Source organism: Cryptosporangium minutisporangium (assembly GCF_039536245.1).
Classification (GTDB): Bacteria; Actinomycetota; Actinomycetes; order Mycobacteriales; family Cryptosporangiaceae; genus Cryptosporangium; species Cryptosporangium minutisporangium.
The window spans coordinates 74,498-128,223 of record NZ_BAAAYN010000003.1 but is presented as its reverse complement, the minus strand read 5'-3'; the positions used below and the strand labels follow the sequence as shown (position 1 = coordinate 128,223).

Sequence of the window (53,726 nt, the reverse complement as noted above, 5' to 3'; positions counted from 1 at the left end):
TCGGCGTCCTACCTCTCCCGGTCGTTCTACCTGGCGTGGCAGCAGTGGCCGCAGGTCAAGCTCGCGGTGGCCTACTGCGGGTACAAGACGCCGTCCGACAGCTACGGCCACCAGTACGGCTACCGGATGATGGAGGCGGACGGCACCGCGAAGGCGCAGCTGCGCGCGCTGGCCGACATCCGCCGGACGTTCGGGGCGCTGCAGAAGCTCTGAGGATCGCACGCGGCCGGCCGGTGGTTCCCGACCGGCCGGCCGCTGCGTATGCACCGTCGGTCGGGCTTGCCGTGCCCGTCGGTCGCGTTGGGGACACAGCCGTTGTGTCCGCCGGAGAACGGTGTTGACACTCCGGCATGGAGACTACGCCCCGTGATACCTACATCTACGACCAGCAATGGCAACAGGAGCGCGCGCGGCAGGCCGGTCTTGCCGCGAACTTCGACGCCACCACTACCCGGCACCTGGCGTCGCTCGGCGTCACCAACGGCTGGCGCTGCCTGGAGGCGGGCGCCGGAGCGGGCAGCGTCGCGCGCTGGCTCGCCGAGACCGTCGGCCCCTCCGGCCGGGTGACCGCCACCGACCGCGACACCCGTTTCCTCGACGACCTCGTCGGGCAGCCGCCGGTCGAGGTCGTGCGCCACGACGTGACCACCGACCCGATCGAGCCCGGCGCGTACGACCTCGTGCACGCGCGGGCCCTGGTCGAGCACGTGGCCGACCGCGCGGCGGTCGTCGCCACGCTCGCGAGCGCGCTCCGGCCGGGCGGCATCCTGCTCCTCGAAGACGTCGTGTTCGGCGGCCCGGCCACGCAGGCCTTCGCCAGGGTCACTCGTCCGGCGGCGATCGCGGACGCGATGTACACGGCCTTCCACGCCGTGTCCGGCGGTTTCCGCGCGATCGGCGCCGACCCGGAGTACGGCCTCGAACTCCCCGCTGCGCTGCGGGCGGCCGGCCTGGTCGACGTGGACGCGGAGCTGACCTACCGGTTGGTGCGCGGCGACAGCCCCGAGGCCGCGTTCTACCAGCTGACGCTGAGCCAGCTCGCACCTCGGCTGATCGACGCCGGGCTGCTCACCCCGCAACAGTCCGAGCAGGTCATCGGCGCGACGAGCGATCCGGACGCCCAATGGCTCTCGATCGGCCTGACCAGCGCGTGGGGCCGGGTTCCCGCCTGAGCCGGGCACGAACTGTCCGAGCCACCGTACCGACGCACCAGCGGCCGACTACCCTGACCGGGTGGCTGAGACTGCGTCCGAAATGTTCGGCCTGCGTTGGGGCATCAAGCACTCGTTCGTCGACTACATTCGCCGGATGCCCGACGGGCAGGGCGCCGTCAGCAACGGCGCCCGCCCGGTGGGCGACTACGAGATCGTCTACGCGCCCGAGGCGACCGGGCACCGCCCGGGCCCGGACGGCTCGTCCGAGCGATTCTGGCTGTTCAACGGCGACGTCCGTTTCGCCGGTCACTTCGGGATGCTGTCGGTGCGGATCGCGTACCCGCGGATCGTGCTGAGCGGTGACCAGGCTCAGCTCGACATCGCCGATCCGTACTCGAACGACCGCGAGCAGCGGCTCTTCCTGGCGACGCTCACGCTGACCGAGGTGCCCGCCGAGGACGGCGTGGAGCGCTGGGTGGGCTCGGACGTCCGCCTCGCCGCGGGCGGCGTCGAGCTGTTCAACGAGGTGTACCCCGCCGGCGAGAAGCTCGAGGACCTGCGGATCGACGTGCCCCTCGTCACGCCGGAGGGACAAGCGGGCCCGATCGCCGCGGAATAGTGCTCAGTCGGTGAGCACTTTGACCGCGACGATGAGGTCATGACACACGCGCTGGACACCACGCTGACCGTCCACACCGCCGCCGAGTGGCGTGCGTGGCTCGACCACCACGGCCGCTCCGCGTCGGAGATCTGGCTGGTCCTTCCGCACCGGAACAGCGGCGCGCCAGGGCTCGGCTACGCCGAGGCGGTCGAGCACGCGCTGTGTTTCGGGTGGATCGACGGCTTGCACCGGAAGCACGACGCGACCAGCTCCCGGCTCCGGTTCTCGCCCCGCAATCCGCGGAGCACCTGGAGCCGGCTCAACCGGCGGCGCGCCGAAGCCATGATCGCGCGCGGGTTGATGACCGAGCGGGGTCAGGTCTTGATCGACCACGCCCGGCGCACGGGTACCTGGCAGATCCTCCCGGACTCCACCGGCACCCCGGACGAGGAGCTCCCGCCGGACCTCCGGACGCTCCTCGACGCCGACGACGACGCCCGCCGGCACTTCGCCTCGTTCCCGCCCTCCTCCCGGCTGCGGATCCTCGCCTGGATCGTGACGGCGAAACGCCCGGAGACGCGGCAACGCCGGATCGAGCGCACGGTCACGCTCGCCGCCCAGGGCGTCCGAGCCAACCATTGACCGGCCGGGCTCTACGGGCCGGGCGCCGGGGCCGGAATCAGGGCTGCGCGGTCGTGGTCACGTGGTGCCGGCCGAGCGGAAGCATCAGCGGCTTGTTCGACGTCGGATCGACGATGACCCGGCTCTCCAGCCCGAACACCGCGCGCACGCACTCCTCGGTCAGGACGTCGGCCGGCTCCCCCGCCGCGTGGAGCCGGCCCGCCGCCAGCGCGATGAGGTGATCGGCGTAGCGCGCGGCCATGTTCAGGTCGTGCAGCACCATCACGATCGTCGTCCCGCGTGACCGGTTGAGGTCGGTGAGCAGGTCCAGCACCTCGACCTGGTGGCTGACGTCGAGGAACGTCGTCGGCTCGTCGAGCAGCAGCAGGTCGGTCTGCTGCGCCAGCGCCATCGCGATCCAGACGCGTTGCCGCTGACCACCGGAGAGCTCGTCGACGGACCGGTCGGCGAGGTCCGCGGTGGAGGTGGCGTCCAGCGCCGCGGCGACCGCGCGGTCGTCCTCGCGGCTCCACCGGGCGAGCACGCGCTGGTGCGGGTGGCGCCCGCGGCTCACCAGGTCGGCGACCGTGATGCCCTCCGGAGCGATCGGTGACTGCGGCAGCAGGCCGAGCGTCCGCGCCAGCTCTTTGGGCGGGATCCGGTGCACTTCCTTGCCGTCGAGCAGAACGTGTCCGGTGCGCGGCGCGAGCAGGCGGGTCATCGACCGGAGGAGTGTCGACTTGCCGCACGCGTTCGCACCGACGATCGCGGTGATCTTCCCTGGCGGCACGATCAGGTCGAGCGACTCGATGACGTTCCGGTCCTTGTACCCGAGCGCCAGGTTCTCGACGGTGAGCGAATGGTCACGCGTCACCGGCCGATCCTGAGTCACCGGCTGATCCGTGGTCATAGGGAGCCTCCCACCCGGTTCGACCGGACGATCAGATAAATGAGGTAGGGAGCGCCCAGCACCCCGGTGATGACCCCGACCGGGTACCGCGTTCCGAACGCGAACTGGCCGACGAAGTCCGCGACGAGGACGAGCAGCGCACCGACCAGCCCGGCGGGCAGCAGGAGCGACCCGCCCGCCCCGAACAGCCGGGCCGCGATCGGACCGGCGAGGAACGCGACGAACGCGATCGGACCGGTCGCGGCGGTCGCGAACGCGATCAGGCCGACGGCCGCGACGAGAACGACGAACCGGGTGCGCTCCAGGCGGATGCCGAGGGCGGCCGCGGCGTCGTCACCCAGCTCCATCATCTGGAGGCTGCGAGCCCGGAACAGCAGCACCGGCGCGAGCACGACCAGCGCGACGGCCACCGGGGTGACCTGCTCCCAGGTGGAGTTGTTCAGGCTGCCTGCCAGCCAGCGGGTCGCCTCCTGGAGGTCCCACTGACCAGCCTGCGACAGGAGGTAGGACGTGGCGCTGTTGAGCATCGCGGCGATGCCGATCCCGATCAGGATCAGCCGGGTGCCCGCGACGCCGTCCCGGAACGAGAGCACATAGATGACCACGGCGACGACCAGCGCCGCCGCGATCGCGACCGCCGACACCCCGGTCTCGCTCAAGCCCAGCGTCACGATCGCGAACACCGCCGCGGCGCTGGCGCCGGAGGTGATGCCGATGATGTCCGGGCTGGCCAGCGCGTTGCGCAGCATGGTCTGGAAGGTGGCACCGCCGAGTCCGAAGCAGAACCCGGTCAGCACCGCCAGCACCGCGCGCGGTAACCGGAGCTCGCCGACCGTGAACGACGCGCCCGGCACGGTCTCGCCCTGGATCACGGCGAGGACGTCCGAGAGCGGGTAGTAGGTCCGCCCGGACGTCAGCGTCACCAGGAACCCGGCGACGATCAGCGCGACCAGCACGGCCAGCGCGGCGCGGCGCCGGAGCGCACGGCGGCCCCGGCTCCGCGCGACAGCCACAACGGTGCTCACAGCTCGCGCACCTTCTGCTTCCGGACGATGTAGATGAAGAACGGAGCGCCGACCAGCGCCGTCAGGATGCCCACGTCGATCTCGTCCGGACGCGCCACGACCCGGCCGAGGACGTCGGCGACGGTGAGCAGCACGGCGCCGACGACGCCGGAGAACGGCAGCAGCCACCGGTGATCGAGGCCGACGACCAGACGGCAGACGTGCGGCGCGACCAGCCCGACGAAGATGATCGGTCCGGCCGCCGCCACCGACGCGGCGCAGAGCAGCACGGCACCGATCGCGGAGAGCGCCCGCGTCACCGCGACGCGTTCGCCGAGGCCGGTCGCGAGTTCGTCGCCGAGCGCGAGCGAGTTCAGCGGACGGGCCACGGCCAGCGCGATGACAAAACCGACGATCAGGAACGGCGCCACTTGGCGGATGCTCGCGAACGAGGCGCCGCCGACGCCGCCGATCTCCCAGGACAGGAACACGCCGGACACGTCGCCGCGGGGCAGGATGAAGGCGCGGATGAGCGAGATGAACGCGACGGTCGTCGCGGTCCCGGCGAGCGCGAGCTTGAGCGGCGTGGCGCCGCCGCGGCCCAGCGAACCGACGGTGTAGACGAACACCGCGGAGAGACCGGCTCCGGCGATCGCGACCCAGACGTAGCTGTTCACCGACGACAGACCGAACATCGTGATGCCGACGACGATCGCGAGCGCCGCGCCCATGTTGACGCCGAGGATGCCGGGGTCGGCGAGGGGGTTGCGGGTGACGCCCTGCATGACCGTGCCGGCCATGGCGAGCGCCGCGCCGACGACGACCGCGAGCACCGTGCGGGGAATCCGCTTGGTGACCGCGGCCTCCCCCAGGGTCTCGTCCTGCCCCTGGAACGCGTTCAGGATGTCGGAGAGGCTGACCTGCCGGGAACCGATCGCGACCGACGCGAGCACGGCCGCCGCCAGCGCGACGACCGCGATGACGACCCACAGGGTCCGGACCGGCGCCGGACNNGACGCCGCGGAACCGCGGCGTCCGGCGTCGCTGTACTTGTGGTCACTTCACCTTGGCCGCGGCGGCCGCCAACATCTCCACGTAGTCGTTCAGGACGTACGAGATCGACAGCGGCGTCGGGTTCGCGGCGGTGGCCAGCGGGGTGCTACCGGCGAAGAACACCACCGAACCGCGCTTGATCGCCGGGATCTTCCCGAGCAGCGGGTCGGCCTGCAGCTGGCCGAGCAGCTTGTTGTCCGCGTCCCCGTAGGAAACCATGATGTCGACGTCGTTCAGCTGCTGGATCTGCTCGGCGCTCAGGCTGCCGGAGAACTCCTTCGAGCCTTCCGACGCCTTCGTGACCGCCGCCGAGTGCTCGAGGCCCAGGTCGGTGAAGAACTGCACCCGGGTGTCGTTCGCGGTGTAGAACGTGATCTTGCTCAGGTCGGCCGGGTCGATGTGGGTGATGAACATCGCCGACTTGCCGGCCAGCGCCGGGTGCTTCCCGACCGTGGTCTTGATCTGCTTCTCGATGTCGGCGATCATCTTGTCGCCCTCGTCGGAGAGGCCGAGCGCCTGGCTCTCCAGCTTGATCGTGTCGCGCCACGCGGTGGCCCACGGCGCCTCGGGGTAGGCGACGGTCGGCGCGATCTTGCTCAGCGTCTCGTAGTCCTGCTTGGTCAGACCGGAGTACGCGGCGAGGATGACGTCCGGCTTGGTGTCCGCGACGGCCTCGAAGTCGATCCCGTCGGTCTCGTCGAAGAGCACCGGCTCGGTGTCGCCGCCGAGCTCGTCGAGCTTCGACTTGACCCAGGGCAGGTGGCCGTCCTTGTCGTCGTCGCCGAAGTTGGCCTTCGCCATGCCGACCGGGACGACGCCGAGAGCGAGCGGCACCTCCTGGTTCTCCCAGTTGACGGTCGCCACGCGGGTGGGCTTGGACTTGATCGTCGTGGTACCGAGCGCGTGCTTGATCGTGACCGGAAAAGCGCCGGAGCCACCGGTGGACGAGGAGTCCTCCGACTCCTCCGACCCGCCGCAGGCGGTCAGGACGACGGCAGTGGCCACCGCAAGGGCCCCGGCCATCAACCGGTGTAAGCGCATGGGAGGTACTCCAGTGTTTCGAAGAGCAGGGAAGGCTGACCTAACACTGGGTTTCGCTGCCGCCCGGATCGCCGCACCCTTTCCGAGCCGACCGCGATGGCGCAGGTCACAGGCGTAACGCAGGGTCCGTGCGCCGGTCGCCGTGGGTGGCCGGCCGGTTCCTTCCGGTCCGGCCGCCGCCGGGTCGTCAGCGCGCGGGATCGGCGGGGCGGGCCGTCCACTCCGGAACCAGACCGGGCACCGCGTCCCGCGCCGATCCGGGGAACCGCGGCGGACGCTTCTCCAGGAACGCCGTGACGCCCTCGACCGCCTCGGGCCCCGCGCCCAGCTCGGCGATCAACCGCGAGTCGCGCCGATGCGCCTCCCAGGGGCTCGACGCGCCCAGCATCGACCAGAGCAGGTGCCGGGAGGCGGCCACCGACACCGCCGACGTGTTCTCGGCGATCTCGGTGGCGATCGCCCGCGCGGCCGGTAGCAGCTCGGCGTCGGGCACCACTCGGGACACCAACCGCCCGGCGAGCGCCTCCGCGGCCGGGAAGACCCGGCCGGTGGCGACCCACTCCATCGCCTGCGAGATCCCGACCACCCGGGGCAGGAACCAGCTCGACGCCGCTTCCGGCACCAGCCCTCGGCGCGCGAACACGAACCCGAACCGCGCCGACTCGGCGGCGAGCCGGATGTCCATCGGCAGCGTCATCGTGGCACCCACCCCGACGGCCGGTCCGTTGACCGCGGCGATCACCGGCTTCCGCGACGCACCGATCCGCAGCGCCACCACGCCACCGAGGTCACGCGGCGCTCCGTCGATCGTCTCCGCCCGCTCCGGTGCGCGGCCGTAGTCGAACGTCTCGGCGCCCGCGGCCAGGTCCGCGCCGGCGCAGAACGCCCGGCCCCGCCCGGTCACGATCACCGCGCGTACGTCGTCATCGGCATCGGTCGCGTCGAACGCCGCCACGAGTTCGCCGGCCATCCGCGGGGTGAACGCGTTGAGGCGCTCCGGCCGGTCGAGGGTGATCGTGGCGATCCGGTCCTCGACGGCCAGCGCGACCGTCTCGAAACCGGACGAGGTTCCTGGCGTTGCTGCGTCGTCTGTCGGCATGGGGTCGTCAGCCATGGCGGCAGCCTAACGATCGTCGCTATGTACGGATGTACTTATGCTGTGTACGATCGTACATATGACGATCAACGCGGACTCCCGCTCGATGCGTGAGCGGATGCTCGCCGGCGACCTCTACCTCGCCGACGATCCGGAGCTGGCCGAGGCGAGCCTGCGGGCGTTGGACCTGATGGACGCGTACAACGCGACGTCCGCGCGGCAGCCCGACGAGCGCCGGCGGCTGCTCACCGAGCTGCTGGGCGCGGTCGGCGAGGACACCGAGATCCGGCCACCGCTGCGCGTGGACTACGGCTGCCACCTCCGCATCGGCGCCCGCACGTTCGCGAACTTCGGGCTGGTCGCACTGGACGTCGCGCCGATCGTCATCGGGGACGACGTCCAGATCGGTCCGAACGTGCAGTTGCTGACGCCCACCCACCCGGTCGAGGCGCAGCCGCGGCGCGCGAAGTGGGAGGCGGCGCAGCCGATCACGATCGGCGACAACGTCTGGCTCGGTGGCGGGGTCGTCGTGCTGCCCGGGGTCACGATCGGCGAGAACACCGTGGTCGGCGCCGGGGCGGTCGTCACCCGCGACCTGCCGGCGAACGTGGTCGCGGTAGGTAACCCGGCGCGTCCGATCCGCTATCTCGACGGCGCCGCGGGTGAGTGACGAGACGACCGCGGACCGGCTGCCCGGTCCACGGCAGCCGGAGCCGGGCTCACCGGTCCGGAGTCCACGGCGGGCCCGGCGGCACGACCCAGGGCGGCGCGACCGGCTGATCGACGCCGCGCTGACCGTCATCGCCGAGCGCGGCGTGGCCGGAACCACCCACCGCGAGATCGCCCGGGCCGCCGACGTCCCGCTGGGCTCGATGACCTACCACTTCGCCTCGCTCGACGAGATCCTCGCGGAGGCGTTCACCCGGCACGCCGAGGCCATCGCCGCCGTCTTCGACCAGCGGCTGACCGCCGCCTTCGACCGCGCCGCGGCGATCGACGCCGTGATCACGCTGGTCACCGACGATCTGCTCGGCCCGTCCGCGAACCTCGTGCTGACCGTCGAGCTCTACGTGGCGGCGGCCCGCAACCCCGCGCTGCGCGCGGTCACCCAGGCCTGGATGCAACGCAGCCGCGACGCGCTGGAACAGCACTTCGACCCCACCACCGCCCGCGAGCTCGACGCGCTGATCGAGGGTCTGGTCCTGCACAGCGCGCTCTCCACCGATCCGATGACCCCCGCGCAGATCCGCCACGCCATCGAGCGTTACCTGCGCTGAACAACCCGCTCGGAGATTCCCGTGTCTGCCCAGACCGTTCCGGTCACCGCACCGGCCGCGCCCTCCCGACAGGCCCGCCGGGCCCGCCTCGCGGTCGCCGCGCTCTTCCTCACCAACGGCGCCCTGTTCGCCAACGTCGTCCCGCGCTACCCCCAGATCAAGGCCGAGCTGGGCGTCACCAACGCGGTGCTCGGCACCGCGCTGGCCGCGATGCCGCTCGGCGCGCTGCTGGCCGGGCTGCTGGCCGCCGCCGCGATCCGCCGATTCGGCTCCGCCCGGGTCGCCGGCTTCGGCATCGTGGCGCTCGCCGCCGCGACGCTGCTGATCCCGGTCGCTCCGAACTGGATCGCCTTCGCCGCGGTCCTCGGCGCCGTCGGTGCCCTCGACGCGATCGTCGACGTCGCCCAGAACGCCCACGGGCTGCGGGTCCAGCGTCTCTACCGCCGGTCCATCGTCAACTCGTTCCACGGACTGTGGAGCATCGGCGCCGTCCTCGGCGGCTTGATGGGCTCCGTGGCCGCCGGGCTCGACACGCCACTCGCGGTGCACCTTGCGGTCTCCGCCGTGCTGTTCGGCCTGATCGCGGTGCTCGCGTACCGGTTCCTGCTCCCCGGCCCGGAGGAAGCCGAGCGGAGTGTCGGGCGCGACGCCGGGCGGGGTGCCGAGCGCGACGGCGACGGCGACGGCCCCGTCGACCGGCCGGCGGGCGCCGAGATCCCGGCGGCGCGACCGACCGCCGCCCGGCTGGCCGTCCGGCTGCTCGCCGTGCTCGGGCTCCTCGCCGCCTGCGGGGCGCTCGTCGAGGACGCCGGAGCCTCGTGGGGTGCGCTCTACCTCAGCGGGAACCTGCACACAGGCGCCGCGGTGGCCGGGCTCGCGTTCGTCGCCCTGCAGGTCGCGATGACCGCCGGACGGCTCACCGGCGACCGGATCGTCGACCGGTTCGGCCAGCGCACGGTCGTCCGCGCCGGTGGCCTCCTCGCCGCCGTCGGCATGGGCCTCGCGCTCGCCGTGCCGTCGGTGCCCACGACGCTCGCCGGGTTCGCCCTGGCCGGGCTCGGTGTCGCCACGCTGGTGCCCGCCGCCATGCACACGGCCGACGAACTCCCCGGGCTCTCCCCCGGCACCGGCCTCACGGTCGTCAGCTGGCTGCTGCGGGGCGGGTTCCTGCTCTCCCCGCCGCTGGTGGGGTTCGTCGCCGACCTCACCAGCCTCCGCGTCGGGCTACTCAGCGTCGTCGTCGCCGGAGTGCTCACCGTCGTCTGCGGACGGGTGCTGGTCAACCCGGCCACCCGCGGGTGAAGCCCGGCCGACCGGGGCCTCCACCGCCCCGGTCGGCCCCGCGGCCCCGCGGCCCCGCGGCTCAGCGGCCCCGCGGCCCCGCGGCTCAGCGGCCCCGCGGCTCAGCGGCCCCGCGGCTCAGCGGCCCCGCGGCTCAGCGCGTGGCCAGCAGCTCCAGCGTGTCGATGACGCGGTTCGAGAAGCCCCACTCGTTGTCGTACCAGGCCACCACCTTGACGTGGCGGCCGTCGACACGGGTGAGCGCCGAGTCGAAGATCGACGAAGCCGGGTTGCCGGTGATGTCGGACGAGACGAGCGGGTCCTCGGAGTACTCCAGGACGCCGGCGAGCTCCCCGTCGGCCGCGGCACGGTAGGCCGCCAGCACCTCGTCGCGGGTCACGTTCCGGACCACGGTCGTGTTGAGTTCCACGATCGAGCCCACCGGAACCGGGACGCGGATCGAGTCCCCGGACAGCTTGCCGTCGAGCTCCGGCAGCACCAGGCCGATCGCCTTGGCGGCGCCGGTGGTGGTCGGCACGATGTTGACCGCGGCGGCGCGGGCCCGGCGGGCGTCCCGGTGCGGACCGTCCTGGAGGTTCTGCTCCTGGGTGTACGCGTGCACCGTCGTCATGAAGCCGTGCTCGATCCCGGCGAGCCGGTGGAGCACCGCGGCCAGCGGCGCGAGCGCGTTGGTCGTGCAGGAGGCGTTCGAGACGATCGTGTGCGCGGCCGGGTCGTAGGCGTCGGTGTTGACCCCGAACGCGAGCGTGACGTCGGCGCCGTCCGACGGCGCGCCGACGAGCACCTTCGCCGCGCCCGCGTCCAGGTGGGCCCGCGCCGCCTTCGCCGACGTGAAGCGGCCGGTCGCCTCGAGCACCACGTCGATGCCGAGCTCGGCCCACGGCAGCAGGGCCGGGTCACGCTCGGCGAGCACTGTGATCCGGCGGCCGTCGACCACGATCGCGTCGCCGTCGGCGGTGACCGGGCGCCCGAGCCGACCGGCCGTCGTGTCGTAGGCGAGCAGCCGGGCGAGCGCAGCCGGCTCGGTGAGGTCGTTGATCGCGACGACCTCCAGCTTGCTGTCCCGTTCGACCAGCGCCCGGAGCACGTTGCGTCCGATGCGGCCGAATCCGTTGATGGCGATGCGCGTCATGTGTGGCTCCCTTCCGTGCCCCCACCAGCCTCGGTCGCGCGGACCGCACGCGGCAGTGGCGCGAGCGCCACCGTTCAAAAGGATCTCGCCACCGCTGTGCTCCGCGCCCGGCGACGCCTTTTCGGGGAACTCACCCCTCGGCGCCCCCCACAGAGGTGGTCTTTCGGGAAACCCACCGCTCGGCACCCCCGCAGAAGTGGCTTTTCGGGGAAACCCACCCCGCGACGCCCTCCATCGTCGATCGGCCGTGGCAACGGGGCGGCCGGCTGCTCGGCACAGGTAGTCGTCGGGCGGCGCCGCTGATGGTTCGCGCACCGTTCGCGCGGCGCCGGGTGGTTGTCGCGCTCTCCGGGCAGCGGCTCGGTTCGTTGTCGCGCTCTCCGGGTGAAACGCCGGGTGGTTGTCGCGCTTTCGGGGCCGCGCGGGAAGTCGTTGTCGCGCATTCCGGACCATGGCACGGGAACGGCGACAGCCACCTCGGCGGCACCCGGAAACGGCGACAACCAGCCCCGCGACCGCTAGTCATCCACGGCGCGTGCCGAGCACCGGCGTCGCGCCGGGCGGGTGCCCACCGCCGAGGCGGCGGCATCCCCGCGGTCGCCGGGCGTCCGCTCCGGAGGCGTTGCCACCACCGGCGGAGTTCACCGGCCCCCACACAGACGATCTTCCGGGAAACCCGCCGTTCCGAGGCCGCCCTACTCGCCCCGGGAGAAGGTCCGGCGGTACTCGCTCGGTGTGGTGCCGAGGATGCGCTGGAAGTGCAGCCGAAGGTTCGCGCCGGTGCCCAGCCCCACGTCGGCGGCGATCTGCTCGACGCTGCGCTCCGACCGCTCGAGCAGCTCACGGGCGAGGTCGACACGCGCCCGCATCACCCACTGCATCGGCGTGTAGCCGGTGTCCTCGACGAAGCGCCGGGAGAACGTCCGCGGGGACACCGCCGCGTGCCGGGCGAGCGCGTCCAGGGTCAGTGGCTCGCCGAGGTGGCGCAGCGCCCACTCGCGGGTGGCGGCGAACTGCTCGCCGAGCGGCTCGGGCACGCTGCGCGGGACGTACTGCGCCTGGCCGCCGCTGCGGTAGGGCGCCGCGACGAGCCGCCGGGCGGCGTGGTTGGACACCGCCACCCCGAGGTCGGCGCGCAGGATGTGTAGGCACAGGTCGATGCCGGAGGCGGCACCGGCCGACGTCAGCACACTGCCCTCGTCGACGAAGAGCACGTTTTCGTCGACCCGGACGAGGGGGTACTGCGCGGCGAGGGCCCGCGTGTAATGCCAATGCGTGGTCGCGCGCCGGCCGTCGAGCAGACCGGTGGCGGCCAGCGCGAACGCACCGGTCGAGATCGCGGCGAGCCGGGCGCCCCGGTCACCGGCCGCGATCAGCGCGTCGACGACGGCCGGCGGCGGGGCCGTGCGATCCGGGACGCGGTAGCCGGGAACGAAGACGATGTCGGCCCACGCCAGCGCGTCGAGGCCGTCCGCGACGTGGTAGGACAGTCCGTCGCCCCCGGTTACCAGGCCCGGAGCGACGCCGCAGACCCGCACCTCGTACGGCATGCTCGCCCGGGTCGTGAACACCTGCGCGGGGATGCCGACGTCGAGCGGCTTGGCCCCCTCCAGCACGAGCACGGCCACCCGACGGAGGCGAGTTCGTGGCACCTGACCAGCGTATGCGCTGGCTGAATGCGCCGTTCGGAGTGGTAGCCGACCGGTTGATGGTCGCTGGACCCCGACAGCGCTCTCGCCTCGGCGTTGCTCGCGGATGAGCTCCAGCAGCGTCCGTTCGTGCGGAGCGTCCCGCCCCCGCAGCCGCACCGGCTTCCGGCCGGTCGTGAACAGCGACAGCGTGTCGTCGGTACCGACCGGCTCGCGCACCGCGGCCCAGGGCGCCGGCTCGCCGTCGATGAGCAGCGCGTCGCGCTCCACGGTGACCGGGCCGTAGGCCACCGGCGCGCCGGATCCGAGCAGCACGGGGGCGTGCGGTGCCGCCCAGTCGTTGACGAGTGCCGCCACCCGCTCGACGTCCGCTTCCGGCACGGACGCGAAGCGGCGGCCGGCCGTGCGTAACTCCGGGCTCCCGGTCCACTCGTACGGTGGTGCCACGGCCCACGCCCTCGCGTCGACCGACCGCCCCGCGGCGCCGTAACAGGACCGCCGCGACGGAGGCATTCGACCAGTTCGTCGATGGCGTCCACACTGGAGTGTCTACACCGCGGTCAGTACCGCGCGGGTCGTGACCCGGAGTTCGGCGAGCGCCGCCGCAGCGTCGGCGGCGTCGAACTTCTCGTCGTCGAGGCGCTGCTCGAGGTCGGCCAGCACGATCACGACGTGCAGGTTCGCCACCCGTAGCCGCTCGTCGGTGAGCTCGGGGAGGCGCACCGCGACCAGATCGAACACCTGCCGCATCCCCGCGTAGTGCTCTCCCGCGAACGGCCAGTCGCGGTAGCGGCCGGAGAGGACGAACCGGCTGATGAACCGGGCGTACCAGCTGGCGCCGCGATGTGCGAGCAGGTGCTCGGCGAGCGGCGTCACATAGGCGTCGACCAGCGCCGACAGGTCATCGTTCCGGCCGGTGGCGGCGATCGCTCCCAGGAGCTCGCGGCGGCGCCGGTCGAGCGGGGTCATCCGGTACTCGTACAGCGCTCGGACCAAGCCGGCCTTGTCGCCGAAGTGGTACTGCACGGCCGAGTTGTTGCGCTGGCCGGCCGCCGCCCCGATCTCGCGCAGAGACACCTCGAACCCGTGCTCGGCGAACATCCGCTCGGCCGCGACGAGGATCTCTTCCTTCGTACCCATTGCCTTTTCCTAAGCTCTAAGACAACCTGTCTTAACTCGGCTGCCGCAAGTGGGGAGGTCGGTCGGTGACCGGAGCCGCCCTGCTCATCGTCGCGATTTTGATGGTCGGCCTCGGGCTGAGCCTCACGATCGGTGACTTCCGGCGGGTCGGACAGTACCGGCGCACGATCGCCGTTGCGCTCGCGTGCCAGTTGCTGGCGCTGCCCGTCGTCTGCTTCGCGATCGTCACGGTGCTGGACCTGCCGCCGGTGTCGGCGATGGGCTTGATGCTGCTGTCGGCCGCACCCGGCGGACCGATGGCGGGTGTCTACTCGCACCTGTTCGGCGGCGACGTGGCATTCAACCTCACGCTGGCGGCGATCAACTCGGTGCTCTCGGTCGTCACGCTGCCGATCGTCACCGCCCTGGCGGTTCAGCACTTCCTCGGCAGGCGCGACGGGGTCGGCCTCCACTTCTCCGAGGTGTTGACGGTGATGGGCGTGGTCCTGGTTCCGATCGCGCTGGGCATGCTGGTCCGGGCGAAGGCACCCCGCCTCGCGGCCCGCGCGGAGCCGGTGTTCCGCGTCGTCGCCGTGGTCGCGCTCGTGGCGCTCATCGCGTCGGGTTTCGGCCTCTACTTCGACCTGCTGGTGGAGTCGGTCGGCACCGTGTTACCCGCGGCCGTCCTGTTCGCCACGGCCAGCCTCGCCACCGGGTACCTCGCGGGCCGGCTGACCCGCGCGCCGCATCGTGTCGCGGTCGCGGCCTGCATGGAGATCGGCTTCCACAACGCGGCGATCGCGATCAGCATCGCGGCCGGCCTGCTCAACAGCTTCGCGATGACCATTCCCCCGTCGATCTACGGCTTGACGATCCTGGTCCTCGCCGCAGTCGCCGGTCTCCTCGTCCGCCGCCTGTCCCGGCCGGCATCAGCCGGGCCGGCATCAGCCCGGCCCGCGCCGAGTCCCCCTGCGCCGAACCCGGAAGGACCCCCATGACCGCAGAGCCCGTCTTCCGGATGGCCGACCGGCCGCGCGCCGGTGCGCCCAACGTGATCGCGATCGTGCTCGACGACACCGGGTTCGCCCAGCTCGGCTGCTACGGCTCGGACATCGCGACGCCGCACATCGACCGGCTCGCCGCCGACGGCCTGCGGTACAACCGCTTCCACGTCACCGCGCTGTGCTCGCCGTCGCGCGCGTCGTTCCTGACCGGACGCAACCACCACGCGGTCGGGATGGGGTTCCTCACCGACATCCCGCTGGACCACCCCGGCTACACCGGCCGGATCCCCCGCTCGGCGGCGACCCTGCCGCGCATCCTCCGCGACGCCGGCTACGGCACGATCGCGGTCGGCAAGTGGCACCTGGTGCCGCGGTTCGAGCGCACGGCGGCCGGCCCGTTCAGCCACTGGCCGCTCGGGCTGGGCTTCGAGCGCTACTACGGGTTCCTGCACGGCGACGCGAACCACTACGCGCCGAACCTGGTCCGGGACAACCAGTTCGTCGATCCCCCGGCCACGCCGGAGCAGGGTTACCACCTGACCGAGGACCTCACCGACCAGGCGATCCGGTTCCTGACCGACCACCGGCACGCCGCACCGGGCAAGCCGTTCTTCCTCTACTACGCGCTCGGCGCGATGCACTCACCGCACCACGTCACGCCGGAGTGGGTAGAGCCGTACCGGGGACGCTTCGACCAGGGCTGGGACGAGTGGCGCCGGCAGATCTTCGCCAAGCAGGTCGCCTCCGGTGTAGTACCGGACGGGACGGTCCTCACCCCGCGGCCGACCTGGGTCGCGGAGTGGGCGAGCCTCGACGCCGACCAGCGCCGGATGTACGCGCGGCAGCAGGAGGTCTTCGCCGGCTTCCTGACGCACACCGACGCGCAGATCGGGCGGCTGCTCGACCACCTGGACGAGACCGGCGATGCCGAGAACACGATCGTCCTGCTCTTCTCCGACAACGGGGCCAGCGCCGAGGGCGGCGTCGACGGCAGCGTCAACGAGCACCGCTTCACCGCGGGCATCCCGGAGTCCCTCGCCGACAACCTGGAGCATTACGACGACTGGGGCGGTCCGGAGACCTACACCCACTACTCGTGGGGCTGGGCGTGGGCGGGCAACACCCCGTTCCGGCTCTGGAAGCGGTACACCTGGCTGGGCGGGACCCGGACCCCGCTCGTCGTCCGCTGGCCCGCCGGGATCCGCGGCGCAGGCCGGGTCAGTGACCCGATCGTGCACGTCAACGACGTCTTCCCGACGCTGCTCGACGCGATCGGCCGTCCCGCGCCCGAGGTCGTCGACGGGGTCGCCCAGCAGCGGATCGACGGCGCCAGCTTCCGCGACAGCTTTCATGATCCGGCCGCACCGTCACCGCGCGACACCCAGTACTTCGAGATGATCGGCTCGCGCTCGATCATCCACGACACCTGGAAGGCGACGACGAACCACGTCTCCACCGGGGTCCACGACGAGGAGCAGCTGCTCACCGGCAGCCGGGACCTGGCGCAGGACCACTGGGCGCTCTACGACCTCACCACCGACTTCTCCGAATCCACCGACGTCGCCTCCGACCATCCGGAGGTGGTGGCCGGGCTGGAGCAGCGCTGGGCGGAGGAGGCGGAACGCAACCACGTGCTGCCGCTCTACGACAAACTCGTCGACCGGTTCGGCAGCCTGATCTGGCCGGTCTGGCCCCCGGGGAAGGACCGCACGTACCTGCCCGGCGGGAGTCCGATCAGCGACGAGGCACTGCCGCTCCTGCTCGGCGGCTTCCGGCTGACTGCCGACGTCGAGGCGGGCCCGGACCCGGCGGGCGTCCTGGCAGCGATCGGCGACTGGAACGGCGGGTTCGCGCTGTTCGTGGTCGACGGCCTGCTCACGTTCAGCTACTCCCGGGCCGGTGAGCTGTTCGAGGTCACCGCCGCGGAGCCCGTTCCCCCGGGGCGGTCGTCGCTCGGCGTCAGCATCGTGCCGGACCGCGCGATCCAGCTGCGGCACGGTGACGACACCGTGGTCGGCGAGCTGCCCTTCCGCGGTGGGCTGCTGCCGACCGTCCAGCACGGCGGCGCGGGTCTCCGTCTCGGCGACGACGCCGGGCTGCCGGTGTCCCGGCGCTACCGGACGCCGTTCCCGTGGAACGGCCGGCTGCACTCGGTGCGGCTCCAGGCACCGGCGCCCGTGCCGGTCGAGTCCACGATCGACGTCCGCGGCGCGCTGCACGCCGACTGATCAGACGACGGGCTCGGTGGCGTCGACCCCGTTGACCTTCCACGCCGAGCCGGTCCACCGCAGCCGGAGATCGCAGTCGGCGTAGCCGGCGCCGTCCAGCTCCTTCGTCGACCCACCCAGCGGGGTCGTGCGGCTCCGGGGTGTGCGGTCGTAGGTCACCACGACGGTGAGCGCCACGCTGCCGGACGTCTCGAGGGCACGCGCCTCCCGGACGGTGTACCTACCGCCCTCCAGGGAGGCGCCACCGGTGTAACCGTCACGGATGATCGTGAGCGCCTGATTGCAGACCGCGCAGTCGCGGTCGCTGGCCTGGCGGAGGGGCGCCGCGTCACCGGTCCGGAAGCTGTAGCCGAGGAGCGCGAACCAGTAGCGAGCGAACTCCGCGGCGCCCTCGCGGTCGTGCCGCTTGGCGGCGGGCCGCAGCGCCGGGGGTGTCGGTGGTGCGCTCGACGTCGTCGGCACCTCGTCGGCGATCGAGCCGGACTCCGGCTCGGCGCCGCCGCATCCTGCCAACGTCACCACGGTCAGCGCCGCGAGGGCGACCATCTGGGCAGCGCGAGTCATGCGGTACCACTCCCCGGTCATCTCTTCAGGCTAACCAGACCGACGAGGAGTAGGCGGTCGTCTGCGGAGAGTGCTGCACAACGACCGCCGACGGCGGCCCTCGCGTACGGCGGTGCCGATGCCCCGAGCGGGGCGCCGGCACCGGTGGACAGGATCAGGTCAGAGCTTGACGTTGACGCTGGTGAAGTTCGGCACGGACCGCCACAAGCCAGGACTGTCCTGCCACACCAGCTTGTAGCGCGGGACGGTGGCGCCGGGTCATTTCACTGTGGATGAACAGCTCGGTGCGCTTGGTCTTGCTCCCGGGCTTGCAGGCCTTGTCGGACAGGCGGAACACCGTGCCCCAGATCTTCGAGCCGTTGTACTGCTCCAGCAGCGCCACGTTGTACTGGCCGTTCGGCAGCCAGCCGCGCTGCCGGGTGCACGCGTTCGTGACACCGACGCCCGAGCCGGCCCGCCAGGAGACCTTGGTCGGTCGTGTCCGATCGTGGAGACGGTCGATAAGTCAGATATCCCCGGAAACGTGGCACTCCCTCGCTTGGTCCGGGATTGCCCGAGGAACGACGGATTTGATACGAGCAGAGACAGAACAGCGCAGCCGAAAGCTCCTCAGGCGGTGAACGCGCTGCCGGTGGTGCCGTCGGTGTCGGGGTTGATCACCGCGGCGACGCAGCGGTACACCCGTGCGCCGTCCGCGAAAGCCTGCTCGCTCGGCGGGAGCACGTCGACTTGCCACTCCCCGGCCGCCGGGCGACGGACGGAGGCCCGCAGCAACTCGTCGGTGCAGAGTGCGCGGACCGTCGGATGCGCGGCGAGGGTCTTCTGACTGGACGTCAACGCGTCCTGGGGAAGTGGCGCGATCGCGAACGTCTCCCACTGGTGCAGGTCGTCACAGGACAGGCGCTCGATCGTCACCTGGCCGACGATCACCACCATGCCCGACCAGCACTCCGGCTCGACGACGCAGCGGGCGCCGCGCGCAGCGGCCGGACAGTTCGCCGTCGTCGTCTCGACCCCGTAGTCGACGCCCTCGACGCGAACGCCGGAATCGTCGGCAGCGGCCTCCGACGCGGACGGACGCGCGTTGGTGTCCGGATCGTCGCCCTGCCACGGCCCGAACGTCCACGCGACACCGGCGATCAACGCGACGAGTACGACCGCCGCTGCCGCCGCCACCGCGGCGACCAGGGCACCACGCCGACGCGGCGGAACCGGACCCGGCGCGGCCGGACCACCCCCGCCGGTGATCGGCGCGCCGGTCGGCGGTCCGGCCGGACCGCCCCGGCCACCCGTCCCGCCCAGATCACCCGAACTGCCCGGGCCGGTGAAGCCCACCGAGACGGAGTTCGCGGACGAGAACGGCTGCCCGGTCGGCGTCGAAGAGAACGGCCGCGCAGGCGGCGCGGCCACCGGGCCGCCGGTGGCGTACTCCCGGGACGCCGCAGAGGTGCGGACACCCGGCCCGGTCGGGACGCTCACCGACGCCCGGGTCAGCGCGCTGCGCAGCGCGTCGCCGTCGGGGTACCGATCCGCGGGGTTCGGTGCCATCGCCCGCTCGACGATACCCATCAACGGCGGCGGAACCCACGGCAAGAGCGGGAGCGGCTCGTCGTGCATCCGCACGATCGACACCAGACTGGGCGATCCCGTCTCCGGAAACCGTGCCGGCCGGCCGTTGAGCAGCGCGTACAGCGTCGCGCCGAACGAGTAGACGTCCGCGGTCGGCGCCGGCTCGGCCAGCGCGAACGCCTCGGGCGGCGCGTACGCCGGTGTCAGCGACTCCAGCGTCGCGGACTGCTCAGTGTCGGCGGTGATGATCGACGCGAGCCCGAAGTCCGCGAGACCCACCATGCCGTACCGGTTGACCAGGATGTTCCCCGGCTTGAGGTCACGGTGCAGGACGCCGAGGCCGTGGGCGGCGCCGAGCGCGTCCGCGAGCCCGACGCCCATGTCGTGGACCTCGTCGGGCGGCAGACCGCCGCGCCGCCGGAGCACGGTGGCGAGCGATCCGCCGGTGCACAGCTCCATCACGAGGTAGGGACGCCCGTCCGGCAGCGTGCCGGCGTCGTACAAGCCGATGACGTGCGGGTGCTCCGAGAGCCGACCGGCGGCGTTCACTTCCCGGTAGAACCGGCGACGGTCCCGATCGGTGCTCAGCGTCCGGTTGTCGATCTTCACCGCGACGTCGCGCCCGACGACGACCTGGGTCGCCAGATAGACGGTCGCGCAGCCACCCGAGCCGAGGACATCGCGGATGAGGTAGCCAGGAACGTCGGGCGGCCGATGCACGGCGGAAGCGTAGTGCACGCCCGAACTCGCCCCATGCGGGTGCGCCCCCGCCCGGCGAGCTAGGAGGACTGAGGACCGACCACCTCTGCCCGGCGCTCCACCGCGTCGTCGGCGGGCCACGGGTCGGTGACCGCACGCAGCAGCCGCTCGATGGCCGACAGATCGCCGACGACCGTGACGCTGCCGTCGGCGCACGCAAGCTGGCGCTCGGCGGCATCCTGGGGCACGGCGTGAGCGCGGCGGGCAAGGAGGCGTTCGCGCGCCTGCTCGCCGCGGAGCTCGCACCCAGCAACATCCGGGTCGTCGACATCCGTCCGCACGCCGTCGTCGATGCACCCGCGGCGGGCTCCTACACCGCGGACCTCTTCAAACCCTCCGCGGCAGCGGCCGGACTGTCGGTCCAGGAATTCCTCGAAGGCGGGCTGGCACCGGGACGCTCCTCAAGCGGCTGCCGACCCTGTCCGAGATCGCCGAGACCGCCGCGTTCCTGGCTTCGGATCGCGCGGGAGCCATGACCGGAACCGTCGCCAATCTCTCCGCCGACGCGCTCGTGGACTGAGCCTCGGCGCTCCCGGGGGCACCGCGACCGCGGTGACCCCGGGAGCGGCCGGAGCCCGTCGGCGACTCAGCGGACCGTGAGCAGCACCTTGCCGGTCGCCCGCCGCTCGTCGAGTTCGAGCAGCGCGTCGCTCGCGCCCACCAGCGGGAACGACCGGCCGAGGACGGGGTCGAGCTTCCCCGCCTCCAGCAGCGGCAGCAGCTCGGCCCACTGCTCCTGCAGGTAGGACGGCTGCGGCATCCAGAACGCGCCCCACCCCACGCCGACCACGCTGATGTTGTTCAGCAGCAGGCGGTTGACCTTGACCTGCGGGATCTCCCCACCGGTGAAGCCGATGACGAGCAGGCGCCCCTCCCGCGCGAGGCTGCGCAACGAGTCGGTGAAGCGGTCACCGCCGACGGGGTCCACGACGATGTCGACGCCCCGTCCGCCGGTGAGCCCCTTCACCGCGTCCTTGAAGCCGTCCGCGAGCACCACCTCGTCGGCGCCCGCCGCCTTCGCCGCCTCGGTCTTCTCGGCCGAGGACACCACCGCGATCACGCGTGCGCCGAGAGCGCTCGCCAGCTGCACCGCGGCGGTGCCGATACCGCCCGCTGCCCCGTGCACCAGCACGGTGTCGCCGGACCGGAGCTGTCCGCGGCGGACCAGACCGAAGTGCACGGTCAAGTAGTTCATCGGCAGCGACGCCCCGACCTCGAACGACACGGCGTCGGGCAGCGGAAAGACCATGCCCGGCTGCGTGGCCACCACCTCGGCGAACCCGCCCAGAGCGGGGAAGGCCGCGACGCGCTGCCCCGGCTCCAGGCCGGATCCCTCGGGCGCCGACCGGATCACGCCGGCCACCTCGGAGCCCGGAATGAACGGCAGTGGCGGCTTCACCTGGTACTCGCCACGACTCTGCAGGACCTCCGGGAACGTCACTCCGGCGACGTGGACGTCGATGACGACCGAGTCCGGGCCGGCCGCCGGCTCCGCGACCTCGACCACCTCGAGCGCGGTCGGTCCGGCGAGGCTGGTGATGTGAACTGCACGCACGGAAGCTCCTACGAGTCAGAGGGTGGCGGGACGAGTGGCTCGCCGCCGGTGACCGCACCACCGGCGTCGCCGGATGGTACCGCCCAGTACCCGGATGGCCGGTGCCCGGACGATCCCAGTGGCCGACCACACAGCGGCCGGACAACGTAGCCACCCCCGCATTCCTACGCCGCCCGGCCGCGGCAGGGAACCCCGGGGAGCGCCGGACCGCGACCCGTCAGCCGTCCTCCGCCACCGCCCCTGCTTTCCCCGGACGGCCGCCCGCAATCGGGTTCCCGCCGTTCGGAGCCGCGCTCTCAGCCGCTGGCCGCGGGAACTCCCGCGGTCGCGGCTGCCGGTTCGGCCAACGGCTCGGCGGCCGGCTCGGCCAGGAGCGCCGACGCGGACAGGCCGGGCAGCCACACTCGGAACGTCGTCCCGGTCTCCGGCCCCGGTTCGGCCGTGACCGTGCCCGCGTGGGCTTCGACGATCGCCTTGGTCACCGCCAACCCGAGCCCGGTGCCCCGAATGCCGTGCTCCACTGCGGTGCGGGCCCGGAAGAACCGGGTGAACAGCTGGGCGAGCTGCTCGGCGGGGATGCCGATACCGGTGTCGGAGACGCGGACCTCCACGCCGCCCCGCTCGCCTACCGCCGTGACGGTGACCTGACCGCCGTCCGGCGTGTACTTGATCGCGTTGCTCAGCAGGTTGTCCAGCACTTGCCGCAGCCGGGCCGGGTCGCCGTAGAGCAGGAGGTCCCCCGGGGTGTCGGTGACGACGGTGAGGTTCTTGGCGACGGCCGCCGGCCAGTGGTCGGCCAGCGCGTCGGACAACAGCCGGCTCGTCGACAGCGACGTGCGCCGCAGATCGATGTGTCCGGCGTCGAGACGAGCCAGGTCGAGCAGGTCGTTGATGATCTGCAGGAGCTGGGCGCTCTTCCGCTCGATCACCTCGGCGTGGCCCCGGTGCTCCGCGGCGAGCGCGGGGTCGTCGAGCAGGATCTCGGTGTAACCGCGGATCGCGCTGATCGGATTGCGCAGCTCGTGACTGACGACGGCGACGAGCTCGTCCTTCAGCCCGTCCAGCTCGCGCAGCCGCGCCACCTGCTGTCGCTCGGCGGCGAACAGCTCTTCGCGGCGTTCGGTGAGCTCACGGCGCTCGGTGACGTTGGTGCAGATGCCGTCGACGAACAGCCGGCCGTCCTCCCACCGGGTCACCCCGCGCGTCCAGATCCAGCGGGTCAGGCCGTCGAAGCCGACGACGCGGCACTCGACCTCGGCCGACCGACCGGCGCGGATGCTGGTGTGGAAGTCGAGGAAGAGAGACCGGTCGTCGGGGTGGATCCGGGCCGCCATCAGCCCACCGAGGTCCAGGTCGGTCGGGAGCGCGTCGCCGAAGACGCCGGTGCCGTTCGGGCTGGTGTAGATCGAGCGGATCGTGCCGTCGGCGCACACCTCGACCGTCCACACGTAGTCGTTGATCTGCTCGATGATGCGGTCCAGCTCGCGGCGCGCCGCGGCCAGGGCGAGGGCGAGGTCTTCGGCGCGGCGACGCTCCAGGTAGCGGCCGACGTGGTCACAGACCCCCTCGAGCATCGCCAACGTGTCCGGGTGCGGTGGCTCCGCGGTGTCCGACGCGAACGTGATCACCCCGAGCACCGTCGATCCGCTGGACACCGGAAGCGCGATCCGCGCGACGGCGCACGGCAGCGACGCGGCGGGGCCGGCGACGATCGTCGTGGAGCGCCGCCAGGCTTGACCGGCGAGATCCTGGCCGGCCCGGAGCACCGAGGCGGAGTACGGAAAGGCGCTCGGGACCGCGCCGGCCGCCCACCGGCTGACCCGGCTCAGCACCTGCGTACCGTCGTCGGCCTCGGTGACCTCGCGGTACTCACCGTACGGCCAGCCCAGGCCCTCGGCGACGGCGGCGATCGCGGCGGCGGCTGCCTCGTGCGCCGAGGTCGCCTCCGAGAGCGCCTGCGCGACGGCGTGCTGAATGCCCCGGAGCTTCTCCGCGCGGTACGCGTCGGTGACGTCGTGCAGCGCGACGACCGCCCCGATCCGCCGACCGCCGACCGGGTCGATCGGACGCCCGTTCGCCACGAATCGCCGCGGCGCCAGTCCAGGCGCGGCGATCATCAACTCCTGGCCCTCGACGAGTTCTCCGGCGAACGCGCGGGCGAGCGGCGTCTCGGCATCGGTCAGCGGAGTGCGCCCGTCCGGTCCGAACAGGTCGTAGGTCTCGCTCCAGGTCTGGGCGTCCAGGGGCTGGACGCTGCTGCCGAGCATGCGCAGCAGCGCCTGGCTGAACAGGGCGAGCCGACCGGTCTGGTCGCAGGCCACGACGCCGGTGTCCAGGCTGTCCAGCAACGCCTGCAGGAAGCTCTGCTCCTCGGTCAGCCGCTGCCGCTCGCGCTCCAACGCTTCGTGCGCCGCGGTGCGGTCGGTGATGTCCCGGATGAACGCGTGGAACCGCAGCCCGTCGACCTCCTCGCTGACCTGCAACGTCATCTCGACCGGGAACTCGTGGCCGGTGCGGTCGACCGCGAGGAGCTCCAGCCGCCGTCCGGCGAGCTGCGACGTGCCGCTCGCCCGGACCCGCGCCAGCCCGGCCTCGTGCGAGCTCCGGAGGCGCTCCGGGACGATCAGGCCGGTCAGGTCCGCGCCCAGGGCTTCCGCGGCGGTGCGGCCGAACAGGTGCTCCGCCGCGGCGTTCCACGCGGTGACGCGCCCTCCGGCGTCGATCGAGACGAAGGCGTCCAGCGCCGTGTCCAGTACGGTCCGGATCCGCTGCGCGGACAGCCGCAGTTCGGCGTTGGCCTGCCGGAGCGCGATCTCCGACTCGACGGCCGTGGTCAGGTCGCCGAGCGTCGCCACCTCGTTCTCGGTCCAACTCCGGACGCGCCGGTCGGCCACGCAGAACGCGCCCAGCACGTGACCGTCCGGCGACCGCAGCGGGAACCCGGCGTACGCCGCGATGCCACCGCGAGTGACCGACGGGTTGTTCCGCACCCGGTTGTCGGCGCGCGCGTCGGTCACCAGGAACGGCGCCTGGTCGAGGACGACGTGCTTGCAGAACGAGTGGGACAGCGGAGCCCGCCGCTCGGCGGCGGTGGCGCCGGTGAGACCGGAGGCGCTGGGGAAGAACTGATTGTCGACGGCGACCAGCGACACCAGCGCGATCGGCGTGCCGAGCGTCCGGTTGGCCAGCGCGGTCAGCCGGTCGAGGGCCGGAACCGCGGTGGTCGTGGAGAGGCCGGTCGCGGCCAGCGCTCGCAGCCTGGCCGGATCGGCCAGGCGCGCCCTGTCGCCCACCGGCCCGCCAGACTTCGAGACCACTCCACCCAGATCGGCCGCGAACCGCTCCGCCTGAGCCTTTCGACGACCGAGTCCGAGCAGCCACGAGATTCGGACGAAAGGTTTGGAAAGGAAGGAATCGTCAACTAGTCATCGCGGAGGTGGCGGGAAGGCTGCAGAACAGGGGTCGCCATGGTCGTCGAGAAACACACGGTGCTGGTGGATCCGGCGCGGCTGGCGGCGGTCGAGCGGGTTCGGCGCGTGTTGCCGGCGTTGCCGATGCCGCTGGAGGGCATCGCCCGGCTGGCCGCGCGACTGCTCGATGCTCCGATGGGCTTGATCACGACCTTGGATGCGGATACAGAGTACTTCGCGGGCTCGTTCGGCGCGCCGGCATCGCTGGTCGAGGGCGGTCGCGCCTCGATCGCGTACTCGGTGTGCAAGTACATGGTCAGCGCCGATGCGCCGGTGCACAGCGTCGATATGCTCGCCGACGACGACGTTCGGGTGCGCACGCACCCCCTGGCCACCGAGTACGGGGTGCGGGCCTTTCTCGGCGTACCGCTCCGAGACTCCGAGGACCGGCCGGTCGGCTCCCTCGGCGTGATGGATCTCCGCCCGCGGGCGTGGAGCGAGGGCGACTTCGGCGCGCTGGTGGAGGTGGCCGGCCTCCTCGACCAGGCCCCGGCCACCGCGCCGATCAGCGCTCCCGGCGGGCTGGCGGACCTGGACACCGCCGCGGCGCTGGACGCCATCGCCGAGGCCTTCCTGACGCTCGACGCCGACGCGACCGTCACCGGCTGGAACGCCGCGGCCACCGAGCTGCTCGGGTACAGCGCGGACGAGGCGTGCGGCCAGCCCGTCGCCGAGCTGCTCGACGCGGAGTACGCGGGACTCCCCGCCCGAGAGCTGGTCACCCAACTGTTGAGCGGAGAGCTTCCCGCACCTCTCGCCGGGCCGGTGCTGCTCCGGGCCCGCGACGGCCGGCGCGTCCACGCGCATGCCCGGCTCACCGTGATCCACAGCCGCGCCGGTGCGTCGGTCTGCGTCTTCCTCACCGACGTCACCGCACAGGTCAGCGCCGCCGAAGCGGCGACCGTGGCCGCAGTCGCCGCCGAAGGGGAGGCCGACAACCACCGCAGCTTCGCCGAAGCGCTGCTGGAGAGCCTGACCGAAGGCGTCGTCGCAGTGGACGCCGAGGGTCGTCCGGCGGTATACAACCGAGCCCTGCGCATATTGCACGGCCTGCCGATGGACATCTCGGCCGAGGAGGCACATCGCGCCACGCTCCCCCGCCTGCATCGCCCCGACGGCACCCCGCTGGGCACGGCCGGCCTCGCGCTCACCCGTGCGCTGGAAGGCGACACCCTTCGGGACGTCGAGACGCTCTTTCGGGAACCCGGCCGACCCGACCGGTACGCGCTCGCCAGCTGCCAGCCGATCCGCGACCGGCACGGCCAGCTCATCGGCGCGGTCACCACGGTGCAGGAGGTCACCGAACGGCGCCGCGCCGAGCAGTTCCGGGAGTGCGCGCTGGCGGTGGCGAAGCTGCTGCTGCAGCCCGGTTCGCTCGCCGAGCGCGGCCCGGAGCTCGTCCGGACGGTGGGCCACACCCTGCACTGGCCCTACGTCAGCCTCCAGTTGCTCGAACCCGGCCCCGATACGCTGCGCGAAGTCGCCCACTGGCATGCCGACGGCTACGCCCTCCACGACCTCATCCCCGAACGCTTTCCGGTCGCGGCTTCGGGCGTGCTCGCCACCGCCTGCGCGACCCGAGCTCCGACCTGGGTCGCCGATCTCGGCGACCCGTGGTGGATCACCGATTCCGCCTCCCGACAGCGGGCCCAGCGCTACGCCGAGCTCGGCCTCCGTGGGGTGCTCTGCGCGCCGATCGTCGACGGCCCGGAGCTGCTGGGGCTCCTGGTCTGCTTCACCGACTTCGAGGTGGACGACCCGTTCCTCCCCATCGGGCTCCTCACCGACATCGCCGGGCAGGTCGGCCAGTTCCTGATCCGCCGCCGGGCCGACGACCTCGCGGCGCAGCTGTCCCGGTCCCGCGCCGACTTCACCGCGCTGGTCGGCCACGACATGCGCACCCCGTTGACGACGATCGCCGCGTACACCCAGCTGCTGCTCGACGACCCCACGCCGCGACCGGGTACCGACCGGCAACTGCTCGAAGGCATCGATCGCAACGCCGCCACGCTCCGCGCGCTCGTCGACGGGTTGCTGGACCTGTGCGCTCTCGAGTCCGGTCAGCACGCGCTCGACACCCGGACCGTGGATCTCACCGCGCTCGTCGGCGACGCCTGCGCGGCGGCGGCGACCGCGGCCGACGACGCCGGCGTCGGACTGCACCGGCAGGTCGACGACGACGTGTGCGTGCTCGGCGACCCGGACCGGCTGCACGAGCTGGTCGACAAGCTGCTCACCGACGCGGTCGGCGCCGCTCCGCCGGGTGAGGACGTCCACCTCCGCCTCGCGCAGGACGCGCACGCCGCGCAGCTCACGATCACCCGGCCGGGACAGCCGCCGACCGACGCGGAGTTCCAGCCGTTCTCGCAGGCGAACCGCAGCGGAACCGGCGACACGTCTCCCGGCATGAACCTGGTGCTCGCCCGGGTGATCGCGGAGCGGCACGGCGGCACGCTCGGCGTCGACGGTACCGACGGCTCGACCACCCTCACCGTCCGGTTGCCAAGCTCCCGTTCCGGTTGATCAACGCGTGCAATTGCTCGGATACTGTGCGGACCGCGTCGTCGAGACTCGCTGGGCGTTCCAGACTCGTGCGGCCACTCAGAAAGGGGCAATGATGCCGAAATCCCTCTCCTCCTTGCTCGAGGACGCCGCCGCCGCGTACCCCGACCGCGAGGCCGTCGTCCTCGGCGATGTCCGGCTCACCTACGCCCAGGTCAACGGGGCGGCCAACCAGGTCGCCAACCTGCTCGCCTCCCGCGGGATCCAGCGGGGGGACAAGGTCGCACTCTCCTGCCCCAACCTGCCGTACTTCCCGATCGTGTACTACGGCATCCTCAAGGCCGGCGCGACCGTCGTACCGCTGAACATCCTGCTCAAGGGCCGCGAGGTCGCCTACCACCTGGCCGACTCCGACGCGAAGGCCTACTTCTGCTTCCAGGGCACCCCCGAGCTGCCGATCGGCGCCGAGGGCTGGGAGGGCTTCGGGCAGACCGACAGCTGCGAACAGTTCTTCCTGATCACCGTCGACCCGACCGCGGCCTCCCCGATCGACGGCGCGGAGACGCTCGGGCAGGCGCTGGCCGGGCAGGCGCCGACGTTCGACACCGTGGCGGTCGACGACGACGACACCGCGGTGATCCTCTACACCTCAGGCACCACCGGTCAGCCCAAGGGCGCGGAGCTCCGGCACCGCAACATGTACGACAACGCGCGGAGCGGCACGGACCTGTTCGGCGCGGACCCCGCACGGCCCGACACCTACCTGTGCGTCCTGCCGCTGTTCCACTCGTTCGGGCAGACCGTCATCCAGAACGGCGCGTTCGCGTTCGGCGGCACCGTCGTCCTGCTGCCCCGCTTCGAGGCCAAGCCCGCGCTGGCGCTGATGCAGAAGGAGAACGTGACCTTCTTCGCCGGCGTCCCCACGATGTACTGGGGCTTGCTCGGCGCGCTCGACGACACCGTCGACGTGTCGAAGCTCGCGTCCAACCTGCGGGTCGCCGCCGCGGGCGGCTCCGCGCTGCCGGTCGAGGTCCACCGCGACTTCGAGAAGCGCTTCGGCGTGACGATCCTGGAGGGCTACGGCCTCTCCGAGACCTCCCCGGTCGCCAGCTTCTCGGAGTACGGCGCACCGGCCCGGCCCGGCTCGATCGGCATCCCGATCCCCGGCGTCGAGATGAAGCTGTTGCAGCCCGGCACCTGGGACGAGATCGAGTGGACGCCGGACGCGGTCGGTGAGATCGCGATCAAGGGCCACAACATCATGAAGGGCTACTACAACCGCCCGGACGCCACCGCCGAGTCGATCCAGGACGGCTGGTTCCGCTCCGGCGACCTCGCCCGCCGCGACGCCGACGGCTGGTACTACATCGTCGACCGCTCGAAGGACATGATCATCCGCGGGGGCTTCAACGTGTACCCGCGGGAGATCGAAGAGGTCCTGATGACCCACCCGGACGTCTCGCTCGCCGCCGTCGTCGGTGTGCCACACGAGAGCCACGGCGAGGAAATCAAGGCGTACATCATCCCGGTCGAGGGCGCCAACGCGAGCGAGTCGGACATCGTCGCCTGGGCCAAGGAGCAGATGGCCGCCTACAAGTACCCGCGCATCGTCCAGTTCGTCCCGTCGCTGCCGATGACCGCCACCGGGAAGATCCTCAAGCGCGAGCTGAGCTGAGCCTCCGTCCCGACCAGCAAGACCGTACCGACCGGCCGGGCCGTCCGCGGCCCGGCCGGGTCGCGTCGTCGTGTGCGAGGGTGCCGCCGTGGAACGTCAGAAACGTGTCGTTCGGCCACCGCAGCAGGAGCGGAGCCGGAAGATGGTGGCTCGGCTGCTGGCCTCCGCCGGGGAACTGTTCCTCGAGCGCGGCTACGACCGGACCACCACGAATCACGTCGCCGAACACGCAGGCGTGTCGGTCGGCTCGCTGTACCAGTTCTTTCCGGACAAGGCCGCGCTGCTGACCGCCCTGCAGGCCGAGTGGGGACGGAAACTGCACACCGCGCTCGACGCCGCACTCACCGGGGAGGCCGAGCAGCTACCGCTGGAGCAGCTGATCGACCGCGTGCTCGCCGTGCACGTGATGCTGAATCAGAACCCACCGGGCCTACTCGGCTTCCTGTACACCACCCCGGGCGCCGCCGACCAGCAGCACTCCCCGACCGCCATCACGCTGCACGAACGGATCGCGCGCCTGGTCGAGGCCCGTGGTGTACCGATGTCCGCAGCGCGCCGGGCGGTGGTGACGCAGTTGCTCGGACACATCGTCAGCGCGCTCTACTACGTCGGCGGAGCGAACGGGCCGACGAACGGCACGCTCGTCCGCGAGACGAAACAGGCGCTGCTCGCCTACCTGCGCACGATCGAGGCTCCGCCGCGCTCCCGCACCGGGTTCGAACCGGTGGCCTGACCTGCTCAGCCGACGGAGCACGGGGCGCACGGGGGCGACGACGGAGCGGCCGGGACCGGCACGACATGCTGGCACCCGCGAACCCCGACGTCTCCGGAGGCCCGATGTGGCGCACCCGCTACCAGCGTGTCGACCTGCTCCCCGACCAGCGGCCGGTCCGCCTCTGGGAGGACGGGCGGGGGCCGGCGCCCCACTTCGCACGGCAGGCGGTCGGCGTCACCGAGCTCTACAGCTCGCTGCTGGGTAAGGCGACACCGGTGCCCTCGAACGCCACCCGGATCGCGGTGCGTGCCTACGTCGGCGACGACGTGGGCGCCCCCGCCTCGTACGGCGACGGGCCCCGGAAGAACTACGAGAGCGTGGCCGCGGTCCTCGACCCCACCCTCCTCGACCTCCCCGCCGACCGGCGGCCGGAGGCCTACCTCCGGTGGCTGCAGCCGATCGTGCTGGGACTCGCCGACGTCCGCGGCGTGCCCCGCACCGGCTTCCAGGAGACGTTCGACGCCTGCCTCGCGGCCGGCTGCCTGCTGCGGTGGAGCGGCCCGGCGCGCCCCAGCCCCGACCGGCAGCTGCGCGCCGTGCCGCACTTCGAGTTCGACGCCGACGGGGACGCCTGGCTCCGGGTGACGCTCACCGACGGGCGACGCCACGTCATCACCGAGGGCGGGCCCTGGGAAGCGCCGATCCAGTACCGGGACTGGCAGCGCTCAGCCAGGACCCTCACCTGGCTGAGCCCGGAAGAGGTCGGTGTCGACGTGAATCGCGCACCGTACGCGAGCGCGTGGCGGGTGCCGGGTTGGCGCACGCTCTCCGTGTAGGCCGGAGTCCTACAGCCGGAACCGGGCGACGACCGCGCGGAGATCCTGGGAGGACGCGTCGAGCGCCGCCGCGGTGGCGGTCACCTCGGCCAGCTCCGCCGCGGTTCGCTCGGTCGCCCGGGCGACGCCGGAGACGTTCGCGGCGATGTCACCCGAGCCGGTTGCCGCCTCCGCGACGCTGCGGGACATCTCGTTCGTCGTCGCGGTCTGCTCCTCGACGGCCGCCGCGATCGTGTTCTGGAACGAGCTGATCTGCGCGATGATCTGGGAGATCTCGCCGATCGCGTCGACGGCGGCCGCGGTGTCCTTCTGGATCGCCTGCACCTTGCCGACGATGTCCTCGGTGGCGTTCGCCGTCTCCTGGGCGAGCTCCTTCACCTCGTTCGCCACCACCGCGAAGCCCTTGCCGGACTCACCGGCCCTCGCCGCCTCGATCGTCGCGTTCAGCGCCAGCAGGTTGGTCTGCTCGGCGATCGAGGTGATGGCCTTGACCACCGACGCGATCTCGTCCGACGACGTGCCCAGCCGGGTGACGACGGACGTGGTCGTCTCCGCGGTGGTCACCGCCTGCGCGGCCACCCGAGCGGCCTCGGCGGCGTTCCGCGCGATCTCCTGGATCGACTGGCCCATCTCCTCGCTGCCCGCCGCCACCGTCTGGACGTTGGAGGAGATGTCGTCGGCGGCGGAGGAGACCCGGCCGGCCTGCGCCGCAGTCTCCTCGTTGCCGCTGGTCAGCGCGCGGGCGCTGGTCGCCAAGCCGCCCGAGAGCGCGGTCAGTCTGGTGGCGCCCTCGGTCAGCGCGGACACCGCCGACCGGGTGTTGGCCACGGCCTCCACAAGAGCCTGGTCGGCCACCGTCACCTCGTCGGCACCGGTCGGTTCGGGCACGTCGGTCAGGTCACCCGCGGCGACCCGGCGCAGCGACGCCACGGTCCGGCTCAGCGGACCGGTGATGCTCCTGGTGACCAGGTAGGCGAGCAGGACCGCCAGCACCACGGCGGCGAGCAACGCGACACCGACTCCGGTCTTGGTCGCGGTCGCGCTCGCGTCTGCGTCCTCCCTCTCGGCCTGCATGCGCTCGTCGAGCGACCCGGTGAGGGTGGCCGTGTCCTCGAGTACCTGGGCGTAGACCTCGTATCCCGGGCCGAGGATGATCGCGTCACCGGCGGCGAGGTTGCCCGCCCGGTACGCGGCCACCGCCTTGTCGTCCTCGGAAAAGAAGCGCGTCCACGCGGACGTGATGCGCTCGAACGCCGCTCTCTCGTCCGCGGCGAGCTGGCCGGTCGGCATCGACGCCAGCACGGCCTCGAGCTTCTCCCGGGCGGCGAGGAAGCCGGCACGGTTCCCGCTGGCCGGGTCGATGGCCTTCGCGACGCCGATCCGGCGGGTGTCCCAGGCGTAGGCGACCTGCCACCCGGTCACGTCGGCGTTGTAGAAGTTGGCCTGGTCCGCGATGTTGACGATCTTCTCCAGCGCTCGGGTGCGGGCCGCGGCGTCACGCTAATTGTCGATCCCGACCCATCCCACCACGGCCGCACTCACCAAGAGCACCGTGACCAGCGCGAATGCAGTCGCCAGCCGCGCTCCGATGCGAAACCTGCGCAACAGACCGGACACCGGATCTACCTCCCAGGGCGACGTCCGGCCCCTCGGCAGCAAACCTCGCGAGTTGAGGAAATCCCGAACGCGCTCGCCGGGCGCGAACCCATGCGCGCGCCGCCGCGCTGCCCTACCCTGCGGAATGAACGTTCATTCCGCCGATGGAAGGATGCTCGTGGCGCCCCGACTCCAGATCTTCGACCTGATGGCCTGCGACGTGTACTGGGACTTCGACAGCCCGGACCCGCGCGAGCAGCACAAGTTCCTGGTGGCCTTCTACCCCACCGGTGGCCCGCCGGTGCACGAGCTGATCGACACGATCACCGCGTACGGCCCGAACGGCTACCGCGCCGAGATCGCCAACCAGCCGTTCACCCCGAAGAACCGCAACGGCCACATCTACGACCGCACCACCGATTCGCACTGGTACATGCTCAACCTGGCCACCGGATTCATGGAGCCGGGTGAGTACCGGATCGAGGTGGCGCCGAAGGACGGTGGCGCGCCGGTCGTCGCGTCCCGAGTACAGCAGGCCGGTCCGACGGCCGCGCTCGTCGGCGCCTACGAGAGCCACCGCAAAGTGATCTACGAGTCGTTCAGCCCGGGCCAGGGTGACGTCCTCGGCGACGCCGCACCCCGGCAGGGCGTCGAGGTGCGGTGGTCGTCGCTGCACCAGTTGGCCGGGCAGGACGCCTACTACATCTTCCGGCTCTCCCAGGGCGCGTCGATCGCGGAGTTCGACACCCAGAACCTGCACTGGTGGGACAACATCTTCGTGCAGCGGGCCACCGACCGGACGGCCGGCCTCAACCGGGACCGCGTGACCGTCTCCGCGGCGCTGGAGCCCGGCACGCCCTACGTCTACTTCACCGAGATCACCGACAGCAACGCGATGGGCGACACGAACATCTGCGTCTTCCAGCCGCACCAGTCCTTCCGGGCGTGACGTCGCCCGGACGGCACCGCGCGCCCTGTTAGCCTCGCGGCGTGGAGCGACAGCCGACGACGGGACCGACCCCGTGACCAGCTCGATCACGTCGACCGGCAAGAGGGCGGCCATCCTGTCGGCCGCCCTCGCCGCGTTCGCCGAACGGGGCGTGAACGGCGTCGCCGTGCCGGAGATCGCCACCCGGGCAGGCGTCGGCACCGGCACGATCTACCGGTACTTCCCGAACAAGGAAGCGCTCGTCAACGAGCTCTACCAGGAGCAGAAGCGCTACCTGAAAGAGGAGATCTTCACCGGGCTGGAGGAGTTCGACGGCGGGCGGGAACGGTTCGCCGAGTTCTGGCGACGCCTCGCCGCATTCGCGCGCGCACACCCGGAGGCGTACCGGTTCCTCGAACTCCAGGACCACCGCCCGTACCTGAACCGGTCGAGCCGGGAGCTGGAGGCCCACGTGCTGGCGCCCGCGCTGGACCAGATGCGACGGCTGCGGACGGCGGGTGTCCTCCGCGCCGACGCCCGGCCGGAGGTGCTGATGGCGCTGGTCTGGGGCGCGTTCGTCAACCTCTTCAAGGCCGAACGGAGCGGGCACCTCGTACTGTCCGAATCCGACATCACCGCGGCCGGTGAAGCGTGCTGGCAGATGTGCGTCGCCGCCGGTCCGCCGAGCGGATGAGCCGGCCGTCCCAGTGCACTGATCGGGCCGTGTCCGGCGTCGGAGACCGCTACCCTCGGCGTTCGTGGCCGCCCCCGGAGAAGCCGACCCCGCGCGCGATCCGATGCGCCTGGCCCAGGACGAGCGCGCCGACCTCCTCGGCCTGCTGACCCGCCTTGCTCCGGAGCAGTGGGACGCGCCGACGCTCTGTACGGCCTGGCGCGTCCGGGACGTCGTCGCGCACGTCGTCAGCTACGACGAGCTCGGCCCGGTCGGTCTGGCTCGAAGCTTCCTCACCGGCGGACTCCGCGTCGATCGCATCAACCAGCAGCGGGTCGCTGCCTACGCCGAGCGCAGCCCCGAGGAGCTGGTCGCGCTGGTCGAGGCGCATCTGCGACCGCGGGGGTTGCCGGCCGGCTTCGGCGGCCGCATCGCGCTCACCGACGGGATGATCCACCAGCAGGACATCCGCCGACCGCTCGGCCTGCCCCGGGAGATCCCGGCCGAGCGGATGACCGTCACTCTGGACTTCGCGCGTCGATCGCCGTTCATCCAGGCCCCGAAACGCATCCGCGGCCTGACGCTCGTCGCCACCGACCTCGACTGGTCGACGGGGACCGGGCCGCGGGTGGAGGGGCCCGCCGAGTCGCTGCTCATGGCGATCGCCGGGCGTTCCGGCGTGGTCGGGGAGCTCTCCGGCCCGGGCCGGACGGAACTCGCCCACCGCATCGGCGGCTGACGGTCAGTCCCCGGCCGTCCGAGCGGTGAGTCCTCCGAGCGCGAGCACTCTGGCCAGCATCGGACCGGCGTTCTCGAAGTCGAGCGCGCAGCCCTCCTCGGCCGCCATCCGCACGGCGACCAGGCATACCGCCAGGCCGCGGGCATCGACGAAGGACACCTCGCCCAGATCGACCCGCACGTCGCGGTACCCGTACCGGAGCGCGGTCCGCACCGCTTCGACGAAGACCTGCCCGGTGTCCCGGGTCAACTCGCCGGACGGCACGACCCGACCGGCCGTGCCCACGGCGGGGCCACGCACCGTCACCGTCAACCGCGGATCCGGGCCGTTGTCGAGGACGGTCTCGACGGTATCGGTCAGCATCGCTGCGCCTCCGGAACCGAATGCACCACCGGCGGCTGGCTGCTCAACCGGGCGTCGATTTCCCCGCGCGAGTCCGTTCACACCTGCGCCGACGAAAATCGGGCCGACGAAAATCTCCGGCCGGACGAGCGAGGGGTCACCGCCGCGACGGCAGCTCCCCCGTGTCGACGACGTGCTGCGCCACGACGCGTAGCTTGACGTTCAGGTGCTGGGAGGCGTCACGCATCAGCACGAACGCATCATCCGGTGTCACCTTGCGCTGCGACATCAGGACACCCTTCGCCTGCTCGATCACCGCGCGGGACCGCATCGCCTCGCGCAGCTGATCGGCGAGGTCTCGATGGCGGAAGAACGCTGCGGCCACCTGGCTCGCCTGCCCGGCGTGAGCGGCGAGGATCTCGGCCAGCGCGACCGCTTCGCTGCTGAACGCGTCCGGCTTGCGCGCGTACAGGTTCATCGCCCCGAAGTTCGCACCCTCGGCGTGCAGGGGGATCGACACGGAACTCCGCGCGCCGGCCGCGGCCGCCCGCTCGACATACGCGGGCCAGCGGGTCTCCTCGGCCAGATCCCGGACGCGGAAGAGGTTGCCCGTGCGGGTCGCATCCAAGCACGGGCCCTCCCGCTCGACGAACTGCAGCTCGTCGAGCTCCTTGGCCCAGGTGTCGCTGTACGCCACCGCGGTGGGACGGCCGTCCTGGAACGTCATGATCGAGACCGCATCCGTGCCCGGCACGACACGCGCCGCCAGCTTGCTGACCTCCTCGAGCGTGCTCAGCAGGTCCTCCTGGCCGAGCACCATCCCGGTCAGCGTGGTGAGCTCGCGAACCAGATCTTGCGACAGTTCCATGTCCCCCATCTTCCCGGAACGCGGCCCGGTATGCGGCCGACCCCCGGCGCGACGGTTAGCGCTCGGGTAACGGTCGGCCGGGAGTCTTCCCGTTGTCGCCGGACCGCTCGGGTCCGGCCGGGAAGGAAATCATGCCGAAGTTGGAGCTGGTCACCGTGTACTGCGAGCGGCAGCAGGACATCACCGGTGAGGACGAGCTGCGGATCCGAGTGAACAACGCGGTCGTGTGGAGCGGAGCCATCGACAAGGCGGAGTCGAAGAACCTCGGCCCCAAGTACGTCAATTTCAACCAGACCGCTGACGTCGAGGTCGACGAGATGAACGGCAACAAGGCCAAGCAGATCGGCGACGCTGTGACGATTCGCTCGGCCAAGACCGCCACCCAGCAGGCGACGTTCAAGACCTCCGGTGCGCACTACGAGCTCACCTACCGGGTCTCCTGACGTCGGGTACGCACGCGTGGCCCCCGGCGCTCGCCGGGGGCCACGCGTTCTGGGTGGGTGGCGTTCTGTGCGGGTGGCGCTTAGCCGACAGTCCCCGCACGTACTTCTACACACTGGCTGACGACGGTCCTTGCGACCGTGACGGAGTGACGCTCTTCGAGCACCCACCGTCCGCGGATCCCCTGCGATCGTTGAAAGACCTTCCCCGCCCACTCGACGCCGAGCTGCCGCGTGAACGGCTGACCCGCGCGCTCGAACGACGCTGGCACCACGCGATCACGTTCGTCGTCGCCGGTGCCGGGTTCGGGAAGACCACCGCGCTGGCCCAGACCGTCCGGGCCCACGCCCTGGATCCCCGCGGCATCGACACCTGGGTCAGCTGCGAGCCGCGGCACGAGGACACCGGCCGACTCGCGCGCGCCGTCCTCGACGCGCTCCCCGGCCCTCCCCCGGGCCGGTCCGGCCCGGCGAACGTCCGCGACGTGCTCGCCGCCCTGATCGCGCTCGCGCCGGACGAGGTCTGCCTGACCGTCGACGACGTCCACGAGCTCCCGGCCGGCTCCCCCGGCGCCGCGTTCCTGCGGGATCTCGTCGCCGCGCTGCCCGCGACCGTCCATCTCGTCCTGTCCGGCCGCGAGGTACCCGACGTCCCGGTCGCGCGGCGGGAGGCGGCCGGTGCGGTGCTGCACGTCCGGGCGGAGGACCTCGCGTTCTCCGACGCCGAGGTCGCCGCGCTCGGTCGTCGTCTTGCGGGCCGCTCGGACGGCGAGTCCCGCTCGGCCGGGGTGACCAGGGCCGAGACGTTCGACGGCTGGCCGGCGCTGGTGCGGCTCGCCTTCGCCGCCGGACCGTCCGCGCCGCTGCGCTTCGTCCGCGAGGAGATCCTCGGCGGGCTCTGCGAGACCGGCCGTCGGAGCCTCGCGGTGCTCGCCGCGCTGGGCACCGCGACCAGCGCGGAGGTCGACACGGTTCTCCGCCGCGCCGGGTACGGCTGCGCGAGCTCGCTCGACCCCGTTCAGCTCGCGCACCGGATCCCGCTGGTCAGCGTCTTGGACGACGGCCGCGTGCGGGTGCACGACCTGTGGACGGACGCGGTGGCCCGGGTGATCCCCGCGCCGGAGCTGGGGGCACTGCGCCGAGCGGCCGTGATTCTGCTGGCCGAACGCGGTGACCTGAGCCGCGCCGGTGCGGTGGCCTGCGCCGCGAGCGACTGGGAGCAACTCGCGGAGCTGGCGGTGAAGCTGGTCCGGGAGTCGCTCACCGCGCTGCCGCTCGCGACCGCCGAGCGGTGGCTCGCGGAGGTCCCGGCTGCCGCCGCGGACCGACCGGCGTTCACGCTGCTGCGCGCCGCGGCGCTCCAGGCCCGCGACTACACCCATCCGCTCGTCGACGGGTTGCTCGACCAGGCGTGGGACGCCGCCCAAGCGGCCGACGCCGCGGACACCGCCTCGGCGACGCTGGGCCAGGCCGTCGTGGCGGCGCACTCCCGGGCCGACCTCGCCCGGCTGGCGTCGTTGGCGTGCCGCGCCGACCAGCTCCGCTCGTCCCCCTCGCCGGTCGTCCGGCTGCTGCGGCACACCGTCGCCGGGGTGCTGGCCGAGCTGCGCGGGGATCCCGAGGCGGCGATCGCCGAGTTCGCCGCGGCCCCGGTCCGCGAGGTGCCGCCGCTGCTGGCGCTGCCGGTGCTCCGCTTCCACGTCCACTGCCTCACGCTGACCGGGCACCACGCCGACGCCGCCGATCTCGCCGATCGGACGCTCGACGAGGCCGACGACGTGCACACCCGCGTCACCGGCGCGATGGCCCGCTGGTTCGGCGGCGACCCCGCCGTCCTCGACCGGCTGCGAACGGTCGGCCTGCTCCGGCCCGATGCCGGGGCCGACCACGGGGCCGACGTGGGGGACCGTGCGAACGGCCCGCCGAACGACACCGTCCGGGAGGCCTTCGTCACCCGCGCGCAGGCCGCGGTGCTCGCGGCGTCCTGCGGGACCGCCGCGGACTGGCCGACGTACCCGGTCGGCAACCCCGCCGACCACGGCAACGCCCGGGACGCGACCCTCGCGGCCGCCGCGGCGTCCGCGGTCGCCGTCGCCCACGGCGACGAAGCCGCCGCCCGCCGGATCTACGCCGGCCAGCTGGCGCGCTGGCCGCTGACCGCACCCGCCACCGATCGGCACCTGCGGCGCTTCCTGGCGCTCGGCTACGTGCTCGACGAGCGGCTCCGGCGCCACTGGGACGCCGTGGAGCTGGGTCCGGCGCAGGTGGCGGCCCGCGCGGCCGGCCGGGCCCTGCTGGGCGCACGCCGCGGCGACCTGACCGCCGCGGCCGCGCTACCCCCGGCGCACGCGCTCTGCTTCCTCCCGCTCCCCTGGTCGGTGGAGCTGGCCGCACGGCTCGCCGACGCGAACGATCCGGCCGGTCTCCTGCTGGGCCAGTGGCTCGGTGACCGCCTCGGCGGGGTGGTGCACGAGCAGTTCCGAACGGTGCACCGTGTCCACCGGGGCGCCGCGCGGTTCCTGACCGCGCTCCCGGCTCCGCCCACCGCACCGCTGCAGATCGGTGTCCTCGGACCGCTGCAGCTGGTGCGCGACGGTGCTCCCGTCGACGCTCCGGAACTGCGGCGCGCGCGGGTCCGGCAGCTGCTCAGCGTGCTGGTGCTCTCGCCACGGCAGGAGCGCGCCTGGCTGACCCGGCTGCTCTGGCCCGACCAGGACCCGACGAGTGCCGCGGCCAACCTCCGGGTGACGCTCACCCACCTGCGCCGGCTGCTCGAACCCGACCGGCCGGGCGGCGCCGCCAGCTTCCATCTACGCACCGACGCGGACACGGTGCGGCTGCACCGGTCGGAGTGGCTCGACGTCGACCTCTGGGCCGCCGACGAGCTGGCCGACGCCGCCCGGCGCGCGCGGGCGGCCGGCGACACCGACCGGGCGGCCGAGCTGCTCGGCCGGGTGGTCGCGCTGTGGCGTGGCGATCCGCTCGCCGAGCTGGCCGACCTGCCGGATCTCGACGCCGAGGCCGAGGTCGTCCGGGTGCGGACCCGGCACGTGCGGAGCCTGCTGTCGCTGGGCGCGCTGCGGCTGGTGTCCGGCCAGGACACCGAGGCGTACCGGCTGGCCGGGCAGGCGCTCGCGCTGGAGCCGTACGAGGCCGCCGGGCACCGGCTGCTGCTCGCCGCGGCGGTGCGCACCGGCCACCCGGCCCGGATCGGTGCCGCCCGGAAGCGCGTGACCACCGCCCTGGCCCAGCTCGGGGTGGCGCCCGACCCGTCGACCGCCGCGCTGCTTCTGCAGACCCGGCAGCCGTCCCGGACCCCGCGGCTGTCCCGCGCCCGGCGGCCCTGACCGAAACCGCCGGTTGCCGCCCGGGTGCGGGCCGGCGAGGCCCGGGGTGCGGGACCCCGGCCGCACTCAACGCGCTCCCGGCGGTGCCGACTTCCTCCTCGTGGACGCCGATTCCACGACCGATGCCGGCACCCCGAGGACGCGAGGTAATCCCGACATGGCACGACGCACCAGTGCGCTCCGGTGGAGCGCGATCCTCCCCGCCACCGTCGTGGCCGCACTCGCCGGGGGCCTCGCGGCCGTTCCGCCGACCGCCGCGTCCGCCGCGAGGACGTCGGCGTCGGCCGCCAGCGTCTCGTCGGCCGGCCTCACCCTCTACGGCGCCGGCTTCGGCCACGGCCGCGGGCTGAGCCAGTACGGCGCCAAGGCCGCGGCGCAGAAGGGGCTCACCGCGACGAAGATCGCGAACTTCTACTACCCCGGTGCCGCGCTCACGCCGAAGGGCAACCCGACCGTGCGCGTGCGGCTCTCCGCGCTCGACGCCGGGCACTTCAGCCTCTACCCGACCAGCAGCACCACGGTGACCGGTGTGGTCGCCACCGCGGGCAACGGCACCAAGGTCGCGCTGCCCGCGCGGGCCCGTTGGCACGTCGCCCGCAGCGGCAACAGCTACCTGGTGCAGGAGCCGGCCTCGGCGACCACCTGGCGCACCAAGTACACGCTCGCCGCGCCGGTCACGTTCGGCGGCCCGAGCAAGCTCCGCGTCGTCTACAGCCGGGCGAAGAGCGACTGTCGCGGCGGCACCAGCCTGACGTTCAACGGCTCGGTGCAGGCCGTCGTCTCCAACGGCGCGGCCCGCTACCTGGCCCGGATGCCGATCGACACCTACCTGCGGGGCGTCGTCGCGTCCGAGATGCCCTCCAGCTGGCCGGCCGCGGCGCTGCAGGCCCAGACGCTGGCCGCCCGCACCTACGCCACCGCGAAGATCTCGAAGTCGCGCTACTACGACGTGATCGACACCCAGGGCGACCAGTGCTGGGACGGCGCCGTCTCGGAGACCGCCGCGACCAACGCCGCGATCGCCGCGACCGCCGGCAAGGTCCTGACCGTCGGCGGCACGGCGATCAACGCGCAGTTCTCCTCGAACAGTGGCGGCTACACCGCGTCCGGTGGCGTCCGCTACCTGCCGACGAAGTCGGACCCGTACTCGCTGGCCTCCGGCTCGTCGACGAACAACTGGACGAAGAAGGTCACCGCCGCGCAGCTCGCGGCCGTGGACGGCGGTGGCGGCCTGACCAAGGTCACCGCGGTCAAGATCACCAAGCGCACGGCCGGTGGTCGCTGGGGCGGCCGCGCCGACACCGTCGCCCTGACCGGCACGGTGGCCGGCGGCAAGACCGTCACGGTCTCGGTCACCGGTACCACGTTCCGCACCAAGCTGGGCCTGCGCAGCACCTACCTCGGCTTCACCAAGTAACAAATCCCCCGGGACTCCCGGGCCCCCTGGCGCGCGGGCGGGCCAGCTACGGGTGGAGGCGGACGGGGAGGGCCGCGAACGCGCGGAGCGTGTTGTTGTGGTGGCGGACCGGCGGCCCGGCCGGTTCGATCCGCTCCACCCTGGCGGCGAGCGCGGTGAGCACCGCTTCGGCCTCCAGGCGCGCGACGTGCTGACCGACGCACTGGTGGATCCCCATGCCGAAACCGACGTGCGCGGACGGGTCGCGGCCCAGGTCGAACCGGTCGGGGTCGGCCCAGCGGCGCGGATCGCGGTTCGCCGCGCCGAGGAACATCAGGATCTTGTGTCCCTCGGGAATGATCGTGTCGCCGATCCGCATGTCGACGGTCGCGGTGCGGAAGAACGTCTGCACCGGCGACTCCCATCGGACGGCCTCGTCGAACGCGATCCGGGCCAGGCCCGGGTCGGCCCGGAGGCGGTCCCACTGGTCCGGGTGGGTGGCGAACGCGTGGAGCGCGGCGGCGAGCCCGTGCACGGTCGTGTCGACGCCGGCGGTCAGCAGCGAGCGGACGATGAGCGGCGCCTGCTCGTGGGTGATGTCGCCGCGGTCGGCGGCGGCCCAGATCTGCGCGCCGAACCCGTCCGGCGCCAGCACGTCGCGGGCGCACTGGGCGTTGACCCACGCGGCGATCTCGCCGATCCGCGGCAAGCCCTTGGCCACCAGCTCGTTGGACGGACCGAACGCGTTGAACGCGTGGTCCCCGTAGGGCAGCAGGTTCTCCCGCCCCGCCTCCGGCAGACCGACGGCGTCCGGGAAGACGCGCAGCGGGAACGCCTGCGCGACCGCGGGCACCAGGTCGATCTCGCCCGGGTGGCGGAGCACCTCGTCGACCAACTGCTCGGCCGCGGCCAGCCAGGCCGGGCGCAGCGCGCGGAGTGCCCGCGGGGTGAGGATCGGCTCCAGCACGTGCCGCGGTGCGTCGTGGTGCGGCGGGTCGGCTTCGAGCAGCAGGCTCGGCGGACGCCACGGCTTCTCGGTGCGGAAGTTGGCGAGGCCGACGCCGGCCGCGGACTGGAGGTGCTGCCAGTCGGTGAGGGCGGCGTGCACCTCGGCGTAGCGACCGAGGCCGTAAACGTCGTACCGGCTGAGGTACACGACCGGTCCGGCGTCGCGCACGGACCGCTGGAACGGCAGCGGATCCTCGAGGATCTCGGGGCCGAACGGGTCGGCGTCGGTCGTCGGGCAGAAAGGAGCGAGCGTCATCGTGGGCTCCGGTGTTCAGGCGTCGAGAACGAGACGGTCGGTGCACGAGCGGGAGACGCAGACGAACATGCTGCGGCCGGCCGCACGCTCGGCCTCCGACAGCAGCGAGTCGCGGTGGTCGGGGACGCCGTCGAGCACCGGCGTCTCGCAGGTGCCGCAGGTGCCCTGCCGGCAGGAGGAGAGCACGGGTACGCCGGCCTCCGCCATCGCCGTCAAGACGCTGACGCCCGGCGGCACCGGCACCGTGACGCCGCTCCGCGCCAACTCGACGTCGAACGGCGTGCTGCGCACCGGCGGTCCCTGGGGCTTCGGCACGAACCGCTCGGTCCGCAGCGAGCCCGGCGGTAACCCGGCGCAGATGATCTCGATCGCGTCCAGCAGCGGGCCGGGGCCGCAGCAGTAGACCTTCGTCCCCGGCTCCGCACCGGACAGTGCGCTCCGCAGGTCCAGCAGCCCGAACTCGTCCTGCGGCCGGATCAGTACCCGATCGCCGTAAGCCGCCAGCCGGTCCAGGAACGCCATCGACGCCCGGGTCCGGCCGCCGTAGAGCAGCGTCCACGAGGTTCCGAGCAGCTCGGCGTGGGCGATCATCGGCAGGATCGGGGTGATCCCGATGCCACCGGCCACGAACAGGTACCGGTCCGCGGGCACCAGCGGGAAGTTGTTCCGCGGCCCACCGACCCCGACGACGTCACCGTCGCGGAGCCGGTCGTGGACGTAGGCCGAGCCGCCGCGGCCGTCCGGTTCGCGCAACACCGCGACCTGGTACGTAGTCGGGTCCCAGCGGTTCCCGCAGAGCGAGTACTGCCGGTTGACGTTGCCCGGCAGCAGCAGGTCGAGGTGGGCGCCGGGCGTCCAGTCCGGAAGCCGGCCACCGTCCGGGGCGGCCAGCGTCAGCCCACAGACGCCGTCCGCGAGCGGAGTCTTCGCGACGACGCGCAGCGTGGAGAGCCCGGTCGCCGGGTGGAGGAGCGTATGCGCAGCAGCGAGCATGCCGGGGAGCATCGCCCCGCGGTGAGCGGCGCCACAACGACGTTCCCATTCAATGGTTCCGCGTGGTCAGCCGGGTGCGGCGGTGGTGAGCGCCTGCTGGATGCCCCGCGCCATCGCCCGCAGCACCGGCAGCCGGCCCAGCGCCCGCTCGTCGTCCGGCACCACCACCGAGAGCGCGGCGACGACCTGCCCGTGCCGGTCGCGGACCGGGACCGCGAGCCCGGCGGCGTCGGTGTGGATGTGGCCGGGACAGTGCACGAACCCCTGCTGCCGCACCTGGGCGAGGACGGCACGCAGCTGCTTGGGGTCGCTGATCGTGCGCGGGGTGTAGCTGCGCAGCGGCCGGCGCAACACCGCGTCCTGCAGTGCCGGAGTCGCGTGCGCCAGCAGGACCAGGCCGGCCGAGGACGCGTGCAGCGGGATCCGGCCGGCGATCTTGGTGAGGTTGATGACGGCGCCGGGCGCGGAGAGGCGTTCGAGGAACAGCACCTCGTGGCCGTCGAGCACCCCGAGCTGGGCGTGGTGCCCGACGACCGCGTGCAGATCCTCGAGGAACGGCATCGCGGCCTCCCGGAGGCCGAGCGTCGGCGACGCGCGGGCGGCCAGCTCCCACATCCGGACGCCGATCCGCACCCTCCGGTCGGCGTCGCGGGACAGCAGTCCGTGGCCCACCAGCTGCTCGACCAGCCGGGACGTCGTCGAGAGCGGGAGATCCGCGCGTGCCGCCAGCTCCGAGACGGTCAGCGCCGGGGTGTCCGGGTCGAACGACTCCAGGATCCGCACGACGCGGTCGACCATCGAGTCCCCGGAGGATGACCGTGCCATGTCTGCACGGTGTCACGAAGATGTCGTAGCGGACACCGTGGGGGTGGGCCGCACGCGCGCCCCACCCCCACGCGTCCGCTCCTCAGGAGACCGCCGGAGCCGGGATCGGAGCGACCGTGCGTCGTCGGAGCGACGCGACCGCCACCGCGGCGAGCGCGAAGACCACCCCGGCCGCCACGTAGAGCTGCTCGGGCGTGGCCCCGGCGTCCAGGAACGCTCCGGCGAGCGTCGGGGTCAGTACCGCGCCGACGCGGCCGAACGCGAGTCCGGTGCCCATGCCGGTGGTGCGCACCTCGGCCTGGTACGAGGCCGACGTCAACGCGTACAGCCCGGCGACGCACCCGTTGACCAGCACACCGACGACGCCGCCGAGCGCGAGCGTGGACGCGATGAACGCCGCGAGGAACACCGCGGTCGCGATCAGATAGGCGATGAGGACGCGCTGCAGTGCGATCCGGGCCGCGAGCAGGCCGAGCGCGGCCGTACCGAAGATGCCGCCGAGGTTGAGCAGCATGCCGCCGGTGATCCCGGCCCCGGCCGACAGGCCCGCCTCGACGAGCAGGGTCGGGGTCCAGCTGGTGACGAAGTAGAAGCCGGCCCGGCCCGGACGCTTCCACCGTCTTTCCGATCACTGAGAGGAGCGCGCTCGGCCGCCCGATCCCCGGCAAGTGGGCAAATCACCGGGCGCGGTGACCGACAATGAGGCGATGAGCGACGCCGCCCCTCGCGAGTCCGCCGAGTTGCGCTCCGACCGCCCGCACCCGGCGCGGATCTACAACTACCTGCTCGGCGGCGCGGACTACTTCCCGGCCGACCGGGCCGCCGCCGAAGCCGGCCTGGCGGTCAATCCCGGCGCGCGGATCGCCGCCCGCGCCAACCGCGAGTTCCTCCGGCGCGCGGTCACCCACCTGACCCGCGACGCCGGCCTCCGGCAGTTCCTCGACATCGGCAGCGGCATCCCCGCCGCGGCCAGCCCGCACCAGGTCGCGCAGGCGCTCGCCCCGGAGACCCACGTGGTCTACGTGGACAACGATCCGCTCGTGGTGACCCGCGGCCGCGCGTTACCGAGCGGCCACGGGTCGATCGAGTACCTCCGGGGTGACCTCCGCGAACCCGACGACGTCCTGAGGCGGGCGGGCACGACCCTCGATCTGCGGAAGCCGGTCGGCTTGCTGCTCCTCGCGGTCACCCACCACCTGCGCGACGAGGACGACCCGCACGCGCTGGTCCGGCGCCTGCTCGACGCGCTGCCCACCGGCTCCTACCTGGCGCTGTCGCAGGTCACCTCCGATCTGGAGCCGGCCGGCTGGCGGGCGGTCGCGGAGGACTTCGCCCAGCGCGGCGGCGTTCTCCGGCCGCGGTCGCGCGCCGACATCGACCGCTTCTTCGACGGACTCGCGCTGGTCGAGCCCGGCCTGACGCTCGTGCACCGCTGGCGGCCGGACGAGCGCGACCAGCACTCCGGTGAGCCCGACGCGCTCGTCTCGATCTATGGCGGCGTCGCTCGCAAGGACTGAGCGCACCCGCGCTCCCCCGTGGGCCAGGCCCCGGAGTTCAGCGGCGTGGTCGGCGGCCGACCCGGATGGCGGCCAACTCGCTCGCCGTCGCCAGCAGTGTCACCGCCGCCCGGCGCGCGGCACCGGCGGCCTCCTCCAGCCTGCCCCACCCCACGCGGCGGGTCGCGTCGTCGTTCGCCGCGTTCAACGCGGCCTGCGTCGCCTGGACCCGGTCGGCCAGATCCTCGGCCGCCGCTGCCAGCGCACGCAACGCGGCGGGCGTGGCCGGGCCGATCGTGGGCGTCGTTCCGCCGGTCAGGCGTCCGCTGACCGGCCGCTCCGGATCGAGCGACGCCGGATCGTCGCCCTGCCGGTGCTCGAGGACCCAGTCGTCGAGGTCCTCGGCGAGCGCCGCGCTCGACTCGGCCCCGGCGGCGCGCAGCCGGGCCGGGCCGAGCCCGCGCGCGGCTCCGGCGAGGATGCCCGCCGCCGGACGTCCCCAGCGCTCCTGGGCGGTGGCCGGATCCACGTCGGCGGCCTCCGCGATCTGGGTCCACGTCGCACCGTTCGCGCGCTCGACCGCTACCGCGAGTGCGACGAGGCGGTCGACGACCTGCTGGGCGTGCAGCGCCTCCCGGACGGAATCACCGATCTGCTGGTCGCGGCCGGTCGGGACGAGCCGCCGCGCGTAGTCGGCGAGGCGACGGGCGGCGTCGGCGTAGAGCACCCGGACCGCATCCGGCCCGACCGGTTCCCGAACACGACCGCCCACCGCACCAGAATAATCTCAGCGCAGCGAGTGGTCGACGGGCGCCGGGTCGGTCGGATCCGGCGGCTCCGTCGGAGCCGGCGGCGCTCCCGCCCGGCGGCGGCGGCGCCAGGCCACGACGGTGTGGGCGCCGAGGACGGCCGCGAACGAGAGCAGGCTCAGCAGCAGCTGCGAGCGGGTGTCCGCGCCCACCCCCATCGACGCCAGCACGACGACGATCGCGACGATGACCAGCCCGGTGAGCACCGGGTAACCCCACATCTTCACCGGCAGCTCGTCGTCGGGCGTCCGCCGCCGCAGGATCAGCTGGGAGAGGCAGATGAACAGGTAGACGAAGAGGATGACCGCGCCGGACGAGTTCAGCAGGAACAGGAAGACGGTGTCCGGCGAGACGTACGCCGCGACGACACAGAGGAATCCGACCACGGTGGAGACGAGGATCGCCGCCACCGGCACACCGCGCCCGCTGATCCGCGTCAGCCGCTGCGGCGCCTCACCCCGGGCGGCCAGCACGAACACCATCCGGGACGCGGTGTAGAGGCCGGAGTTCAAGCAGGACAGCACCGCGGTGAGCACGACCGCGTTCATCAGGTCGGCCGCGCCCGGGATGCCCATCACGTCGAACGCGCTGACGTACGGCGACTCCCCCAGCCGGGTCGAGTCCCACGGCAGGATCACGGCGAGCAGGAACACCGAGCCGACGTAGAAAATCGAAATCCGGACGACGACCGAGTTGGTCGCTTTGGCGATGGCGCGCGCCGGGTCGTCGGACTCCGCGGCGGCAACGGTGGCGATCTCCGCACCCACCATCGAGAAGATGACGACGACGATCGCGGAGAAGATCACGCCGGTCCCGTTCGGCAGGAAGCCGCCCTGGTCGGTGAGGTTCGAGAAGTCCAGGTCGCGGCCGGGCCACAGCCCCAGGACGAAACACGCGCCGAGAGCGAGCATGGCGCAGATCGCGACCACCTTCACGCCCGCGAACCAGTACTCGAACTCGCCGTACGAGCGGACCGAGAACAGGTTGGTGACGGTCATCAGCACCATCAGCCCGAGCGCGAGCGCCCACAGTGGTACGTCGACCCAGCGCCGGAGGATCTCCGCACCGGCTACCGCCTCGAACCCGACGACGATGACCCAGAAGTACCAGTACAGCCAGCCCACCGAGAAGCCGGCCCAGTTGCCGAGCGCCGCGCGTGCGTAGTCCGCGAACGACCCGGTGGACGGGTGGGCGGTCGCCATCTCCCCGAGCATCCGCATGACCAGGACGATCAGCACGCCGGTGACGGCGTAGGTGAGGAACGCGGCCGGCCCGACGTCGTTGATCACCGCGCCGGAGCCCACGAACAGACCGGCACCGATGACGCCACCGATCGCGATCATCCGCAGGTGGCGCGGGCGCAGGCCCTTCTGCAGCTCGGGGGTTTCCGGTGCATCGGTGACCTGAGCCATGACCGCTCCCTCGACGCCGCGATGTCGCTCGTACGCAGTGCGTACCAACGCATACCGCCGGTGAAACGCGTCAGCCGCTCGCGCGGTACCGCAGCCAGACCAGATCGCCGATCGTTTCGTTGCCGGCCAGGGTGAACGCCCTGGCGGGCGGGTGCGACGGCCCGAACCACCGGTGGTGGCCGCCGTGCCCGGCGAACACCGGGTGGACCAGCAGGCTGACCTCGTCGAGAAGGCCCTGGGCGAGCAGCGCGCCGGTCAGCGCCCCGCCGCTGTCGACCCGCACGGTCGACGCCCCGCGCCCGGCCAGCGCGGCCAACGCCGCGCGGAGGTCGACGCGCTCGGCTCCGACGACCAGCCGCTCCGACGACTCGGCCGCGCCCTTCGGGGTGGACGCCGCGCGCAGCGCCAGCACGCCCGACCAGTGCCCGGCGTCGCGCAGCGCCCGCCACGAGTGGACGCGAGCGCAGCTGTCGACGACGGCGAGCAGCGGGCCGTTCTCGGCGGGGCCAGGCTTGGGCACCGTCGCCAGCGCGGCCTCCTGCGCGAGGATCGTGTCGGCGCCGACGAGCGTGACGTCCTCGCGCCAGGTCTGCGCCAGCGCGTAGAACCGGGCGAGATCGAGTTCGAATCCGGTAGTGGCCCCTTCCAGCGACACAGCCACGTGGACCACCACGTGTGGTAGTTCGCTCATTAGCTGAACGTAACCCCGGCCTCCGACAGAAGTCAGCCCACCGAGCGGAACTCCTGCGGGCTGATGCCGCGCACCCGCTTGAACGCCGAGCTCAGCGCGAACGGGCTGCCGTACCCCACCTTGCGGGCGACCGCCGCCAGCGTCGCGTCCGGCTCGCGCAGCAGGTCCGCGGCGAGGGCCAGCCGCCAGCCGGTCAGGAACGCCATCGGCGGCTCGCCCACCAGCTCGGTGAACCGCCGGGCGAGCGCGGCCCGAGAGACGCCGGTCTCCCGGGCCAGCAGCGCCACGGTCCACGGCCGGGCGGGCTCGGCCTGCAGCATCCGCACGGCCGGCCCGACGACCGGATCGCTGTGCGCGCGGTACCAGCCCGGCGCCTTGCTGTCCTGCCGGGCGAACCAGGTCCGCAGCGCGCCGATCAGCAACAGGTCGAGCAGCCGGTCGAGGACCGCGGTCTGGCCGGGGGCGTCCTTGACGATCTCCTCGGCGAGGAAGCCCACCAGCGGGTTGTCCCAGCTGTCGCGCCGGATCACCAGCACCGGCGGCAGGGTCGCGAGCAGGCGGCTGCTGACCTCGCTCTGCACTTCGTAGGTACCGGTCAGCAGCTCGGTGCCCCCGGTCGCCTGCGTACTCCCGATCCCCTGCGTGCCCCCACTCGCCTGCGTGCCCCCACTCGCCTGCGTGCCCCCACTCGCCTGGGTGCCCCACGTGCGGACGCCGAGCACACCCGGCGGCGACAGCAGTTCGCTCATCCGGATCGGCGCACCGTCGGGTGTCCGGCACTCCTGACCGGGCAGGATGTGCACCTGCGGCGCGGTGTCCGGTTCGTCGGCGACCGTGTAGTGGTCGGGCCCCCGGAAGATCACGACGTCGCCGCTCTCCACCCGGACCAGCCCACCCGCCTCGGGCAGCACGCACGCCTTCCCCTGCACGACCGCGCAGAGCGTCAGCGGTGCCTCGTCCTCGATCCGCATCGACCAGGGCGGGGTCATCAGCGAGCGGATCAGGAACGCGCCCCGCGCCCTGGGCCCGTCGAGCAGGCCGGCCAGAGTGTCCACGGGGTCGAGCGTAGACGCTCACGTATGCAGGTGCGCCTCACAACGATGGAGACGTCTCACGTCTGACGGTTTGCTTGAGCCATGACAATCCTTCTGACCGCAGGTAACGGTAAGACCGGCCGCCGCATCGCCGCCCGCCTCGACGCGCTCGGCATCCCGGTCCGGCTCGGGTCCCGCTCGGGTACCCCGCCGTTCGACTGGGCCGACCCGGCGACCTGGCCGGCGGCGCTCTCCGGCGTCGACGCGGCCTACGTGAACTACGTGCCCGACCTGGCCGTGCCGGACGCCCCGAAGGCGATCGAGACGTTCACCGCGGAGGCCGCGCGCCAGGGCGTCCGCCGCCTGGTCCTGCTCTCCGGCCGCGGAGAGACCGAGGCCGAGCGCTGCGAGCGCATCGTGCAGGCCAACGCTCCGGAGTGGACGATCGTCCGCTGCAGCTGGTTCGCGCAGAACTTCAGCGAGGACTACCTGCTCGCCGACGTGCTCGACGGCACGATCCGGGTGCCGGTCACCGACGTGCGAGAGCCGTTCGTCGACGTCGACGACATCGCCGACGTAGCGGTCGCGGCGCTGACCGATCCGCGCCACACCGGACAGCTCTACGAACTGACCGGGCCGCGCGCGCTGACGTTCGCGGAGGCCGCCGCGGAGATCGCCGCGGCCTCCGGGCGGAGCGTGGGCTTCGAGTCGGTGAGCATCGACGACTACGCCGCCGGCCTGCGCGCCGCGGAGTACCCGGAGGACGTGATCTGGCTGGTCACGTACCTGTTCACCGAGGTGCTGGACGGCCGCAACGAGGCGGTGCGGGACGGGGTGCAGCGCGCGCTCGGCCGGCCGGCCAAGGACTTCGCCGAGTACGCCAAGGGCGCCGCCGAGTCCGGCGCCTGGGCCGAGTAGATCGGTCCCCGGGCCGAGGAACGGGCCGGGGACCGATCGGGGAACGGCGAACGTCGCCGGCCGGGTGAGCAGCCACCCGGCCGGCGTCGCCGCGGAAGAGGCGGTCCCGGCCGGAAGGGACCGAACCGGCCGGGACCGGGCCCGGACGGGGAACCGGGCCGGAAAAGCCGGGTCTCAGACCCCCCTGGACCCGGCAGTGAAGGGTCGGCGGCTCAGCGCGATGCCGGTGAACGTCACGATCATCCAGAGCCCACCGAACAGCCCGGGCGCCCCGGGCACCGACGTCAGCACGATGAAGAGCAGCGTGCCGAGCACCGGCAGCACACCGACGATGCCGATCCAGACCGGCAGGCTCCGCTCGACCAGCCCCATCCAGGCGGCGGCACCGGCCGCGACGACGACCCCCAGCCACCCGATGAACGGGCCGAAGTCGGTGAGCATGAAGTAGACGTAGACCCCGGCCTGGTCGAAGCTGCCGGCCTCGGGGCCGTCGTCGTTGTAGAGCGCGAGCGCGCCCATCCAGCCGTATCCGAACGTCAGCGCGGCGGCGGACGCCAGCAGCCCGTTGCTCACCACTCGGCTGGCCGTGCTGGTGGGCAGCTGCGGCTCGACGTGACGGCGCCACTGCGCGGCCAGCACGAGCAGGCCGGCGACCGCGAGGTACCCGAGGACGAAGCCGATCCGGGTGCCGGTGGCGTCGACCCGGTCGACGACACTCGCGTCCAGCCCGCTGCCGTCCTCCGGGTACACGCTCTTGGCCAAAACGTTCATCGTGGCCGCCAGGCCGAGCACTCCGGTGACGACGCCGGTCACCGCCCACGGCCGGCGGCGGCGGACCGCGTCCGGCGGCGCGGCACTCCGGTCGTGTGCAGCGGTATAGGTGGTCATGGTGCTCCTTCGGGCGTTCGGGACGGTCGACGACGAGTCTCTGCGCCGCGGGGCGTGCGGCGCGCCGGTGCTGCCTGGCGACTCGGAAGGGGTGCCAGCACCCGCGCGCGGCCGAGCCGCAGGAGCGGATGCTGGGCCCGTGGAGGGAGAGGCGACGGTGCGGGTCCTGGTCGTCGACGACCAGGAGCCGTTCCGGGCCGCGGCCACCGCCGTGGTCACGCACACCGGCGGGTTCGCGCTGGTGGGTACCGCGATCAGCGGAGAGGACGCGGTCCACCGCGGCCCGCTGCTGCGCCCGGATCTGGTGCTGATGGACCTGCGGCTGCCGGGCGTCGACGGGGTCGAGGCGGCACGGCGGCTGCACACGGTCTGCCCGGGCGTCCTGGTGGTCGTGTTCTCGACGTATCACCCGCGCGACCTGCCGACCGCGGTCGCGACGCCCGAGGTGGCGGGGTACTTCCACAAGTCGGCGCTCCGGCCGACCCTGCTCCGGAGCATCTGGAGCACCCGCCCCCGGTAGCCCCGCAGCGGGCCGCGTCTATCATGGCCGCGTGCCGGTCCGAGTGGCGATCGCCGAAGACGACGTGCTGCTGCGGGCGGGGTTGTCGCAGCTCATCGCCGTCGCCGACGGGCTGGATATGGTCGGTACCGCGGCCGACCTGCCGTCGATCCTGGAGCTGGTCGAGGCCGAGCAGCCCGACCTGGTGATCACCGACGTGCGGATGCCACCCACCGGCACCGATGAGGGCATCCAGCTGGCCACCCGGCTCCGTCGCGACCATCCGCGGATCGGCGTCATCGTGTTGAGCCAGTACCACGAGCCGGCGTACGCCCTGGCGCTGCTCAACGACGGTGTGGAGGGCCGGGGTTACCTGCTCAAGGAGCGCGTCGCGCACGTCCGGGAGCTCACCGAGGCCGTGCGCCGGGTCGCCGAGGGCGGATCGGTCATCGACCCCGCGGTCGTCGCGGCGCTGGTGCGGACGCACAGCGCCACGCGGAACGCCCTGGACGCGCTCAGCCCGCGCGAATCCGAGGTCCTCGCCGAGATGGCGCAGGGCAAGAACAACCTCGCGATCGCGCGGACGCTGCACCTCACCGAACGCGCGGTGGAGAAACACGCCAACCAGATCTTCGGCAAGCTCGACCTGGCCAGCGAGCCCGACATCAACCGGCGGGTCCGTGCGGTGCTGATGTTCCTCGACCATCGGAAGTAAGGACCATCGGGGCCCGTGCCGCGTCACTCCACCCGGAGCGTCGCCGCGATCCCGCCGCGGCCGGTCCGCCGACCCGGCACCGTCAGACCCACCGCGAGGACGAACACGGCCAGCGCACCGAGAAGCGCCACCCACGCCGGTAGCGAGGCGTCACCACCGACGCCCGAGCCGGTCGCGACCTCGTGCCAGACGATCCGGCCGACGCCGTAGCCGAGCGGCACCCCGAGCAGCACGGCCGGAACGACCACCCGCAACGCCACGACCGCGAGGACGGCGGCCTGACCGGCCGCGGTCACGCCGAGGGCGCGGAGCACGGCGAGGTCACGGCGCAGCCGACGCCGGGCACCCCGCAGCGCGTGCACCAGGACGAGCACGACCGCGATCGCCAGCACCGTGGCCACGGCGACCGGCACCGGACGGAGACCGTCGAGCACCGTGATCTCCGGCGGGAGGCCCCGCGGGTAGATCTCCCGGTCGCGTCCCAGGTCGGCCGTGAGGTCGTCGAGCGTTCCCGGCGCCACCCGGAGCTGCCCCTCACGGAATCCCTCGGACGCCGCGAGCGTCCCGATGGCGTCCGGGTGCAGCACGACGCCGCCGCTGAGCCGGGTGCCGTCGTCGAGCGACGGCACGACCCCGACGCCGACCACGCGCAGCCGCCGCGGCGGGCCGTCCCCGGCGGTGACGACGAGAGTGTCGTCCACGCGCAGCCCGTGGCGCTCGGCGAACCGGATCCCCACGCACACCTCGTCGACCCTGGCCGGCAACCGGCCCGCGAGGACCGTCGGCCCGACGTCCCCCTTCCACACCCGGTACGCGGACGCCGGGGTCCGCTCGCCGTCGATCTCCACCGAGCCGGAGAGCGCCTCGGCCAGCGCCACCACCCGCGGATCGGCGGCGAGCCGGTCGAGGTCGTCGTCGAGGACCTCGGCGACGTCGAGCTCGGCCGAGCCACCCCAGCGGTCCGGCGTCGAGACGAGCCGCTCGAGGCTCAGACCCACGGTCACCGCGGCGATCGCC

At 72.6% G+C, this 53,726-nt stretch carries 50 protein-coding genes; 23 read left to right on the top strand and 27 right to left on the bottom strand.

Going from position 1 to position 53,726, the window contains the following annotated elements:
- The 4 genes from ABEB28_RS02785 to ABEB28_RS02770 all read left to right on the top strand — a co-directional run.
- Window positions 1-213, top strand: a 213-nt coding sequence (locus ABEB28_RS02785) for a hypothetical protein (RefSeq protein ID WP_345726346.1), incomplete at its 5' end; no start/stop codon positions are given.
- A 137-nt stretch (window positions 214-350) separates the two neighbouring features.
- Window positions 351-1,172, top strand: coding sequence for a methyltransferase domain-containing protein (locus ABEB28_RS02780; RefSeq protein ID WP_345726345.1), 822 nt, complete (start codon window positions 351-353; stop codon window positions 1,170-1,172).
- Between the two features lie 61 nt (window positions 1,173-1,233).
- A complete protein-coding gene (locus ABEB28_RS02775; protein WP_345726344.1) occupies window positions 1,234-1,773 on the top strand; it encodes an HtaA domain-containing protein in 540 nt (179 codons plus the stop codon).
- Between the two features lie 39 nt (window positions 1,774-1,812).
- On the top strand, window positions 1,813-2,397 hold the full coding sequence (locus ABEB28_RS02770) for a YdeI/OmpD-associated family protein (protein WP_345726343.1): 585 nt from the start codon (window positions 1,813-1,815) through the stop codon (window positions 2,395-2,397).
- Window positions 2,398-2,434: 37 nt separating this feature from the next.
- Here ABEB28_RS02770 and ABEB28_RS02765 read toward each other — a convergent pair whose 3' ends face one another.
- The 5 genes from ABEB28_RS02765 to ABEB28_RS02745 form a co-directional block, all read right to left on the bottom strand.
- Complete coding sequence (locus tag ABEB28_RS02765) at window positions 2,435-3,250, bottom strand: ABC transporter ATP-binding protein (RefSeq protein WP_345726342.1); 816 nt, start codon at window positions 3,248-3,250, stop codon at window positions 2,435-2,437.
- A 32-nt stretch (window positions 3,251-3,282) separates the two neighbouring features.
- Entirely contained in the window at window positions 3,283-4,311 is a 1,029-nt protein-coding gene (locus ABEB28_RS02760) for a FecCD family ABC transporter permease (protein WP_345726341.1), read from the bottom strand.
- The gene (locus tag ABEB28_RS02755; RefSeq protein WP_425558908.1) at window positions 4,308-5,282 is read right to left on the bottom strand and encodes a FecCD family ABC transporter permease; all 975 of its coding nucleotides are present in this window, start codon (window positions 5,280-5,282) and stop codon (window positions 4,308-4,310) included. Before ABEB28_RS02755 ends, ABEB28_RS02760 begins: the two co-directional genes overlap by 4 nt.
- Window positions 5,283-5,346: 64 nt before the next feature.
- Window positions 5,347-6,384, bottom strand: coding sequence for an iron-siderophore ABC transporter substrate-binding protein (locus tag ABEB28_RS02750; RefSeq protein ID WP_345726340.1), 1,038 nt, complete (start codon window positions 6,382-6,384; stop codon window positions 5,347-5,349).
- A gap of 187 nt (window positions 6,385-6,571) precedes the next feature.
- Complete coding sequence (locus ABEB28_RS02745; protein ID WP_345726339.1) at window positions 6,572-7,498, bottom strand: enoyl-CoA hydratase-related protein; 927 nt, start codon at window positions 7,496-7,498, stop codon at window positions 6,572-6,574.
- Window positions 7,499-7,559: 61 nt separating this feature from the next.
- Here ABEB28_RS02745 and ABEB28_RS02740 point away from each other — a divergent pair, with 61 nt between their 5' ends.
- The 3 genes from ABEB28_RS02740 to ABEB28_RS02730 are packed head-to-tail and all read left to right on the top strand — an operon-like array spanning window position 7,560 to window position 10,059.
- On the top strand, window positions 7,560-8,150 hold the full coding sequence (locus tag ABEB28_RS02740; protein ID WP_345726338.1) for a sugar O-acetyltransferase: 591 nt from the start codon (window positions 7,560-7,562) through the stop codon (window positions 8,148-8,150).
- A gap of 19 nt (window positions 8,151-8,169) precedes the next feature.
- Window positions 8,170-8,757: a TetR/AcrR family transcriptional regulator gene (locus ABEB28_RS02735; protein ID WP_345726351.1), complete on the top strand. Its 588-nt coding sequence runs from the start codon at window positions 8,170-8,172 to the stop codon at window positions 8,755-8,757.
- 21 nt (window positions 8,758-8,778) lie between these two features.
- Window positions 8,779-10,059, top strand: a complete 1,281-nt coding sequence (locus ABEB28_RS02730; protein ID WP_345726337.1) for an MFS transporter — start codon at window positions 8,779-8,781, stop codon at window positions 10,057-10,059.
- 133 nt (window positions 10,060-10,192) lie between these two features.
- On the opposite strand, the gene gap is transcribed toward ABEB28_RS02730, so the two are convergent.
- From gap to ABEB28_RS02715, 3 genes are all read right to left on the bottom strand, one after another.
- On the bottom strand, window positions 10,193-11,191 hold the full coding sequence (gene gap / locus ABEB28_RS02725; protein WP_345726336.1) for a type I glyceraldehyde-3-phosphate dehydrogenase: 999 nt from the start codon (window positions 11,189-11,191) through the stop codon (window positions 10,193-10,195).
- 695 nt (window positions 11,192-11,886) lie between these two features.
- Window positions 11,887-12,843, bottom strand: a complete 957-nt coding sequence (locus ABEB28_RS02720) for a GlxA family transcriptional regulator (protein WP_345726350.1) — start codon at window positions 12,841-12,843, stop codon at window positions 11,887-11,889.
- A gap of 546 nt (window positions 12,844-13,389) precedes the next feature.
- Window positions 13,390-13,980, bottom strand: coding sequence for a TetR/AcrR family transcriptional regulator (locus tag ABEB28_RS02715; RefSeq protein ID WP_345726335.1), 591 nt, complete (start codon window positions 13,978-13,980; stop codon window positions 13,390-13,392).
- Window positions 13,981-14,045: 65 nt separating this feature from the next.
- Here ABEB28_RS02715 and ABEB28_RS02710 point away from each other — a divergent pair, with 65 nt between their 5' ends.
- Window positions 14,046-14,957 carry a bile acid:sodium symporter family protein gene (locus ABEB28_RS02710; protein ID WP_345726334.1) on the top strand — a complete coding sequence of 304 codons (912 nt, stop codon included), beginning with the start codon at window positions 14,046-14,048 and terminating at the stop codon, window positions 14,955-14,957.
- A complete protein-coding gene (locus ABEB28_RS02705) occupies window positions 14,954-17,191 on the top strand; it encodes an arylsulfatase (protein ID WP_345726333.1) in 2,238 nt (745 codons plus the stop codon). Before ABEB28_RS02710 ends, ABEB28_RS02705 begins: the two co-directional genes overlap by 4 nt.
- On the opposite strand, the gene ABEB28_RS02700 is transcribed toward ABEB28_RS02705, so the two are convergent.
- From ABEB28_RS02700 to ABEB28_RS02675, 6 genes are all read right to left on the bottom strand, one after another.
- Entirely contained in the window at window positions 17,192-17,776 is a 585-nt protein-coding gene (locus tag ABEB28_RS02700) for a DUF6318 family protein (protein ID WP_345726332.1), read from the bottom strand.
- Window positions 17,777-17,909: 133 nt separating this feature from the next.
- On the bottom strand, window positions 17,910-18,137 hold the full coding sequence (locus ABEB28_RS02695) for a hypothetical protein (protein ID WP_345726331.1): 228 nt from the start codon (window positions 18,135-18,137) through the stop codon (window positions 17,910-17,912).
- A 227-nt stretch (window positions 18,138-18,364) separates the two neighbouring features.
- The gene (locus tag ABEB28_RS02690; RefSeq protein ID WP_345726330.1) at window positions 18,365-20,044 is read right to left on the bottom strand and encodes a serine/threonine-protein kinase; all 1,680 of its coding nucleotides are present in this window, start codon (window positions 20,042-20,044) and stop codon (window positions 18,365-18,367) included.
- A 59-nt stretch (window positions 20,045-20,103) separates the two neighbouring features.
- Window positions 20,104-20,271, bottom strand: a complete 168-nt coding sequence (locus ABEB28_RS02685; RefSeq protein WP_345726329.1) for a hypothetical protein — start codon at window positions 20,269-20,271, stop codon at window positions 20,104-20,106.
- A gap of 398 nt (window positions 20,272-20,669) precedes the next feature.
- Window positions 20,670-21,638: an NADPH:quinone oxidoreductase family protein gene (locus ABEB28_RS02680; RefSeq protein ID WP_345726328.1), complete on the bottom strand. Its 969-nt coding sequence runs from the start codon at window positions 21,636-21,638 to the stop codon at window positions 20,670-20,672.
- 296 nt (window positions 21,639-21,934) lie between these two features.
- A complete protein-coding gene (locus ABEB28_RS02675) occupies window positions 21,935-24,931 on the bottom strand; it encodes a sensor histidine kinase (protein WP_345726327.1) in 2,997 nt (998 codons plus the stop codon).
- Between the two features lie 174 nt (window positions 24,932-25,105).
- On the opposite strand from ABEB28_RS02675, the gene ABEB28_RS02670 reads away from it, so the two are divergent.
- From ABEB28_RS02670 to ABEB28_RS02655, 4 genes are all read left to right on the top strand, one after another.
- Entirely contained in the window at window positions 25,106-27,631 is a 2,526-nt protein-coding gene (locus ABEB28_RS02670; protein WP_345726326.1) for a PAS domain-containing protein, read from the top strand.
- 91 nt (window positions 27,632-27,722) lie between these two features.
- Window positions 27,723-29,285 carry a long-chain-fatty-acid--CoA ligase gene (locus ABEB28_RS02665; protein WP_345726325.1) on the top strand — a complete coding sequence of 521 codons (1,563 nt, stop codon included), beginning with the start codon at window positions 27,723-27,725 and terminating at the stop codon, window positions 29,283-29,285.
- 142 nt (window positions 29,286-29,427) lie between these two features.
- Window positions 29,428-30,018 carry a TetR/AcrR family transcriptional regulator gene (locus ABEB28_RS02660; RefSeq protein WP_345726324.1) on the top strand — a complete coding sequence of 197 codons (591 nt, stop codon included), beginning with the start codon at window positions 29,428-29,430 and terminating at the stop codon, window positions 30,016-30,018.
- A gap of 65 nt (window positions 30,019-30,083) precedes the next feature.
- Window positions 30,084-30,836, top strand: coding sequence for a hypothetical protein (locus ABEB28_RS02655; RefSeq protein WP_345726323.1), 753 nt, complete (start codon window positions 30,084-30,086; stop codon window positions 30,834-30,836).
- 9 nt (window positions 30,837-30,845) lie between these two features.
- On the opposite strand, the gene ABEB28_RS02650 is transcribed toward ABEB28_RS02655, so the two are convergent.
- On the bottom strand, window positions 30,846-32,258 hold the full coding sequence (locus ABEB28_RS02650) for a methyl-accepting chemotaxis protein (RefSeq protein WP_345726322.1): 1,413 nt from the start codon (window positions 32,256-32,258) through the stop codon (window positions 30,846-30,848).
- Between the two features lie 352 nt (window positions 32,259-32,610).
- Here ABEB28_RS02650 and ABEB28_RS02645 point away from each other — a divergent pair, with 352 nt between their 5' ends.
- The 3 genes from ABEB28_RS02645 (at window position 32,611) to ABEB28_RS02635 (ending at window position 34,772) form a co-directional block, all read left to right on the top strand.
- Window positions 32,611-33,381, top strand: a complete 771-nt coding sequence (locus tag ABEB28_RS02645; RefSeq protein WP_376981917.1) for a hypothetical protein — start codon at window positions 32,611-32,613, stop codon at window positions 33,379-33,381.
- A 73-nt stretch (window positions 33,382-33,454) separates the two neighbouring features.
- On the top strand, window positions 33,455-34,054 hold the full coding sequence (locus ABEB28_RS02640) for a TetR/AcrR family transcriptional regulator (protein WP_345726321.1): 600 nt from the start codon (window positions 33,455-33,457) through the stop codon (window positions 34,052-34,054).
- Between the two features lie 103 nt (window positions 34,055-34,157).
- Complete coding sequence (locus ABEB28_RS02635; protein WP_345726348.1) at window positions 34,158-34,772, top strand: maleylpyruvate isomerase family mycothiol-dependent enzyme; 615 nt, start codon at window positions 34,158-34,160, stop codon at window positions 34,770-34,772.
- Window positions 34,773-34,775: 3 nt separating this feature from the next.
- On the opposite strand, the gene ABEB28_RS02630 is transcribed toward ABEB28_RS02635, so the two are convergent.
- Both ABEB28_RS02630 and ABEB28_RS02625 read right to left on the bottom strand, forming a co-directional pair.
- A complete protein-coding gene (locus ABEB28_RS02630; protein ID WP_345726320.1) occupies window positions 34,776-35,135 on the bottom strand; it encodes an STAS domain-containing protein in 360 nt (119 codons plus the stop codon).
- Between the two features lie 136 nt (window positions 35,136-35,271).
- Window positions 35,272-35,982, bottom strand: a complete 711-nt coding sequence (locus ABEB28_RS02625; protein WP_345726319.1) for a GAF and ANTAR domain-containing protein — start codon at window positions 35,980-35,982, stop codon at window positions 35,272-35,274.
- Window positions 35,983-36,113: 131 nt separating this feature from the next.
- Here ABEB28_RS02625 and ABEB28_RS02620 point away from each other — a divergent pair, with 131 nt between their 5' ends.
- The 3 genes from ABEB28_RS02620 to ABEB28_RS02610 all read left to right on the top strand — a co-directional run bounded on the left by ABEB28_RS02620 (window position 36,114) and on the right by ABEB28_RS02610 (window position 41,186).
- Complete coding sequence (locus ABEB28_RS02620; protein ID WP_345726318.1) at window positions 36,114-36,425, top strand: RNA-binding protein; 312 nt, start codon at window positions 36,114-36,116, stop codon at window positions 36,423-36,425.
- Between the two features lie 146 nt (window positions 36,426-36,571).
- Window positions 36,572-39,769 (top strand): BTAD domain-containing putative transcriptional regulator, encoded by a 3,198-nt coding sequence (locus ABEB28_RS02615; RefSeq protein WP_345726317.1) that lies wholly within the window; start codon window positions 36,572-36,574, stop codon window positions 39,767-39,769.
- Between the two features lie 157 nt (window positions 39,770-39,926).
- The gene (locus tag ABEB28_RS02610; protein WP_345726316.1) at window positions 39,927-41,186 is read left to right on the top strand and encodes a SpoIID/LytB domain-containing protein; all 1,260 of its coding nucleotides are present in this window, start codon (window positions 39,927-39,929) and stop codon (window positions 41,184-41,186) included.
- A gap of 46 nt (window positions 41,187-41,232) precedes the next feature.
- On the opposite strand, the gene ABEB28_RS02605 is transcribed toward ABEB28_RS02610, so the two are convergent.
- The 4 genes from ABEB28_RS02605 to ABEB28_RS02590 all read right to left on the bottom strand — a co-directional run bounded on the left by ABEB28_RS02605 (window position 41,233) and on the right by ABEB28_RS02590 (window position 44,761).
- Entirely contained in the window at window positions 41,233-42,429 is a 1,197-nt protein-coding gene (locus ABEB28_RS02605; protein WP_345726315.1) for a cytochrome P450, read from the bottom strand.
- Window positions 42,430-42,444: 15 nt separating this feature from the next.
- A complete protein-coding gene (locus ABEB28_RS02600; protein WP_345726314.1) occupies window positions 42,445-43,422 on the bottom strand; it encodes a PDR/VanB family oxidoreductase in 978 nt (325 codons plus the stop codon).
- A 66-nt stretch (window positions 43,423-43,488) separates the two neighbouring features.
- Window positions 43,489-44,247 (bottom strand): IclR family transcriptional regulator, encoded by a 759-nt coding sequence (locus ABEB28_RS02595; protein WP_345726313.1) that lies wholly within the window; start codon window positions 44,245-44,247, stop codon window positions 43,489-43,491.
- 82 nt (window positions 44,248-44,329) lie between these two features.
- Window positions 44,330-44,761, bottom strand: a complete 432-nt coding sequence (locus tag ABEB28_RS02590) for an MFS transporter (protein WP_345726312.1) — start codon at window positions 44,759-44,761, stop codon at window positions 44,330-44,332.
- A gap of 193 nt (window positions 44,762-44,954) precedes the next feature.
- On the opposite strand from ABEB28_RS02590, the gene ABEB28_RS02585 reads away from it, so the two are divergent.
- Window positions 44,955-45,764, top strand: a complete 810-nt coding sequence (locus tag ABEB28_RS02585; protein ID WP_345726311.1) for an SAM-dependent methyltransferase — start codon at window positions 44,955-44,957, stop codon at window positions 45,762-45,764.
- A 37-nt stretch (window positions 45,765-45,801) separates the two neighbouring features.
- Here ABEB28_RS02585 and ABEB28_RS02580 read toward each other — a convergent pair whose 3' ends face one another.
- The 4 genes from ABEB28_RS02580 to ABEB28_RS02565 all read right to left on the bottom strand — a co-directional run bounded on the left by ABEB28_RS02580 (window position 45,802) and on the right by ABEB28_RS02565 (window position 49,710).
- A complete protein-coding gene (locus ABEB28_RS02580; RefSeq protein WP_345726310.1) occupies window positions 45,802-46,515 on the bottom strand; it encodes a hypothetical protein in 714 nt (237 codons plus the stop codon).
- 15 nt (window positions 46,516-46,530) lie between these two features.
- Entirely contained in the window at window positions 46,531-47,964 is a 1,434-nt protein-coding gene (locus tag ABEB28_RS02575) for an amino acid permease (RefSeq protein ID WP_345726309.1), read from the bottom strand.
- A gap of 70 nt (window positions 47,965-48,034) precedes the next feature.
- Window positions 48,035-48,655 (bottom strand): dihydrofolate reductase family protein, encoded by a 621-nt coding sequence (locus tag ABEB28_RS02570; RefSeq protein WP_345726308.1) that lies wholly within the window; start codon window positions 48,653-48,655, stop codon window positions 48,035-48,037.
- Between the two features lie 32 nt (window positions 48,656-48,687).
- Window positions 48,688-49,710 carry an AraC family transcriptional regulator gene (locus ABEB28_RS02565; protein ID WP_345726307.1) on the bottom strand — a complete coding sequence of 341 codons (1,023 nt, stop codon included), beginning with the start codon at window positions 49,708-49,710 and terminating at the stop codon, window positions 48,688-48,690.
- A gap of 81 nt (window positions 49,711-49,791) precedes the next feature.
- On the opposite strand from ABEB28_RS02565, the gene ABEB28_RS02560 reads away from it, so the two are divergent.
- Window positions 49,792-50,607 (top strand): Rossmann-fold NAD(P)-binding domain-containing protein, encoded by an 816-nt coding sequence (locus tag ABEB28_RS02560; protein ID WP_345726306.1) that lies wholly within the window; start codon window positions 49,792-49,794, stop codon window positions 50,605-50,607.
- Between the two features lie 174 nt (window positions 50,608-50,781).
- Here the strand turns inward: ABEB28_RS02560 and ABEB28_RS02555 are convergent, their stop codons facing one another.
- Complete coding sequence (locus ABEB28_RS02555) at window positions 50,782-51,495, bottom strand: hypothetical protein (RefSeq protein ID WP_345726305.1); 714 nt, start codon at window positions 51,493-51,495, stop codon at window positions 50,782-50,784.
- A 139-nt stretch (window positions 51,496-51,634) separates the two neighbouring features.
- On the opposite strand from ABEB28_RS02555, the gene ABEB28_RS02550 reads away from it, so the two are divergent.
- Entirely contained in the window at window positions 51,635-52,015 is a 381-nt protein-coding gene (locus tag ABEB28_RS02550; RefSeq protein ID WP_345726304.1) for a response regulator, read from the top strand.
- Window positions 52,016-52,046: 31 nt separating this feature from the next.
- Window positions 52,047-52,709, top strand: a complete 663-nt coding sequence (locus tag ABEB28_RS02545) for a response regulator transcription factor (RefSeq protein WP_345726303.1) — start codon at window positions 52,047-52,049, stop codon at window positions 52,707-52,709.
- A 23-nt stretch (window positions 52,710-52,732) separates the two neighbouring features.
- Here the strand turns inward: ABEB28_RS02545 and ABEB28_RS02540 are convergent.
- A partial coding sequence (locus ABEB28_RS02540; protein WP_345726302.1) for an FtsX-like permease family protein occupies window positions 52,733-53,726 on the bottom strand: 994 nt, incomplete at its 5' end.

Bases quoted from the DNA above. Each gene is read 5' to 3' on its own strand.
- ABEB28_RS02780 (WP_345726345.1), top strand. From the start codon at position 351: ATGGAGACTACGCCCCGTGATACCTACATCTACGACCAGCAATGGCAA.
- ABEB28_RS02770 (WP_345726343.1), top strand. From the start codon at position 1,813: ATGACACACGCGCTGGACACCACGCTGACCGTCCACACCGCCGCCGAG.
- ABEB28_RS02750 (WP_345726340.1), bottom strand. From the start codon at position 6,384: ATGCGCTTACACCGGTTGATGGCCGGGGCCCTTGCGGTGGCCACTGCC.
- ABEB28_RS02745 (WP_345726339.1), bottom strand. From the start codon at position 7,498: ATGGCTGACGACCCCATGCCGACAGACGACGCAGCAACGCCAGGAACC.
- ABEB28_RS02740 (WP_345726338.1), top strand. From the start codon at position 7,560: ATGACGATCAACGCGGACTCCCGCTCGATGCGTGAGCGGATGCTCGCC.
- gap (WP_345726336.1), bottom strand. From the start codon at position 11,191: ATGACGCGCATCGCCATCAACGGATTCGGCCGCATCGGACGCAACGTG.
- ABEB28_RS02715 (WP_345726335.1), bottom strand. From the start codon at position 13,980: ATGGGTACGAAGGAAGAGATCCTCGTCGCGGCCGAGCGGATGTTCGCC.
- ABEB28_RS02705 (WP_345726333.1), top strand. From the start codon at position 14,954: ATGACCGCAGAGCCCGTCTTCCGGATGGCCGACCGGCCGCGCGCCGGT.
- ABEB28_RS02700 (WP_345726332.1), bottom strand. From the start codon at position 17,776: ATGACCGGGGAGTGGTACCGCATGACTCGCGCTGCCCAGATGGTCGCC.
- ABEB28_RS02670 (WP_345726326.1), top strand. From the start codon at position 25,106: ATGGTCGTCGAGAAACACACGGTGCTGGTGGATCCGGCGCGGCTGGCG.
- ABEB28_RS02665 (WP_345726325.1), top strand. From the start codon at position 27,723: ATGATGCCGAAATCCCTCTCCTCCTTGCTCGAGGACGCCGCCGCCGCG.
- ABEB28_RS02660 (WP_345726324.1), top strand. From the start codon at position 29,428: ATGGTGGCTCGGCTGCTGGCCTCCGCCGGGGAACTGTTCCTCGAGCGC.
- ABEB28_RS02655 (WP_345726323.1), top strand. From the start codon at position 30,084: ATGCTGGCACCCGCGAACCCCGACGTCTCCGGAGGCCCGATGTGGCGC.
- ABEB28_RS02635 (WP_345726348.1), top strand. From the start codon at position 34,158: ATGCGCCTGGCCCAGGACGAGCGCGCCGACCTCCTCGGCCTGCTGACC.
- ABEB28_RS02630 (WP_345726320.1), bottom strand. From the start codon at position 35,135: ATGCTGACCGATACCGTCGAGACCGTCCTCGACAACGGCCCGGATCCG.
- ABEB28_RS02625 (WP_345726319.1), bottom strand. From the start codon at position 35,982: ATGGAACTGTCGCAAGATCTGGTTCGCGAGCTCACCACGCTGACCGGG.
- ABEB28_RS02620 (WP_345726318.1), top strand. From the start codon at position 36,114: ATGCCGAAGTTGGAGCTGGTCACCGTGTACTGCGAGCGGCAGCAGGAC.
- ABEB28_RS02610 (WP_345726316.1), top strand. From the start codon at position 39,927: ATGGCACGACGCACCAGTGCGCTCCGGTGGAGCGCGATCCTCCCCGCC.
- ABEB28_RS02605 (WP_345726315.1), bottom strand. From the start codon at position 42,429: ATGACGCTCGCTCCTTTCTGCCCGACGACCGACGCCGACCCGTTCGGC.
- ABEB28_RS02600 (WP_345726314.1), bottom strand. From the start codon at position 43,422: ATGCTCGCTGCTGCGCATACGCTCCTCCACCCGGCGACCGGGCTCTCC.
- ABEB28_RS02595 (WP_345726313.1), bottom strand. From the start codon at position 44,247: ATGGCACGGTCATCCTCCGGGGACTCGATGGTCGACCGCGTCGTGCGG.
- ABEB28_RS02590 (WP_345726312.1), bottom strand. From the start codon at position 44,761: ATGCTGCTCAACCTCGGCGGCATCTTCGGTACGGCCGCGCTCGGCCTG.
- ABEB28_RS02585 (WP_345726311.1), top strand. From the start codon at position 44,955: ATGAGCGACGCCGCCCCTCGCGAGTCCGCCGAGTTGCGCTCCGACCGC.
- ABEB28_RS02575 (WP_345726309.1), bottom strand. From the start codon at position 47,964: ATGGCTCAGGTCACCGATGCACCGGAAACCCCCGAGCTGCAGAAGGGC.
- ABEB28_RS02570 (WP_345726308.1), bottom strand. From the start codon at position 48,655: ATGAGCGAACTACCACACGTGGTGGTCCACGTGGCTGTGTCGCTGGAA.
- ABEB28_RS02560 (WP_345726306.1), top strand. From the start codon at position 49,792: ATGACAATCCTTCTGACCGCAGGTAACGGTAAGACCGGCCGCCGCATC.
- ABEB28_RS02555 (WP_345726305.1), bottom strand. From the start codon at position 51,495: ATGACCACCTATACCGCTGCACACGACCGGAGTGCCGCGCCGCCGGAC.